General features: G+C 45.4%; 54 protein-coding genes and 1 pseudogene. 22 read left to right on the top strand and 33 right to left on the bottom strand.

Translation table 11 applies throughout. From position 1 onward, the window contains the following. The 5 genes from J0L70_RS29415 to J0L70_RS29395 all read left to right on the top strand — a co-directional run. On the top strand, positions 1 to 211 hold a 211-nt coding region (locus J0L70_RS29415; RefSeq protein ID WP_287456937.1), incomplete at its 5' end, for a transposase. 4 nt (positions 212 to 215) lie between these two features. Next, a complete protein-coding gene (locus J0L70_RS29410; RefSeq protein ID WP_287456935.1) occupies positions 216 to 824 on the top strand; it encodes an O-methyltransferase in 609 nt (202 codons plus the stop codon). 164 nt (positions 825 to 988) lie between these two features. Beyond that, complete coding sequence (locus J0L70_RS29405) at positions 989 to 2,527, top strand: amidohydrolase family protein (RefSeq protein WP_287456934.1); 1,539 nt, start codon at positions 989 to 991, stop codon at positions 2,525 to 2,527. 142 nt (positions 2,528 to 2,669) lie between these two features. Further along, complete coding sequence (locus J0L70_RS29400; RefSeq protein WP_287456933.1) at positions 2,670 to 3,341, top strand: HAD family hydrolase; 672 nt, start codon at positions 2,670 to 2,672, stop codon at positions 3,339 to 3,341. Between the two features lie 12 nt (positions 3,342 to 3,353). Continuing rightward, complete coding sequence (locus J0L70_RS29395) at positions 3,354 to 5,216, top strand: ABC transporter ATP-binding protein (protein ID WP_287456932.1); 1,863 nt, start codon at positions 3,354 to 3,356, stop codon at positions 5,214 to 5,216. Between the two features lie 61 nt (positions 5,217 to 5,277). Here the strand turns inward: J0L70_RS29395 and J0L70_RS29390 are convergent, their stop codons facing one another. The 11 genes from J0L70_RS29390 to J0L70_RS29340 form a co-directional block, all read right to left on the bottom strand. Continuing rightward, positions 5,278 to 5,700, bottom strand: coding sequence for a putative toxin-antitoxin system toxin component, PIN family (locus tag J0L70_RS29390; protein WP_190648385.1), 423 nt, complete (start codon positions 5,698 to 5,700; stop codon positions 5,278 to 5,280). Further along, on the bottom strand, positions 5,693 to 5,917 hold the full coding sequence (locus J0L70_RS29385; protein ID WP_190648383.1) for a hypothetical protein: 225 nt from the start codon (positions 5,915 to 5,917) through the stop codon (positions 5,693 to 5,695). Before J0L70_RS29385 ends, J0L70_RS29390 begins: the two co-directional genes overlap by 8 nt. Before the next feature lie 315 nt (positions 5,918 to 6,232). After that, the gene (locus J0L70_RS29380; protein ID WP_190648380.1) at positions 6,233 to 7,201 is read right to left on the bottom strand and encodes a hypothetical protein; all 969 of its coding nucleotides are present in this window, start codon (positions 7,199 to 7,201) and stop codon (positions 6,233 to 6,235) included. Positions 7,202 to 7,521: 320 nt separating this feature from the next. Next, entirely contained in the window at positions 7,522 to 7,749 is a 228-nt protein-coding gene (locus J0L70_RS29375) for a hypothetical protein (RefSeq protein WP_242044263.1), read from the bottom strand. A gap of 74 nt (positions 7,750 to 7,823) precedes the next feature. Then, positions 7,824 to 8,402 carry a Uma2 family endonuclease gene (locus J0L70_RS29370; RefSeq protein ID WP_287456929.1) on the bottom strand — a complete coding sequence of 193 codons (579 nt, stop codon included), beginning with the start codon at positions 8,400 to 8,402 and terminating at the stop codon, positions 7,824 to 7,826. A 77-nt stretch (positions 8,403 to 8,479) separates the two neighbouring features. Beyond that, positions 8,480 to 9,991 carry a tetratricopeptide repeat protein gene (locus tag J0L70_RS29365; RefSeq protein WP_287456928.1) on the bottom strand — a complete coding sequence of 504 codons (1,512 nt, stop codon included), beginning with the start codon at positions 9,989 to 9,991 and terminating at the stop codon, positions 8,480 to 8,482. A gap of 2 nt (positions 9,992 to 9,993) precedes the next feature. Next, the gene (locus tag J0L70_RS29360; RefSeq protein WP_287456927.1) at positions 9,994 to 11,160 is read right to left on the bottom strand and encodes a YeeE/YedE family protein; all 1,167 of its coding nucleotides are present in this window, start codon (positions 11,158 to 11,160) and stop codon (positions 9,994 to 9,996) included. Positions 11,161 to 11,178: 18 nt separating this feature from the next. Next, a complete protein-coding gene (locus J0L70_RS29355; protein WP_287456926.1) occupies positions 11,179 to 11,409 on the bottom strand; it encodes a hypothetical protein in 231 nt (76 codons plus the stop codon). A 257-nt stretch (positions 11,410 to 11,666) separates the two neighbouring features. Beyond that, positions 11,667 to 12,755: an aliphatic sulfonate ABC transporter substrate-binding protein gene (locus J0L70_RS29350; RefSeq protein WP_287456925.1), complete on the bottom strand. Its 1,089-nt coding sequence runs from the start codon at positions 12,753 to 12,755 to the stop codon at positions 11,667 to 11,669. Positions 12,756 to 12,789: 34 nt separating this feature from the next. Next, the gene (locus tag J0L70_RS29345; RefSeq protein ID WP_287456924.1) at positions 12,790 to 13,599 is read right to left on the bottom strand and encodes a class I SAM-dependent methyltransferase; all 810 of its coding nucleotides are present in this window, start codon (positions 13,597 to 13,599) and stop codon (positions 12,790 to 12,792) included. 16 nt (positions 13,600 to 13,615) lie between these two features. Beyond that, positions 13,616 to 14,455, bottom strand: a complete 840-nt coding sequence (locus J0L70_RS29340; RefSeq protein WP_287456923.1) for an NADPH-dependent oxidoreductase — start codon at positions 14,453 to 14,455, stop codon at positions 13,616 to 13,618. Between the two features lie 606 nt (positions 14,456 to 15,061). Here J0L70_RS29340 and J0L70_RS29335 point away from each other — a divergent pair. Together J0L70_RS29335 and J0L70_RS29330 are read left to right on the top strand one after the other, a co-directional pair. Then, complete coding sequence (locus J0L70_RS29335) at positions 15,062 to 15,442, top strand: MarR family winged helix-turn-helix transcriptional regulator (protein ID WP_239741233.1); 381 nt, start codon at positions 15,062 to 15,064, stop codon at positions 15,440 to 15,442. A gap of 22 nt (positions 15,443 to 15,464) precedes the next feature. After that, the gene (locus J0L70_RS29330) at positions 15,465 to 15,806 is read left to right on the top strand and encodes a DOPA 4,5-dioxygenase family protein (RefSeq protein ID WP_268179979.1); all 342 of its coding nucleotides are present in this window, start codon (positions 15,465 to 15,467) and stop codon (positions 15,804 to 15,806) included. A gap of 13 nt (positions 15,807 to 15,819) precedes the next feature. Here J0L70_RS29330 and J0L70_RS29325 read toward each other — a convergent pair whose 3' ends face one another. From J0L70_RS29325 to J0L70_RS29315, 3 genes are read right to left on the bottom strand one after another with little or no spacing between them, the layout of a single operon-like run. Beyond that, on the bottom strand, positions 15,820 to 16,290 hold the full coding sequence (locus J0L70_RS29325; protein ID WP_287456922.1) for an LLM class flavin-dependent oxidoreductase: 471 nt from the start codon (positions 16,288 to 16,290) through the stop codon (positions 15,820 to 15,822). A 20-nt stretch (positions 16,291 to 16,310) separates the two neighbouring features. Next, positions 16,311 to 17,171: a CmcJ/NvfI family oxidoreductase gene (locus J0L70_RS29320; protein WP_287456921.1), complete on the bottom strand. Its 861-nt coding sequence runs from the start codon at positions 17,169 to 17,171 to the stop codon at positions 16,311 to 16,313. 12 nt (positions 17,172 to 17,183) lie between these two features. Continuing rightward, positions 17,184 to 17,867, bottom strand: a complete 684-nt coding sequence (locus J0L70_RS29315) for a glutathione S-transferase family protein (RefSeq protein ID WP_287456920.1) — start codon at positions 17,865 to 17,867, stop codon at positions 17,184 to 17,186. 256 nt (positions 17,868 to 18,123) lie between these two features. Here J0L70_RS29315 and J0L70_RS29310 point away from each other — a divergent pair, with 256 nt between their 5' ends. The 5 genes and pseudogenes from J0L70_RS29310 to J0L70_RS29290 all read left to right on the top strand — a co-directional run bounded on the left by J0L70_RS29310 (position 18,124) and on the right by J0L70_RS29290 (position 20,900). Next, positions 18,124 to 18,432 carry a dienelactone hydrolase family protein gene (locus J0L70_RS29310; protein WP_287456919.1) on the top strand — a complete coding sequence of 103 codons (309 nt, stop codon included), beginning with the start codon at positions 18,124 to 18,126 and terminating at the stop codon, positions 18,430 to 18,432. Between the two features lie 41 nt (positions 18,433 to 18,473). Beyond that, positions 18,474 to 18,852 (top strand): annotated as a pseudogene (locus J0L70_RS29305) (dienelactone hydrolase family protein). A 345-nt stretch (positions 18,853 to 19,197) separates the two neighbouring features. Next, positions 19,198 to 20,250: a sulfonate ABC transporter substrate-binding protein gene (locus tag J0L70_RS29300; RefSeq protein ID WP_287456918.1), complete on the top strand. Its 1,053-nt coding sequence runs from the start codon at positions 19,198 to 19,200 to the stop codon at positions 20,248 to 20,250. A 10-nt stretch (positions 20,251 to 20,260) separates the two neighbouring features. After that, positions 20,261 to 20,443, top strand: coding sequence for a hypothetical protein (locus tag J0L70_RS29295; RefSeq protein ID WP_287456917.1), 183 nt, complete (start codon positions 20,261 to 20,263; stop codon positions 20,441 to 20,443). An 88-nt stretch (positions 20,444 to 20,531) separates the two neighbouring features. Beyond that, positions 20,532 to 20,900: a P-loop NTPase gene (locus tag J0L70_RS29290; protein ID WP_287456916.1), complete on the top strand. Its 369-nt coding sequence runs from the start codon at positions 20,532 to 20,534 to the stop codon at positions 20,898 to 20,900. Here J0L70_RS29290 and J0L70_RS29285 read toward each other — a convergent pair. From J0L70_RS29285 to J0L70_RS29275, 3 genes are all read right to left on the bottom strand, one after another. Next, entirely contained in the window at positions 20,880 to 21,137 is a 258-nt protein-coding gene (locus tag J0L70_RS29285; RefSeq protein ID WP_017290825.1) for a hypothetical protein, read from the bottom strand. The genes J0L70_RS29290 and J0L70_RS29285 overlap by 21 nt on opposite strands. 274 nt (positions 21,138 to 21,411) lie before the next feature. Beyond that, positions 21,412 to 22,230, bottom strand: a complete 819-nt coding sequence (locus tag J0L70_RS29280) for a M15 family metallopeptidase (protein WP_287456915.1) — start codon at positions 22,228 to 22,230, stop codon at positions 21,412 to 21,414. A 29-nt stretch (positions 22,231 to 22,259) separates the two neighbouring features. After that, a complete protein-coding gene (locus J0L70_RS29275; protein ID WP_287456914.1) occupies positions 22,260 to 23,984 on the bottom strand; it encodes a serine/threonine protein kinase in 1,725 nt (574 codons plus the stop codon). A 389-nt stretch (positions 23,985 to 24,373) separates the two neighbouring features. On the opposite strand from J0L70_RS29275, the gene J0L70_RS29270 reads away from it, so the two are divergent. Next, complete coding sequence (locus J0L70_RS29270) at positions 24,374 to 24,940, top strand: hypothetical protein (protein ID WP_287456913.1); 567 nt, start codon at positions 24,374 to 24,376, stop codon at positions 24,938 to 24,940. 33 nt (positions 24,941 to 24,973) lie between these two features. Further along, entirely contained in the window at positions 24,974 to 25,921 is a 948-nt protein-coding gene (locus J0L70_RS29265) for a hypothetical protein (protein ID WP_287456912.1), read from the top strand. A gap of 127 nt (positions 25,922 to 26,048) precedes the next feature. On the opposite strand, the gene ssuC is transcribed toward J0L70_RS29265, so the two are convergent. The 4 genes from ssuC to ssuE form a co-directional block, all read right to left on the bottom strand. Continuing rightward, a complete protein-coding gene (gene ssuC, locus J0L70_RS29260; RefSeq protein WP_287456910.1) occupies positions 26,049 to 26,861 on the bottom strand; it encodes an aliphatic sulfonate ABC transporter permease SsuC in 813 nt (270 codons plus the stop codon). 87 nt (positions 26,862 to 26,948) lie between these two features. Continuing rightward, a complete protein-coding gene (locus J0L70_RS29255) occupies positions 26,949 to 27,752 on the bottom strand; it encodes an ATP-binding cassette domain-containing protein (RefSeq protein WP_287456908.1) in 804 nt (267 codons plus the stop codon). Between the two features lie 768 nt (positions 27,753 to 28,520). Next, positions 28,521 to 28,874, bottom strand: a complete 354-nt coding sequence (locus J0L70_RS29250; RefSeq protein ID WP_017290817.1) for a uroporphyrinogen-III synthase — start codon at positions 28,872 to 28,874, stop codon at positions 28,521 to 28,523. Positions 28,875 to 29,333: 459 nt separating this feature from the next. Next, positions 29,334 to 29,897, bottom strand: coding sequence for an NADPH-dependent FMN reductase (gene ssuE / locus J0L70_RS29245; RefSeq protein WP_268180008.1), 564 nt, complete (start codon positions 29,895 to 29,897; stop codon positions 29,334 to 29,336). 334 nt (positions 29,898 to 30,231) lie between these two features. Here ssuE and J0L70_RS29240 point away from each other — a divergent pair, with 334 nt between their 5' ends. Then, the gene (locus J0L70_RS29240; protein WP_287456907.1) at positions 30,232 to 30,444 is read left to right on the top strand and encodes a hypothetical protein; all 213 of its coding nucleotides are present in this window, start codon (positions 30,232 to 30,234) and stop codon (positions 30,442 to 30,444) included. Between the two features lie 6 nt (positions 30,445 to 30,450). Here J0L70_RS29240 and J0L70_RS29235 read toward each other — a convergent pair whose 3' ends face one another. From J0L70_RS29235 to J0L70_RS29215, 5 genes are all read right to left on the bottom strand, one after another. Next, positions 30,451 to 30,708: a hypothetical protein gene (locus tag J0L70_RS29235; protein WP_017290814.1), complete on the bottom strand. Its 258-nt coding sequence runs from the start codon at positions 30,706 to 30,708 to the stop codon at positions 30,451 to 30,453. A 138-nt stretch (positions 30,709 to 30,846) separates the two neighbouring features. Beyond that, positions 30,847 to 31,458 carry a hypothetical protein gene (locus tag J0L70_RS29230; protein WP_287456906.1) on the bottom strand — a complete coding sequence of 204 codons (612 nt, stop codon included), beginning with the start codon at positions 31,456 to 31,458 and terminating at the stop codon, positions 30,847 to 30,849. A 174-nt stretch (positions 31,459 to 31,632) separates the two neighbouring features. Further along, entirely contained in the window at positions 31,633 to 31,911 is a 279-nt protein-coding gene (locus J0L70_RS29225; protein WP_017290812.1) for a helix-turn-helix domain-containing protein, read from the bottom strand. Between the two features lie 184 nt (positions 31,912 to 32,095). Beyond that, positions 32,096 to 32,719 (bottom strand): ATP synthase subunit B family protein, encoded by a 624-nt coding sequence (locus J0L70_RS29220; protein WP_287456905.1) that lies wholly within the window; start codon positions 32,717 to 32,719, stop codon positions 32,096 to 32,098. A gap of 17 nt (positions 32,720 to 32,736) precedes the next feature. Beyond that, the gene (locus J0L70_RS29215; protein WP_190648327.1) at positions 32,737 to 33,393 is read right to left on the bottom strand and encodes a cadmium resistance transporter; all 657 of its coding nucleotides are present in this window, start codon (positions 33,391 to 33,393) and stop codon (positions 32,737 to 32,739) included. A gap of 774 nt (positions 33,394 to 34,167) precedes the next feature. Here J0L70_RS29215 and J0L70_RS29210 point away from each other — a divergent pair. From J0L70_RS29210 to J0L70_RS29180, 7 genes are read left to right on the top strand one after another with little or no spacing between them, the layout of a single operon-like run. Then, complete coding sequence (locus J0L70_RS29210; protein ID WP_287456903.1) at positions 34,168 to 35,625, top strand: APC family permease; 1,458 nt, start codon at positions 34,168 to 34,170, stop codon at positions 35,623 to 35,625. Next, the gene (locus J0L70_RS29205) at positions 35,626 to 36,384 is read left to right on the top strand and encodes a cadmium resistance transporter (protein ID WP_287456901.1); all 759 of its coding nucleotides are present in this window, start codon (positions 35,626 to 35,628) and stop codon (positions 36,382 to 36,384) included. It abuts the gene before it with no gap. A 16-nt stretch (positions 36,385 to 36,400) separates the two neighbouring features. Next, on the top strand, positions 36,401 to 37,018 hold the full coding sequence (locus J0L70_RS29200; protein WP_287456900.1) for a hypothetical protein: 618 nt from the start codon (positions 36,401 to 36,403) through the stop codon (positions 37,016 to 37,018). Positions 37,019 to 37,050: 32 nt separating this feature from the next. After that, entirely contained in the window at positions 37,051 to 37,464 is a 414-nt protein-coding gene (locus J0L70_RS29195) for a YidH family protein (RefSeq protein WP_017290806.1), read from the top strand. Between the two features lie 11 nt (positions 37,465 to 37,475). Next, the gene (locus J0L70_RS29190; RefSeq protein WP_287456899.1) at positions 37,476 to 38,207 is read left to right on the top strand and encodes a phosphatase PAP2 family protein; all 732 of its coding nucleotides are present in this window, start codon (positions 37,476 to 37,478) and stop codon (positions 38,205 to 38,207) included. Between the two features lie 14 nt (positions 38,208 to 38,221). Then, complete coding sequence (locus tag J0L70_RS29185; RefSeq protein ID WP_287456898.1) at positions 38,222 to 39,058, top strand: sulfite exporter TauE/SafE family protein; 837 nt, start codon at positions 38,222 to 38,224, stop codon at positions 39,056 to 39,058. Further along, positions 39,059 to 39,484 (top strand): DUF1634 domain-containing protein, encoded by a 426-nt coding sequence (locus J0L70_RS29180; protein ID WP_017290803.1) that lies wholly within the window; start codon positions 39,059 to 39,061, stop codon positions 39,482 to 39,484. Here J0L70_RS29180 and J0L70_RS29175 read toward each other — a convergent pair. The 7 genes from J0L70_RS29175 to J0L70_RS29145 all read right to left on the bottom strand — a co-directional run. Next, complete coding sequence (locus J0L70_RS29175) at positions 39,481 to 40,278, bottom strand: sulfite exporter TauE/SafE family protein (RefSeq protein ID WP_287456897.1); 798 nt, start codon at positions 40,276 to 40,278, stop codon at positions 39,481 to 39,483. The genes J0L70_RS29180 and J0L70_RS29175 overlap by 4 nt on opposite strands. A gap of 5 nt (positions 40,279 to 40,283) precedes the next feature. Then, on the bottom strand, positions 40,284 to 40,709 hold the full coding sequence (locus J0L70_RS29170) for a DUF7980 family protein (RefSeq protein WP_287456896.1): 426 nt from the start codon (positions 40,707 to 40,709) through the stop codon (positions 40,284 to 40,286). Between the two features lie 263 nt (positions 40,710 to 40,972). Further along, on the bottom strand, positions 40,973 to 41,437 hold the full coding sequence (locus J0L70_RS29165) for an RrF2 family transcriptional regulator (RefSeq protein WP_017290800.1): 465 nt from the start codon (positions 41,435 to 41,437) through the stop codon (positions 40,973 to 40,975). A gap of 130 nt (positions 41,438 to 41,567) precedes the next feature. Continuing rightward, a complete protein-coding gene (locus J0L70_RS29160; RefSeq protein WP_017290799.1) occupies positions 41,568 to 42,587 on the bottom strand; it encodes a sulfate/molybdate ABC transporter ATP-binding protein in 1,020 nt (339 codons plus the stop codon). A gap of 148 nt (positions 42,588 to 42,735) precedes the next feature. Beyond that, positions 42,736 to 43,599: a sulfate ABC transporter permease subunit CysW gene (cysW, locus tag J0L70_RS29155; RefSeq protein ID WP_017290798.1), complete on the bottom strand. Its 864-nt coding sequence runs from the start codon at positions 43,597 to 43,599 to the stop codon at positions 42,736 to 42,738. 16 nt (positions 43,600 to 43,615) lie between these two features. After that, the gene (gene cysT, locus J0L70_RS29150; RefSeq protein ID WP_017290797.1) at positions 43,616 to 44,503 is read right to left on the bottom strand and encodes a sulfate ABC transporter permease subunit CysT; all 888 of its coding nucleotides are present in this window, start codon (positions 44,501 to 44,503) and stop codon (positions 43,616 to 43,618) included. Between the two features lie 72 nt (positions 44,504 to 44,575). Beyond that, on the bottom strand, positions 44,576 to 45,012 hold a 437-nt coding region (locus J0L70_RS29145), incomplete at its 5' end, for an extracellular solute-binding protein (RefSeq protein ID WP_287456894.1).

Here is a 45,012-nt window from a genome sequence, read left to right as displayed (position 1 = left end):
GCTGTTTCAACCGCCGCATTGTCCTGAGTTAAACCCGATTGAGCAGGTTTGGCAATATCTCAAGCGGCGGTTTCGCTGGCATCTGCCCAAGACTTTAGAGGAGTTGCGACAGTGGATGACTCAGAAACTTCAGGCATTGTCTCCGGAGACGATCGCATCAATCACAGGGCGAGCATCCATTCTAGAGGCACTATCTGTAGCCGGAATTTAGAGATTTGGTATTAGATGCAGTTCTTCAGTCTACGATCGATGCCAACCTGCCGACAATTAATGTTGCACCCAATCAAGGGAAATTTTTACATATTCTCGCGCAAATTCAAGGTGCTCGTAGAATTCTAGAATTCGGGACATTGGCAGGCTATAGCACGATTTGGCTAGCGAGAGCGCTGCCTGCGGATGGCAAGTTAATTACTCTCGAAGCTAATCCAAAACATGCTGAGGTTGCACAAGGAAATATCGATCGTGCGGGTCTAGCAAAGCTTGTTGAAATTCGAGTTGGCGCCGCGCTCAAAACATTGCCAAAACTTGCGACTGAAGGGCAAGAGCCTTTTGATCTGATCTTCATTGATGCTGATAAGGTGAATATTCCAGAGTATTTCACCTGGTCACTGAAGTTGGCACGGCGGGGCAGTGTGATTGTGGTTGATAATGTTGTTCGCAAGGGAGCCGTGATTGAAGCGGATAGTCCAGACGAAAACATTCAGGGCGTTCGTAGATTCAATACGCTCTTAGCGGATGAACCGCGAGTCAAAGCGATCACGATTCAGACCGTTGGAAGTAAAGGCTACGATGGGTTAACGATCGCGCTTGTCATTTCAGATTGATCAATATTGTCGTCCTCGATTAATTAGATAATCTAAATGTTAGGTTATTTTACAATTGTAATCCAAGTTACACAACATTTCAGATAGAGACGAGTAAGCTTTACAAGCAAGCTTTAGTGAACTTCGCTTGTAATTCACTCAACACGAATTGAGGACAATAAATCATGGTTGAGCATAGCCGTCTGAATACTTCTCGTTCTGCTAAGATTCGCGCCCAACTCAATTATCCGGTGATTGACACCGATGTTCATACCAATGACTTTACGCCTGCATTTGAGGATTATATTGCGAACTATGGTGGCTCGCATTTAGTAGACGAGTTACGCAAGGCAGAGAATTCACGGTTGAATTCTAGAATTGAAGGAAAAGATTGGTATCAGCAAACACCAGAAGAGCGGCAATACTATCGCACCTTGAGAGCGCCCTGGTGGGCAAGAGTCACGCGTAACACGCTGGATCTCGCAACCTACACGCTACCAGAATTGCTTTATGAACGTCAGGCGGAGCAAGGCTCAGACTATTCTGTGCTGTTTCCAAACAATGCGCTAGCAGCAGGAGGAGCCAAACCTGAGCATCGTCAGGCACTGCAAAAAGCGATTAATCACTATCATGCAGATATCTATCGCAAGTACAGCGATCGCTTAACACCTGTGGCTGGAATCACGATGACAACGCCTGAAGAAGCGATCGCGGATCTCGAATTTGCGGTGAACACTTTGGGCTTGAAAGTGATCAATATTCCGGGTGGTGTAAGACGACCAATTAAAGCGATCGCAGATAAATATCCGCCGGATCAGTTCCCGGAAATTGCCAAGTACGCTTCGTACACTGACTTTTTTGGTTTGGATAGTGAGTACGACTACGATCCATTCTGGGCAAAAGTTGTGGAATTGGGTGTTCCGGTGACCACTCACTATGGAAGCCAAGGTTGGACAGGGCGTTCTTCCATCAGTAACTACATGAACAATCACATCGGACACTTTGCAGATGGCTCGCAAGCGTTTGCAAAAGCATTGTTCTTTGGTGGAGTAACGCGACGGTTTCCGAAATTGCGCGTTGCGATGCTAGAAGGCGGAGCCGATTGGGGCGCTCATGTTTACATTCATCTCGTCGATCGCTTCTCGAAACGCAATCTGAAAGCGTTGCAGAACTATAATCCGGCGCTCACGAACTCTAACGAACTCTATCAATTGTTTGAGCGTTTTGGAGGTGAAGTGACGCAAGGCTATTCTCTCAGTCCAGAAGAGTTGACTCGGACAGTTCTCGGAGCATCGTTTAACCGTTATAGTCGCGATCCCGTTGGCAGTGAGCTAGAAGATTTTGCGGCGGCTGGTATTGAAACAGTTGAAGATATTCGCGATCGCTGGGTGAATAGCTTCTTCTTTGGATCGGAATCTGACGATCGCACGATCGCAGCAGCCTTCAACGATAAAGCGAATCCGTTGGGTGTGAAGATCAATGCGATCTACTCTTCGGATGTGGGTCACTGGGATGTACCCGATATCACGCTGCCGTTGGCAGAAAGTTGGGAACTCGTGGAAGAAGGCGTGATTTCTGAAGCGGACTTCAAAGCTTATGTGTTTGAGAATCCTTACAGACTCTACACGGAAGCGAATCCTGACTTCTTTAAGGGAACCGCGATCGAATCTAAGTTGAGCAATATTGAAGCTAAGTCGAACACAGAGAATTTTGTTACGGCATAGCAACGTGATGTGAATTAAATCCGGTGGAATTCGTTGGTTTTCCACTGGATTTAAAGCGATCAAGGTCAAATTGGATGAAAACTTGAAACAAAAATTAGATGACATTACGGCTGAGTACCGTCGAGGGGATGCTGTGCGGTAAATGGTGAAGTCAATTCTGTTTGATTTGGATGATACTTTGCTCGATCGCAATGCATCGGTTCAGCAGTTCATTGCAGCCCAGTACGATCGACTCTCTCACTCTTTCAATCACGTCTCTAAAGCGGATTATGTAAGTCGATTTATTGAGCTAGACTGTCATGGTCGAGTTTGGAAAGATCAGGTTTATCAAGCCCTGGTTGTAGAATTTGGCATTGAGACGATTCGTTGGCAAGCTTTGCTTGAGGATTACGAAACTCAGTTTCAGTGGCATTGTATTCCGTTTCCTTTTCTTACCGAAACGTTGTACCAGTTGAAACTACAAGGGTACTTGTTAGGGATTGTGACCAATGGGTTAGGGCATGTTCAGAATCGTTCGATCGATGGATTGGAAATTCGAGATTACTTTGATACCATCCTCATCTCAGAAGTTGAGCAAGTCAGAAAACCGGAGCCTGAGATTTTTTCGCGAGCTTTAGCTCGATTAGGAGCCACTGCCCAAAACAGTGTTTTTGTTGGGGATCATCCAAAAGCAGATATTGAGGGGGCAAAAGGGGTTGGGATGAAAACGATTTGGAAACAAGATTTCTATTGGTTAGAAACGCCAACTGCCGATGCCACCATTGACAATCTGAATGAGATTCCTGCCATTCTGCAACAGTTTGACAACAACTAGGGAGAGTCTGCATTGAACCGCCGCGTTGCCTTTTCTCGCTTTGCAAGTCGCCGTTCTTTCCTCAAACATTCTCGTTCTGCTCAACCATTCCAAAGGGCTACGGAAGCGCCCCCTTTACCGACTACCGCGTTTCGATTCATTTGCTATTTTGTCAATCAGTTTCGCTGGTGGTATGTGGCAATGGTGATGCTGGAAATCATCCATTCCACTTGTGGCATCATGTTGCCTTATGCGATCGGGGAAATTATTCGCAGTGTGACGCGATCGACGGGAGATAGCCAACTGATCTTTGAGACGGTGAGACAACCGCTGATGCTATTTGCCGCGTTGAGCGTGGGAGAAGTCGTATTCGGACGAGCTACGGGACTGTTGCAAACCATTCTCCATCCGGTTCATCGTCAACATATTGTTCGATCGCTCTATGCCTATTTGCAACAGCATTCTCATCGGTATCTCAGTAGTAGTTTTTCTGGAGCGTTGGCGCATCGGATTAGTGAAACTTCCTTAGGCGTAACGCAGACGATGCAAATGGCAATCACAGAATTTTTGCCTGTGATTGTGGGATATGTTGTTGCTGTTGTGTTGCTCTATCGTGCCTATCCGCCTCTCGCGGCATTTGTTGGAGTGTGGGCAGTTGCGTTTATTGGGATTTCCTTCTGGCTTGCGACTCGTTGCCGAATCTATGCTCGTGGTGCGGCAGCGGCTCGAAGTGAAACAACTGGGATGATTGTCGATGCGGTGACGAATCTGGTTAGCACTAAGCTTTTTGCGCGTCTGGGGTTTGAACGCCGTTATTTGAATGAGCAATTACGGCGAGAACTAATCGAGGTGAGAAAGTCTAATTGGTATTCTGAGCGGATTCGCTGGTTTCAGTTTATCTCTGCTGCGGTTTTGAAAATTGGAACGCTTTACTATTCGCTCTCGCTCTGGAGTCAGGGCAAGATTGCGGCGGCTGATTTTGTGGTGGCAACGAGTTTGTCGCTGTTGATCATTAGTGAAGCTCGAAATTTGAGCAAGCGATTTCTGGAATTTTTTGAGCATATTGGCAATGTGATCAATGGCGTTTCTACGATCGTTCAACCGCACGAGATTATCGATCGAGACACAGCGATCGCGCCAACCATTCAAGGTCAGATTGAGTTTCGGCAGGTGCAGTTTAGCTATTCGCCAGAGAAGCCCGTATTCGATAATCTCTCGATTACGATTCAACCGGGAGAACGGGTTGGGCTGGTGGGCTTTTCTGGGTCTGGAAAATCGACTTTTGTGAATCTGATTTTGCGGTTGTTTGATCCGCAAGCAGGACAGGTTTTGATTGATAGTGTGGATATTCGGGACATGACCCAGAATGCTTTGCACGCGCAGATTAGTCTGATTCCTCAAGATCCTTCGTTGTTTCACCGCACGTTGCGGGAGAACATTCGCTATGGGCGTTTGGATGCAACGGAAGCAGAGGTGATCGACGCGACGCGGAAAGCTCATGCCCATGATTTTATTGTGCCGATGCCAGAGGGATATGATTCTTTGGTGGGGGAACGGGACGTTAAATTATCAGGGGGACAGCGGCAGCGAATTGCTATAGCCCGAGTGATTCTCAAAGATGCTCCGATCCTGATTTTGGATGAGGCGACTTCGAGTTTGGATTCAATTACCGAGAAAGCTATTCAGGAGACGCTGGATTTAGCGATGGATAATAAAACGGTGATTGTGGTGGCGCATCGGCTGTCTACGATCGCGCATCTCGATCGCATTTTGGTGTTTGATCAAGGTCGCATCATTGAAGATGGAACGCATGACGCTTTGCTGAATCGGAAGGGTGCTTACTACAAATTGTGGAGAATGCAAGCGGGTGGATTTTTACCGATCGAGGCAACGTAGAATGGACAGGTACGAGGGTAAGCAGGAGTATGCAACGGAATCATAGTGCCGCTGGAATCGCTCAATCAATCTGAAAGATTCTTACAAACTCCTCTACGGTCACTATGTTTACCTCACGGAATGGATTCAGCACAAGCAAATCTTTATCGCCACTGACAATATATTCTGCTTGTCCATTCAATGCCAGTTCTAGAATCTTGTCGTCCTTCGGATCGCGGCATTCCTGCACTCTCTCAATCACCTCAATCAGCGTTGCTCGCTCAACAAATGTTTCCAAGAATTCGTCTCGCTCTTCACTGGTTATAAAACGATCAAATTTCTCTCGTCCAAGCACATCGCTAAGTTCTTCTAATAGCTCGAGCGACAAAAGAACTTCTCCATGTTGCAAAGCGTAACGAAATGCTTTCGAGGGATTGCTGTTCTTGAAGAGTAAGGAACTCACAATCACATTCGTATCGAAAACGTATCGTGCTTTACTACTCATTCAAAATTGAGTCCAAAATTTCCGGGGTCAATCCTCGCTCCTGAGCTTTTTGGCTGATGTCATCCATGACTTCTTCGAGTGTCCTCTTTTCGCGAGTTGCCTGAGTTAGCTTTAGGCTGAGTAATGCCTCAAACTTCCGCTGCTGCTCTTCAGACGCGGTTTCAAAGATATGAGCTGCTTCTGAATTGACATGAATGGTAATGGGCTTTGTTTCCATAACGGGACAAGATTAATAGATTCTAAGACTTTTCTTGTTTGTTGTACTTGATCTATGACTAGCTTAGATCATCCTAATACTGCTTGGCATTTAGCATGAAAATTATTTAGATCCTCAACTTCTACCAATTTGGGAGAACGAGCGATTCTGGTCAACTGCTCAAATGGTTGAGATGCGCGATCGTATTTTGGTATGCAATCAAGAATATTTTGTGGTGGGAAAGATGGGATACGTATCGATCGAGGCAACGCAGAATGGACAGGTACGAGGATAAATCAGGAAGTTCATAGGTTAGCCATCTTTTGCAACCGTTTGTTAGTTGACCTCCACGGAACCGAGCCGAGCTTGTAAGGCTCGAATAAGATCTTGGTATGCCTCATATGCTGCTGTTGCCATAGCATTGAGTTCATCTCTCTTCTTCCAACGAGGATGTGTGTCATTGAATTCATCTAGTTCCATAGAAAAGATATCGCTATCACTTCCTGATCTCCACCCATTAAGACTAAGTTCAGATCGGAATAAGGTTAACTTCTTCATAAAGTCTGTGCGTTTACCCTCAAGCTTAGAATCTAGAAACTCATGTAAAGGATTACTCCAGTTGTCAATAAAACAATCAACTTCTCTCAACCATTCGTAAGGAAATGCATTTGCAAGATCCCAATCACGAAGAAAATATCCTGTGTTGCCGCTTGGGGGAAACTGCTCCAAAAGTTTAGCAAATAGCAGCCGATCAGATTTTACTGATGAACTTGTAGCAGGAGTTGAAAATAGAACACCGCTATCTGCCATTGTTTTAAGTGCTGTGGACAGCTTGGATACAAGTTCTTCATAAACCTTTTTACAAGTTTGCTTATCCGCATCCGTATGTAGGGTGAATGTAATTGGCCAACGACGTGCAGCAAGATTGAAGGGCATTTGATCTTTTGGACTTCCAAAAGCTTCATTCATCACTAAGATCAGCCGCTCGTCACCAAGCGAGTGCAGCGCAAATCCAAGTTCAATAAGAACATTAGCATTTGCACAACGCCTTTTGTTAACTGATTCAGACGTAAAAGATACATCAGCAACAAAAGCAGAACTAGCCTCAATTTTTGAAAAGATTGTATGTACTATATCTGGTAGTCCTGGTATCCCTTTTGTATCATGATCCACCTCCGGACGCTCATCAAGTCCGTAATCTTCTTGAATATTACGCATCGCTCTTTTCAGAGCATCTCGAATGAAATAACGATTGGCAGCTTCAGGAAGTTCACTTTGCCATGAGTAGAAAACTGATACTGCCATATCTTCACTGTACGCACTTTTGGTTATCTTTATAGCCAATTAACGATCTAAGTTGCACCACTCCTGATTAACTTTGTCGTTCTGGTTTCCTGAGGTCAGATTGCTTTATTGGGAATTCTACTCTATTGATTGACCAACTCCCGCAATTCATTGATATCAAGGTCGATACCTTGACGCTTCAAATATTGGTTTAAATTAATTTGGATGAATAAATCCTTGAGTTCTTCCGCAATTTCTGGCGGCGGGTTGCTGGATAGTGCGATCGCAATCAGACACTCTGCGGTTTGGAATTCACCACATTCGATCGCGATTCAGGGTTGTTATTCGGTGATTTCAGGATTAACTTGTGTTCCAACTGGAGGCTGATTCTGTTGCATCACTCGAATGAGAAATCGTAAAGCCTCATTAACAGAATCTGCATCAGGAAACATCTCTGCCACATCTGGCTCTAAACGCACCGTTGTTCCACCAAAACTCTTACGCCCAGAACCCAATCTTCTCACCCGCAGCGCTTTCAAGTCATACTCTGAACGGAGTTTATCTTCCATAGGTGCCTCAACCCTGCTCATAGGCTTCTCGTTCACTTCGCATTTGAGATTCCAAAGCTGGTGCTTAAGTTTACTCAACGATCGAACTCAATATTTTCATAAAGCGCAGCGATTTGGATTTGAATGTCAAACGTTCTCAAAGTCAACGTGACACTCGGATCATCATATTCAGAGAGTAGCCATTGATGGGCAGCCGTTTTAACGTAGTGTTCGATGTGAACGCTGTATTGGTCAATCATCAAATATTCGCCGAAACTCTCGATCGTGCGGTAAGCAGAAAACTTGTCCCCGTGATCATAATCTTGTGTTGATTTAGATAGCACTTCAGCGATGAAGCAGGGATTAATCACCGTATCAGTTCGCCCGGTTTGAAGTTGTAAAGGCTTTTCAGTCACCATTACATCAGGATAAGTGTAGAGATTGCGAGCAGGAATCCAAAGCCGTTGATCTGTCGCAAAAATGCGATAAGGCTTTCCTCGCAGAGTAGATTTCAGCAAGGATGCGAGGTTAATTGCTAACTCATTGTGATCAGGAGTCCCTCCGGTCATCGGAATTATGTCTCCATTGCGGTATTCGCTGCGAGTCTCAGAAGCCAGTTCAAGCTTAAGATACTCTTCAGGAGTATAGATTCGCTGTTCGAGTGCCTGTGTCATGGCGAGGTTTCAACTTCCACGGCTCTGGTTGATGCTTTCATGATATACGCAGCGGTCACGATACCTTAAATCACCATTCACTTCAAACTACGTGCCAATCCTTGAAGCGACCAAACATTATTCGGATAAATTGCCAAATCTTCTCGAAATACTTGTGCTGCTTCTACCGATCGCTTCTGCTCCAGCAACAAAGCACCCAACGATTGCCGCACTGGAGAATGCCAAGGCGCAGGCTCATCATAGGTAAGTTGATCTTCTTTCGCGATCGCGCCTCTCAACCATTCGATCGCTGGCTCAATCTCTCCCCGTCTTGCCGCAACCTCTGCTGCTAAAACTTCCGACCCAATTTCTAGCAAATCCGCCGTAGTGTTCACATCCCAAATTGTTACGCCATTTAGGACTGGACTTGATGCGATCGCTCTCAATTGTTCTAGCTCTGCTTCTGCTTTCTGAAACTCTCTTTGATGTGCCCATGCTAATCCTCGCGCATAGTGCCAAACGCCTTTAGGATAAGCTAAATCAGCTTCAGGAGCAGGTTGAACAAGAATTTTATTCCATTGTCCAAATTTGACCCAAGCATACAGAGGAATTGACAAATAGTGTTGCAAGGTTCCATAACCTGGTTTTCGTAGCAAATCGGGATCAACAAGTTTTGCAGTCTGTTCCGCAGCTTGAAGCGCGATTTGTTGTTCTCCGGCAAGTGTAGCCGCGTACCAGAGAAAGTGCTGATTGTGCGGCATGTAAGCAAATCGGTAAATTCCATTCTGCGTTCGTGTTTTTTGGTCAACTGCGATCGCGTCTTGATTACTTCTGACTGCGTCTTGATAGCGCCCAACCCTTAGATAAATGTGAGACGGCATATGAACGAGATGCCCAAGCGGAAGATGTAAATCTCGCAGTCGATCCGCAACCGCGATCGCGAGTTCTGGATGCTTTTCTTCTACTGCATGAATGTAGAAATGTAATGCTCCGATGTGGTTGCGATCTTGTTCTAGAACGGATTGCAGTGTGTCAAAAATTTCTTGCCCCTCTGGTTTTGGCTTGCCATTGTTCTGCCAATAGTTCCAAGGCGTAGTATCCATCAAAGCTTCAGCGAAGAGTGTTGCGGCATCTAAATCAGCCGGATAGCTCTGAGCAACTTCGCGCATTGCATTGGCATAAGCAAGATTGAGAGAAGCGCGATCGTAGTTCAAACTAGCTGTATATCGCTTTGATAATGCTTGAATATATGTCCGTTCTGCTAAAGTAACTGTATTTTGGAGTGAAACCGCTTTCTGCACCGTTTCCCAAGCGAGTGGCATTCGATCTGTTGGCATTTCAGTATTGATATTTGAACCCAACACATAAGCCATTCCCCAGTAGCACATCGCACAATGAGAATCGAGCTTTACAGCGGTCTGAAACGATCGATAAGCTTCTGCATAATTGAAACCGTAAGCAAAGAATAATCCTTGATTAAAATAGTACTGGGCAAGCACTGAACCTGTAGAAATGGTGTGACTTGTCCTGTGGTGAGCACCAGGCAGAAAGCTACCTGCCGGAGCTATCAACAAGCCTAATATCATCGCCAACAGGACAATCCATCGCATGATTAATTTGAGAGTTGAAACAGCGATCGCACCTTCACGCCAATTCCCGTCCCCAAGAGCGCAAACACAATCCAAAGCCAACCATGTAAGCTAGTTGATGCAATCCCGCCAAAGTAAGCACCAACATTACAACCAAATGCAAGCCTTGCACCATAGCCCATCATCAAACCGCCGATCAACGCAGCCGCGATCGCTAACCTTGATTGAGGTTTTTTAACTGCTAACTTTCCTGCTAAAGTTGCTGCGAGTGCGGCTCCTAGAATCACACCGAAATTAGTCACAGAAATTGGATCTGCGAAGACACTTTTTTGTAAAGCGTCTGCTCCAAATCCTTTACTCCAAAATGCACTCGCTGCTGGATTCCACCCTAAGAATTGAGCGATCTTCGCTGTCCAGAGCGTAAAGCCCCAGGTCACGCCCCAAGGTCTTCCAGCAACAAGCAGCGTCAACCAGTTTAGAACAGCAAGCGCGATCGCGCCCCAAACCAACGACCAAGGACCATACAGCAATGAGAGCGATCGCTGCACAGACGGAGTCGTATCCCGTCGCTTCCAAAGCACAAACGCAATCAATCCCAAGACTGCGAGCTGAATTGCACCACCAGCCCAACCCCAAGTGTTAACCAAAGAAATTGGATTCAATCTCGGCAATCCTGCCCAAACACCTCCAGTGAGACTTGCCCAGAAAGAACCAATTCCAAATGTCAGCAATGTCAACACCATACCGCTACTGCCACCCCCGATCGTGTATAGCGTTCCACAAGCGCACCCGCTCCCTAATTGCATTCCAATCCCAAATAGAAATGCTCCAATCGCGCCTTGAACAGCAACGGGTGCAACGGCTCCTTCAATCGGTTGTCCCAAGAAAGACCCAGTTGCGAGGAACGGTACAAACAACACAGTCGCGATCGCAAGCATCAAAACTTGAGACAAGACTCCATTCACATCGCCATAAACAAAGAGTCTCCGATAAGCAGAAGCAAAACCGAAACTTGCATGATACAAGCTGATTCCAAACAATCCACCAATCAGAAATAAAACGCTCTGCCGCCATCCAAACAAAGTCAGTCCGATTGCAGCGGCAACTGCGATCGCTAAAATTACCAGCACGCCTAACCGCTGTGGGCGAGGTTGCGACGAGCGAGGTAGAGAAAGTTCAACACTGCTCATAGGTCAATCCTGCTAAATCTATACAAGCTGAAATTTTGGAGCCGGAGCAGGACTCGGAGTAGGAGAGGGACTCGGTTCTGGCTCTGTAGGATAGCAACTAGCGATCTGGACTTGGGGAAGATTAGAGATGTGGAGCGTGAAGCCAGGGGAAAAGAGAAAAATTGCGACCCCGCTCTGAGCAAGCGCTGAAAACACCGTGAAAGTTGCCAACATTGCGAAAATTCTTGCTGTCCAAGTGCTGAGTTTCATAGATTGATCCTCGTGTCATAAAGAGCTTATGTTGTTGACTCTTCTCAAAAGGAGTCATTCAACAAAGGCGTGAAAAGTGTATTCTCACGCCATTCTCTCATAAACAGCCATCAAACACCGAAAAATCTACCGTTAAACCGGAGTTTTTAATCAATTTGCTCTAAACTTGTCCAAAACCTTTACCAGAGTGCAGCGACAGCTGAGATTCAATTTCTTCAAAGCTCTACCCAGAACTCGCAATGTCTAGCTTGCTATTCTTAGCGTTGGCTAATGTTTTGTGGCGTGATTGCAGCATAGAGATCAGAGGGTAACAATGCATCTTGAACATTGACCCTCTTAGGAATCAACGCATTTTCAAAGAACACATCGACGACACGTTGCTGATCCCTAATCAGGTCTGGGCTAATCGCTCTGCGTCCAAATGTGCGCCGATCAATCACTTTCTGCATGACATCTAAATCAAGTTTTTGTTCGGGTGCAATGAGCTTAGCTGCATCGGTTCGATTTGCCTCTGCCCACTGCTCAATTTTGTCAATCTCTTCAATGACAATCTTAAGCAATTCAGGATTTTCCTCAGCAAACTTTCGCCGACCGACATAGTAACCACCGGGCGAGTTCGTTCCGACGGAATCTCGAAGCACCCGAATTCGACCGAGCTTTTCTGCGATCGCGTAGTGAGGATCACCCGACACCCACACCGGTACTTTACCTTCAATAAATGCGGCTCGTGCTTCTACATTGGGGATACTTCTGACTTTGATATCTTTGATGCTTAGTCCTGCTTCTTTTAGTGCGACCAAGATAAAGTAGTGAGAGGCTGAAGCTTTCTGAAAATAAACTTCTTGTCCTTTGATATCTTCAATTTTTTGGATGGGAGACTCCGGCGGAACAGCGATAATACTGCTTTTTCCGGTTTGGGGCGTGGTTTTTGAGCCGACAACATAAACGATTTGTGCTCCTGCTGCTTGAGCAAAAATAGGCGGCGTTTCACCAACTGATCCTAAGTCGATCTTATCCACATTCATTGCTTCCATGAGTTGTGGACCTTGGACAAATTGTGCCCACTCAACTTTGACACCCAATGGCTCTAATCGTTTCTCTAAGACCCCGGTAACTTTTACTAAGTCTCCTGCTTGCTGAAAGCCTAGGCGAAGTACCTTCGTTTTGATTCCAGAGCCGATGCTAGAGCCACTGTTGGCAGCAATATTAGTTGCTGCATTTGGAGAACTAGAGACAGTCGAAGCTGGCTTGCCACAACTGCCCAATACTGCGGTTGAAACTCCGACTAAACCAGGCAGCACAATGCGAACAAACTGGCGACGATGGATCTTAATTCTTGATCTCATTGTACAAACTCCAAGATAGATGATTGAAGACGAATTACTTACTTTTTTGCGCAATCAGTGCAGCAGCAGATAGTACTTCAGTGAAGTTGCCAGATGATTCAATCTCAAGCAATGATTTTTTGAGATCTGCCTCAAACTCTTCGCGGTTCTCCCCAAAAAAAGAAGGAAGTGCGAACGCGGTTGAATAGAGATAACCTAAATACGAATCCACTGTCCAAGTTTTCTCAAAAGTGACTTCGATCGTAGTGTGCTGTGTAAATCCTGCTGTCTCTAACACCACATCATGAGGCACGTCTAGAGATTTCCAGGTGCCCTGTCCTGCTTGCCCTGTGCGCCGCTGATCTCCAAGCCATCGCTTGACTACAGAAATTGCTGTTTTCTTCCAAGGTAGCTGACTATTCCAGGGATCATCGCCCGTTTTGAGAATGACAATTCCGCCATCATCAGTGAGCAGAGATCGCAATTTTTCCGCAACGAGTTCTCGCTGCATCCAGTGAAACGATCGCCCAAATGTTGCCAGTCGAAATTGACCAAGTTCTTCAGAAATCGATTCTGCGCGATCGTGAATCCAGCGAATGTTATTGACCCCTGTTCTTTTTGCTTCTGCCTGAGCTTCTTTGAGCATGTCAGCATCGGGATCAATTGCAACGACTTCCCGGAAGCGATCGCTAAATGGAATAGCAACTAATCCTGCTCCACAGCCAAGATCTAACAGGCGTTCTTGAGGGCTGAGTTGAAAGTGATCGGCGATTCGATCAAATAGACTTTGAGGATAGCGAGATCGATAGCGCACATAATACGAAGCTGCGCCCTGAAATAAAGTCGGATCGTAGGTAGTAACCATCTGAAAAACCTCTAAATTAACGTAGCTCAAACCCTAAATTATTCAGAAACTCACGCAGTTGAGCGCGATTTCGCAGCGATTCTGGAGTCGCAATGCGATCGACAGAATGCTGTGACCAATTTCCAGGCGTATTCATCTGCTGCTCTGCGTAAAAGCGAGTCATCGTTTCGTCATAGTGCTTGATCGCTTCGTTTTGAATCTCTAAACTGTACTGCTCCTGATGCAGAACAGCTTCCTGTGGCAAACGAGGCTTAATCGCGGCTGGCTTTTCAGGATCAGCATAACCAACACACAACCCGAATACAGCAAAGACATGCTTCGGTAAATGAAGTTCTGCTGCAACTGCTTCCGGTTGATTTCGCAATGCACCAATGTAGACTGTTCCCAAGCCGAGCGATTCTGCTGCGATGACAGCATTTTGAGCCGCAAGACTCGCATCGATCGAAGCCATCAAAAACATTTCTAGATAGTTCAACCCTTCGTGAGGTAGCCCGCGATTTTCAGCAATATAAGCAAGTCGTGCTAGATCTGCTACCCAGACCAGAAACAATGGACATTGCTGAATATGAGATTGTCCGCCTGCAAGTTGAGCGAATCGTTCTTTACGAGCTTGATCTGTGATTGCAATAACACTCCAAGTCTGTAGATTCGAGGAGGTTGCTGCCGATTGTGCTGCTGCAACTAGGAGTTCTAGAGTATCTGATGGTAGCGATTTAGAAAGATAAGCTCGGGTTGAGCGATGAGAGAACAGGTCAGATAAAGTTCGACTCCAAGGAGCATCTAAATCGAATGCTGTTCCATAGCGATCGCGTAACAGAGAAGTTTTAGTTGAAGACAGATCAGGAGCAAGTGTCATAATAGGATAGCTTGAGGTATGAAGGTGAACCTCACGGTATTGTAGAAATTTCAGCAAGTTGATGCGTCGGTATTCCTTTCTGAAAAAAATTAAGAAAAATAGCAACCTAACTTATCTATGAAATTGGGGCAGACTAACAGCTACAAGGCATCACATCTGTTTCATAGGGTATGCTAGATTGCTACAGTACTACTTAAATCAATCAACTCACCGTAGATTGTGCGAAGTATCGCATAGTTACCAAGGAGAAAAAAGTATTTAAAAGACAAAATATCTGTAATTCTGATGATTTGTGTTTCTAATTGTTGGAGTGTGTTTGTGATAGAAGAGATACAGATGAGATTCTGCAAAATTCACCAAGATTTGAATTGAAATTCAGATTTTGGATTCTCCAGCGCTGACGCTCTCAGGGACGCTGATACGTACTCCGTGGATTTAGATCCTGGCGATACAGTACAATGGCACTCTGAGCGTATTTGTGTTAGCGATTTGGAGCGTGTCGGTTGCATGGGAGCCAAAAAGTTGTCTCGGAAAAAGATTTCGGAGCAGTGCGCCTCTAAGGTAGTGGAGGTTATTCCATTAGTGATGCGTTGTCTCCGGGCAGATATGCGGGCACGAAAGAGTACTGAACTCTCTGTTCCGCAGTTCCGAACACTGGCATTTCTCGATCGTACTCCCGGCGCATCGTTATCTGAACTTGCAGAACATTTGGGAGTAACTCGTGCTACCGCATCGGCAAATACAGAAAGGCTCGTCCAGCGGAATTATGTTGAGCGGTATGACAACCCAGAAGAACGCCGCAGAGTTGTACTCAATTTGACCGAGGAAGGTAAGCAGCATCTATATCAGACTCGCGCTCAAACTCGCGCTTACATTACAGATTTGCTCAGTAGCTTGACCGCAGAACAAGTGGCTCAAATTGATGAAGCTTTGGGATTACTGAATGAGATTTTTGAGGAACCTTTGCTAGGTTTATCTGATGAATAACGTTCTGACTATTCAATAACTTATGACTGAGATCAAAGATTTCCATGCGCATGTTTACTTTAATCCAGAGAGTCGTGAGGCAGCTGCACGAGTGCGGCAAGGATTGAGCGATCGCTTTGAAGTCCAACTGGGACGCTGGCATGATGCAAATGTAGGACCTCACCCGCAATCGATGTATCAGGTGTTGTTTGCTCCAGAGCAGTTTGGTGAGATTGTTTCATGGCTGATGCTCAATCGTGAAGGATTAGACATCTTAGTGCATCCAACAACAGGAGATGATGTTGCTGATCATACCGCTCATGCGCTATGGCTCGGGAAAAAACTCGCGTTGAACATTGAAACGCTACGCAACATGACATCTTGAGCATCCACAACATTCATTGTGCTGAATTCATGTTGAAGTTTTTTGCTTCGGCATTCGTCGCAGAAGTGACCAGATTCCAGCCTGCTCGACCACCACTGAGATAGTCTAATGAAGCGAATTTGCGAGCGAGATGGTAGGGTTCATTGTAGGTGGTTGAAACCGTTGCAGCTAGACCGATTCGTTCTGTGACAACTGAGAGAGCAGACAGTAACGTCAGTGGTTCAAAATGGGCGACGTGTCCTGCTCGACTGAGTGCATTGATGTTTCCGCGAACACTACGTGAAGCGGAGCTACCGCGGACTGAAACCCCATCTGCAAAGAAAATCATGTCAAATTTTCCGCGCTCTGCGGTTTGTGCAACTTGCTTAAAATGTTCAAAACTAAGACCGCCATCGGCCTTGGCATCTGGGTGTCGCCATGCTGCTAAGTGATGCCCAGAACTCATCAAAAAAGCGCCTAATCTCAGTTGTTTTCTTGCGCTCATCTCGTCAATTTGCTCCTAGATTATGAGGGATAGAAAATGAAAGTTCGCAGTTCAATACTTTCGCGAGAAGGTGCATCGACTGGACTTGTGGGATCGTCGAATGCACTGTGAGCAGTGAATCTTGCTCGCTCATCTTCTGCGGAATCAAAGCATTTGATCAGTAGAACTTCGTGTTGCTGTTGCTGTGGGAAGTAGAACCAACGATGCAAGGAGTTGTAGGTAATCGCGTAAGTTTCGCCTATGCGATCGCGGTACACCAAATTAAGTGGAACGAGATCTGTCAAGGCAAGACTCTGCGCGTCACAAACTGCGATCGGAGATTCTTGTACAGGGGCAGAGATCGGTCGCCAAACATTCACTACACTGAATCGATGCTGAAGCAATTCATCAATGTTCTCAACGCCTCGCGCCGCTAGCTCAAGCCTGGCACGGCTATAACCAGATTTTGCTGTGAAATCGTTGTGAACACGCTTCACAGGCTCTTTGGCATTGTCTTCATGACGTTGTGCCCGTTGTGCATTCCGAACATTGTGATCAAACACAACGACTTTGAACGCGCCTGTCAAGACTGTTAACAGCTTTTCAGCTTCAGGATAGTAAATGCAGCGAACGGCTTCATCGTCGTAGAAATTCTGAACAGAACTGTGATGATGAACGAGTTGAAAGCCTTCTCGATCGATAGATAAGTTCGAGAGCGATCGCGCATTCTGGATGACTACTTGTCGTGCCTCAAACGATCCACTATGTTGCGGCTGTCCGGCTGGCGTTTCCTGAACATAGTAAACAGGTTTTTGCGTCATCGGAATCAAGTAGTTCAAACTTGTCTCAATTTGAGGAAGTTCATCAACTTGGAGTCTATCTAGAAGCTGACTGTTACTCATACAGGATCTTTCCTACTTTTGAACTGCGCCGACTACAGTGGGTTGGCCTAAAATCTTCGTGAAGCTTTCAATGTAGTATTCAGGAGAATTAGCAACTGATTGGATAGAAGGACGATTCTGCACTTCTTTCCACCAGGCTTGCAGTCGAGGAGTTTCTGTTGGAAGTTCAAACTTGCGGAAATGATTGAGCAGAGGCAACCGTTCAAACCACGGATAGAAGCTAATATCGACTAAGCTAAATTGCTCTCCTAGCCAGTAAGTGCCATTGTTCGAGAGTTTGCCGAGTCCTTCTTGCTCAATATACAAGAGCGCTTCTGTGAACTCTCTCCGCCCTTGCTCTTGTTCTTGAGCATCGTGCCCACGCAGCAGTTTATTAAACGCAGGTACAAATCGAGTATTTGCATAGTCGATCCAGATGCGTGCGATCGCTCTTTGTGCTGGATCACTAGGTAGAAGCGGCGGCTCTGGGAAGACCTCATCAAGATACTCATTGACGATCGCAGACTCATAGAGTTCAACATTGCCATGCTGAATTGCAGGTACTTTCCCGTAGCGAGAAATCTTGAGAAAGTCAGCAGGCTTATCGGCGAGATCAATTGCAACTGGAGTAAATTCAATCTTTTTTTCTGCCAAAACAACGCGAGTGCGTTGAGAGAAGGTAGAACGCCGGGTGAAGTAAAGCTGTAGGGTACTCATAGCGTATGTCCTAAAAGTTCAAATCAGTTTTGCTGTAACGATCCAGACAGGTTAATTCAGAACATCATCCGGTTTGTTGGTCGTGTTACCGTAGAATAATTTTGAAGTATTGCATAGCCTCTTTGAGAATTCAAGTCTTCTAGGCAACATAATTATTGAAACGAAATGTTAGATAATCTAATTAGTTTTTTAGATAGAGGTTTTACTCTTTCTTCTTCAGTACACTTGGCGGCTCACTGTTTAAAGAACAGGCACAATGAAACCGATTACTCGTCGCAAATTTATGACAACAGCCACACTTGCAACAGGGTTTGCCCTTGCTGTCCAACCCATTTCAGGCGCAACGCTCAAAACAGATTCAGAAAGCTTAGTAACCGGAGCGATCGACATTCCTGTTAAAGATGGAACAATTCCCGCTTATCGATCTGCTCCTGCGACTGGCAGCAACTTTCCGATTGTTCTCGTAATTCAAGAGATCTTCGGTGTGCATGAACATATTCAAGACATTACTCGGCGGTTTGCTAAGTTGGGATATTTAGCGTTGCCTTCAGCACAGCGAAGCTGACCGCGCCTGAACTATTTGCACGCCAAGGCGATGTTTCCAAATTGAGTAACATTGAAGAAATTCGCTCGATCGTCGCTAAAGTTCCCGATGCTCAAGTGCTCTCTGATCTCGATGCTACAGTAGCCTGGGCAGTTAAATCTGGTCAAGGAGATAAGAGCCGACTCGCAGTAACAGGATTTTGCTGGGGATTTGACTGTTCCAGTTCTCGGACTCTATGGAGGACAAGATACAGGCATTCCGTTAGATACAGTTGAAACGCTGCGTAATCGCCTTAAATCGAGTTCTAGCAAATCTGAGATCATTGTTTACCCAGATGCGCCTCATGCATTCTTCGCTGACTATCGTCCTTCGTATCGTGAGGCAGAAGCAAAGGATGGTTGGCGACGCTTGCAAGCTTGGTTCAAACAACATGGAGTGTGATGGAGGAGCTAGAAATTTTGTGACCTAGTGCTTCTCCTCGAACCTAACGCGCCTCGATTCGACCTGCACAATTTACTCTAGTGCTGCGCGTGTGGCTTCAACTGAAGAAAGGATCGATTACGGCAATGCGCTATAAATACGATCGCTAAAAGATTAAAGAATCGTCATTATGGCGATTTTCTTAATCAGTGAACAAGTCTTGTCTTCCCAGAAGGATTTATGCAATACTGTTGAACCGAATCTACAATATCTCTACTGATTCACCGTAGATTCTGATTTAGCGAATATACCTGGACTACCGGGTATTGCGTATTACATCCTGTCATCTGTTTTAAGGAGTTAGCGGTGTTCACTCAGTTCAACGTGCGATCGTTTTTTCAGACATTGCCGAAGCGATTTAGACAGCAAGCTAAAAAATCGTTTACATTCTTGTTCACGATCGGATTGAGTTTAAGCTTGGTTGCAGCTTGTTCTTCCAATCCTTCAACCACGTCTGCGCCTTCAGGCAATACAGTAAGTCCAGTTGCAAATGTAGGGGCGATCAGAATCGGCTATCAGAAAGCCGCAACCATTCTGAGCTTATTAAAATCCAGAGGTGAGCTAGAAAAAGCGCTTGCTGGAGCAGGAGGTTCTGTGGCTTGGACAGAGTTTCCAGCAGGCCCGCCCATGCTAGAAGCGATGAATGCAGGCGCGATCGACTTTGGTTACACCGGGGAATCTCCACCTATCATTGCTCAAGCAGCAGGTACGCCCGTTCGATATGTGGCGTATGATCCTTGGAGTCCGAAAGCAGAAGCGATCGTCGTTCGCAAAGATTCTCCAATCCAGAAAATTCAGGATCTTAAAGGAAAGAAAGTTGCTTTTGCAAAAGGTTCCAATACAAATTATTTGGTGATCAGCGCTTTGCAGTCGGCTGGATTGAGCTATAGCGACATCACCCCAGCTTTTCTAACACCTGCGGATGCAAGAGCAGCATTTGAAGGTGGAAATGTAGACGCATGGGCAATTTGGGATCCGTATCTTGCGGTTGCAGAAGAATCAGCAGGAGCGAGAATCATTCAAGATGCGACTGGACTTGCGCCAAATCGGGGTTACTATCTCGCAGCTCAATCTTTTATTGAGAAACAGCCACAAGCTCTGAAAACATTGCTAGAGCAGGTCAAGAAAGTCAGCGACTTTGCAAAGAGCAATCTGTCAGAAGTTGCAAAATTCTTATCGCCTGAACTTGGGATTGATGCAGCTATTTTGGAAAAAGCGGAAAAACGTCGAGAGTATGGTGTACTGCCCTTGACAGATGAAGTGATTACTAAGCAACAAGCGATCGCGGATGCATTTCACGATATCAAGCTGATCCCTAAGAAAATTGCGGTGAAAGAAGCCGTTTCTAATGCACTGTGAGGAATTTTCAATGACAGACTCTATTCAAACTCAGTGGTTGCAGACAAATGTGCTGGTGATTGATGGTGGAACTGCCGGACCAATGGCAGGCCTCAAGGCGAAACAAGCAAATCCAGAACGAGATGTTTGCATTTATGCTCAACGATCGATTCAAAAAATTCAAGCTGTGATACAACCTGCTGCCAATACCTGATCAATCTCAAGAAGTTACACAATTACTCAAGCAAGTCATTGAACCAGATCTGAACAATGACATTGTAAGTTTAGGCATGGTGTAAAACTTGCGGATTGTAGATGATTACGTTTATCTACGGCTCTATGTGGATTGCCATCAGCACAATTTACAAGACCACATCCAAACGATCCTCTCTCGCCTAGAGTGGTGTAAGAAGGTTGATATTCAACTCTGCACAATTCCAGGCGTGAGAATAACGATCGCAGTTTCGAGCGGGAAAAGTGGCGTTGGCAAATCTACGATCGCGGTCAATCTTGCTGCTGCACTCAAACAACAAGGTGCGTCAGGTGGAGATGCCGGAACTCCGATTGCGATCGCATCCCCTAATTCCTCAGCAGGTCAGACTTTTATGCAACTTGAGCAAGGTTTCAAAGCAACGTTTCAGGAAAATAACTCATCGAAACAACTGCCGTAATTTTCGATGAAACAGCAACACAACTATACTTCCACCAGCCAAGAGAGCCACACCCAAAATTGTTCCATAGGCTTTCGTATGCCACCACAATCGACGCACCCAGTTCATCTCAGCTTTGACCCAGCTTGGTAATGAGCGACGTGCTGGAGCAAGCTTTAATACAGAACTAAGCGCGCGCTCTTCTACGGTAGGTAGGCTCACAGGAGAAGCAGGATCATAGTCAGTAGAAATCGTCATTTTTACCTCTGTCCAGGGGATATTAATCTAGCATAACTCGATAGATCTATCGTAGATTAAGTGTACGAATCAATTAGAAGCCTGTCAAGCCGTACTTTTTGGGATTCTGAAGGGGGTTGATCCAATCTGATAAGAAGATGGGAAATAGGGAGATAGGGTGAAGATCTGAAATGATGTCCCTGCTCCCTATCTCCCACTTCTCACAATTAATGCTCTTTTATCTCATTTAGGCTTGTGACTTCTCTGCAAGCTCTTTCATTCTCGTGTTCTTAAACTACTGAGGACGCTTTGCTGCTGCGAACACTTGTAGCGCTCTGGTACTTCTGACATAGCGCCAATGCCAAGGTTCATAGCTCACTCCTTGCCAGTTATTGGGCGGAAAAGATAACTCAAACCCGTACTGAACGGCATTCGCTGCTAACCATTGATAAGCACGAGTAGCTTCAAAACTAATCTTAAGATCACTCTCAGGAGATTGCTGATCGGCAATGTCGATCGCATATCCAGTATGGTGCTCGCTATGTCCAGGGGGCGCGCTCCACTTTGCTGCTTCTTCTTTGCTGCCTTTGCGCTCGATCTGGCGAGCAAATAGCTCTGCTTGAACTGAAACCTCGCGGAATCCGGAGAGTGGCATGAGTAAGACCCCCGAAGCCTTTGCCGCTTTTGCCATTTGGCGAAAGGCTTGAGCAGCTTCTATATCTAATCGTTCATCACGAGCGTAACCATCGCGCACATACTGACCCACAACTTCTAAGCGAATGGCATCATTTTCCGCATACGGCAGATGACCATAAGCCGTTTTTACCGTCACGGGGGCGGGATTGGGTTGCGAGAGAATGATAGCGGGTGGAGGTGGAACCGTTGGAACGGAAGATACACTCTTTTCACGCGGTAATGTAACCGCGATCGGAGGAGACTGTCTCTGAGGCGGCACTGAGAACTGAGGCTGAGAGGGCTGCACAACTTGAGTGGCAGGATCTGAAGAAGCCATCTTAGATTCAAGTCCTAACCCGACAAAGACAATAAACCCCGCACTTAGCACTGCGATCAACATAAATCGCAGCGATCGGGAAGACAGAAAAGATTGCCTCATTCAGACCTCTTTACACTCAAAGTTCATCACTAATCTCGTTGAATTAACTGTTCGGCAATCCAGCCTATCGCGCCAGAATTCGGGAAGTAGACTTTGTACCAGACATAGCCACCTGAATCATTTCCGATGTCGAGGATGCGAACCCGATCGCCTGTATAAGCAATGTGCGCTACACTATTGTCCGTTCCTGGCGCACTCCGAACGTTCTTGCTGCCCGGTTGCCCGACGATCGTGGCATTCGTGTCAGAAGACTGCGATTGTACGGGAGTTGAAACTGGAGCTTGAACAATCGGTCGATCTGGATTGACGAGTTGACCCGCAATCCATCCTGTACCGCCATCGGGTAACAGTATCTGATACCAAGGATGCCCATCTGAATTACGACTAGTCCCAATAATCCGAACGCGATCGCCGGGAATGCCTCGATACAACACACGGTCACTGGTTGTTGCTCCAGAGCGGATGTTCTTTGCGCCTGGTTCACCCACGATCGTGGCATTGGTATCGGTAACCTGAGTTAAAGCTGGAATGGTAGGTTGAGCCGGGGCTGCCGCAGTCGGAGAGGGTTTCGGTGAGCTTGCTGCACTCGGAGCAGGACTCGACGATGGACTGGGTGACGCAGAAGCAACGGGACTAGGAGAAGCAGATGGTTTGACTTCGGTTGAACCGCCTGGAATTTGACTTTTGAGCAACAAGGCTCCGCCTAGAATGCTGATACCGATGATGCCGCCAGTGATGACTGCTTTTTTCCATTCACTGCCTGGAGCTGAAGTAGGTGTCATTTGAGAGTGTGGAGATGAAAAGTTTGAGGTTGAATTAAATTGGGTGTGAGGAATGCTCGGAAGTGGTTGAGCTGCTGCAATCATGTTTGCAGGCTGCATATGACCAAACGGTAAAGTGCTGCTTCCTAATGCAAGAACTGCTGTGAGCATTTCTTCAGCCGAAGCGAACCGAGCAGCAGGATTAATGTGAATTGATCGGTTCAGTACTGCTGCGAATCCAGGGCTAATCATTGGAGCGTAATGCTGCCAGTGAATCTCTCCGGTGCGTGGATCAGAATCGAGATCTTGCGGTTGTCTACCTGTTAGTAAATAGATGGCGGTCATTCCCAAGCTGTAGAAATCGCTTGCATAAACGGGTCGTCCTGCAAGCTGCTCAGATGCCATGTAACCGGGAGTACCAACGACGATCGAATGTGAACTGTTCGTTTGAGAGTTGATGATTGCTCCCATTGTTTCTTTCACTGCGCCAAAGTCAATCAAGACTGGTTTACGATCGCTATTCCGCAGGATGATATTGTCCGGTTTGAGATCGCGGTGAATAATTTGATGACGGTGAATATGTGCGATCGCAGGCAGTATCCCACAGAGAATTTCTCGCACTGTTCCTTCGTTCAATATTCCTTCAGATTGGATTTTTTGAGTTAGGGTGACTCCATCAATCCATTCTTCAACTAGGTAGAAATGATTGCCTTCGACAAAGTTGGCATAGAGACGGGGAATTTGATCGTAGTTCTCGCCGAGTTTCTCTAGAACGGCAGCTTCGCGTTGAAAGCGTTCTTGCACCATTTGATGCACCTGTGGATTGTCGCTCACAGGTTTTAGCTGTTTTACAACACACTTTCGTGCCGAAGGCATCAGTGTATCTTCTACTAAATAGGTCATGCCAAAGCTACCATCGCCTAATACGCCTAAGACTTGATAGCGATTATTCAGAAGCGAAGGTGGTAACGTCGTTCTGTCGAGATTTAACATCGCGGTGATTCAGATAGAGAGAAATCGTCATGGAAATTCGTGCTTGAAGAGGGCTTTTGTCGAGTAGTGTTCCCCACTGAAAAAGCTAGATCACGAAAAAATATTGATCTCTAATCCAGAAAAACGGTGATTTTTGCAACGTAAAAGTGTTCGCCTAATTCGTGAACATATCGGGCAGTCCTGTCTTCCATCAGCGATCGCGATGAATTGATCTCCAGCGGTCGCGCAATTTCTCCTGGGTGGTTGGGTGTGGATTCTCAATCTTCAGACTCATTGCGGAACTTATCGTTTGGTCGGTGAATCCGATTCCGGACGACATACTCAACTCAAAAATTGCATGACCTCCTCAGCGTTAATCCTTAGACCTATTCAAAGATTTAAGTAAACCGATGACCGCTCAATCAAAACTCAGTCAAACCATGATCGATAACAGATTCAAAATGCACGATCGCATTCTTCTTGGAGTTGCCTTGATTGCAGGTATCATGATGGGCACACAACTACCGCTAGTCGCTCAACCTGTTCTGGGTCAAGCCTCATCTTCTGTTTCTCGATCAAACTTGCGATCGTACATTGGGCTAACTTATCGTCAGCTTCCAACCGGATTCAAAGATAACGGCGGTTGGGTAGTGAAAGGGGGACGATATCGGGCTGATTTCGTGCAGCGAGGAAACACCAGAATGATCTGGTTTACCAAGGTTCTCAAATGGGATCGCGGCGGGGCCGTTCCTGTGCAGGTGGTTGATGTCATGGAGCTACCAACATTTCCTAGATCACAAGAATTGCATTATGCGTTTTGTCGATTGGATGGCGTGAACGATCGAGAAATTTTTGCGATCGCAGAAGCAACCCATGACGATATTCGCACAACGATTTATCGAGCATGGAGAGCAAACACGAAGACTGAGAAAATTGAACCAATCAGCACAAAAGGAGTTGCCTGTCCACAGGTCTAAGTTGATTTTCTAGCTTTTCACGACATGACGATCATGAATTCTTACAAATTGATGCCGCTCGCTCTCATCGGATTGATTCAAGCTTGTAATGTAAGCACTCCCTCCTCAGTCGCAACACAATCTAGCTCCACACCTATTCCTAAATCTGCAACTGTTCCTCGATCGAATGAGCCAACCTCTGAAGCTCAAATTGCAAAACGCCCAAATCTACCTGCGTTCTGCGATCGATCTGAATATGAAACCTTTTTTGAGAAATTCGTTTTCGGCAAAGATGAACACGGTAACGATCTGCGGGCGATGTATACTGCCGATCGTATTGAAGTTCGAGACTATGACAATCCTGCGCAGGTGCTAGAAGTTCTGCGTCGCCAAGATGATGAATTTAGCATCAATTTAGTAGACACTCGCTGGGTTCAACTTGTGCCATCGAGTGTAGACAATAGCCCCTATACTAGGCTCAAGCTCGATATCGATCGAACAAGCGCAGATACATTCCGCGTGAACTATATCAAAGCACAGTACAGATACACCGGAGATGTCACCGGAACTGAGTCTGAAGAAATCGTGCAAACCTACGGAAATCCGGGTGCTTACATTTTTCAGCACCAAAATGGCTGTTGGAGGTTGACTCAAAAATTACAATCCACAAAGAACGTAACTTCGGCAGCTTCTCCAACCCATGTAAATACCTTGGGGCTAACTGAAAATATGCCTTACTCCGAAGCTCGTCAAAAACTAATCGATCAAGGCTGGCAACCGCATACTCAGGGCGATCCTCCTAACCGTCGTGAACAAGTTGTGAGAATGCTTTTAGAACGAGGTTATGTAGAAGTAAAAGATTGTTCTGGCACAGGTCAAGCACCCTGCCGCTTTGAGTTTGTCAACAATCATGGAGAATTACTGGTTGTGTCTACGATTCCCCAGGATAATCTCAATGCTGCAAGGGTTGTATGGCGCTGGTTTATTGAAGCGAAACCATAAAGGTAGTTGCTCAAATTGATTAACTATCAGATTTCGTCAATGCAGCATCTAAGATATAGCTTTTCAGCATAAAAAAAGCCCATCCAGTTATGCAGAGGTTGGATGGGCTTGGTGAGGCACTCGAAAGTTAAACGTTTTTGTAGTTTGGATTCCATCGGAGCCACGATCGCTCTAATGCTCTTGCGATCGCATCTGCTAATTTCCCAAACAATGCATAAAGCAAAATACTCAGAACGACAATATCTGTTTGCATAAATTCCCGCGCATTCATTGCCATGTAGCCGATGCCAGAATCCGCCGCGATCGTTTCTGCAACAATCAAAGTCAGCCACATAATTCCCAGTGAAAAACGTACCCCGACTAGAATCGAAGACATTGCACCTGGAAGGATAATCTTCCAAAACAATTGCAGTGGCTTCAAGCCATAGACCCGACCCATTTCAATCAATCCAGGATCAACATTGCGGATTCCATGAAATGTATTGAGGTAAATCGGAAATAGTACTCCTAACGATACTAAGAATAACCGTGCTTCATCGCCAATTCCAAACCACAAAATCACGAGTGGAAGCAATGCCAGGTTCGGAATCGTTCGTAGCATTTGCAAGGTTGTATCAAACAAGGTTTCTGAAATCGGAAACAAACCGTTGAGTACACCTAATATAAAGCCAATCCCGCCCCCAATAATGAATCCAGTGATCGCTCGTCTGGCACTGATTGTGATATGTTTCAGCAATTCACCAGATAGGATCAAATTCCACGCAGCTAGAAACACACTAGAAGGTGAAGGGAGTACTCTAGCTGGAATGATTCCAATCGAAGAGAGTACTTGCCACAGAATGAGAACTGCGATCGGAAATCCCCACGGTAACAACGCCCGAATTTGCGAGTTTCCTAATGACAATTTAAACGATTCTGTTCTTAGTGCTTGTTGACCCATAGAATTATTCTCGTTAAAGATACGATCAGTAGATTTCGATTCATCTGCGTTATTCAGCTTCAGGACTTAAGCAGCTTTTTTGTACATTCACTTCGCAATTGTTTCAAGTTGGGCAACTTCTGCTTTAGACCATTCTTGCTCGTGCTTTCCCAACACACGCTGTACTAGAGTTTCTACAGTCTTGGCAAAGACCGCATTTCCGCGCTGCCGAGGACGAGGTAAATCGACTGAAATATCTAGTGCAATTTGACCGTCTTCGATCAGAACTACACGATCAGCAAGGACTACTGCCTCTTCCACGTCATGCGTGATCAAGAATGCTGTAAATTTCTGCTCTTGCCATAGTCGTTCTAGTAAACTCTGCATTTCCACACGGGTTAAGGCATCTAAGGCTCCAAGAGGCTCATCGAGCAGTAATAGACGCGGCTCACTAACTAATGCTCTAGCAAGGGAAACCCGCTGCTGTTGCCCACCGGATAGAACAGCAGGCCATTCTTTTCCACGATCGCCGAGTCCAACTGAGACTAATCCTTCTCTGGCTTTCTGTCTCGAAGTTGTATGAGACTTATGCTTCGTGGCAATCAGTCCGAGTTCGACATTATCAATGACGCGTTGCCAAGGCAGTAGACGCGAATCCTGGAACATCATCCGCACATCGGAATTGAGGTGTTGTGAGCGTTGTCCATCCAGTAGTACATTTCCTTCTGTTGGAGGAACTAAGCTAGAGATGAGGCGCAATAAGGTACTTTTACCACAGCCACTTCGACCGACGATCGCGACAAATTGCCCTGGTAATACTTCGAGATCAATGCCTCGTAAAACTTCTTGAGAATGGAATGATTTTCTCAGGTTTTCAAGCTTGAGATGAATTCCATGATGTGCTGATGTCATTCAAATCTCCCGGAATAGTTCAACAAAAAAAGACTCATGATGAAAGATGTACTGGTCTCACTGAAATGGCTTGGGTCGGTAATTTGGCGATAAGAAGTTGCTTAATTCTTGAAACCACTGTAAGTTGGTAGAGATATTGTAGTTTCTCTTTTTTAACTCTTCCACATTTGCGCTAGGAAGATGAGTATACTGTGTTACAAATCCTTGAAGTTTTTTAGCTTTGTGCAATTAGTCTGAATGGATCTGCCGTTGTTTGACTCCTTCAAGCCTTTTTGGCAAACTCGTTTGAGCTAGAAGTTCAGGCTTTCTATTTACTGTGCTGTCTTGATCCTGGAGTCTTGAGCCAAGCAAGAATGGTGTGATTGCAAGCTTACTGATGATTGAAGTTGTAGCAGCTCTCTCTGGTCGTCAGTTGCTTCATCTGTGGCGAAAATTCAATTCAGAATTTGAAGCGGGTATGTCTGTGAGTGCTGATCGAGATGAGTGAGCGATCGCATTGAATCGGTTCAAACTGCATCATTTATCATTCTGAATCAGGCTGATGTGGAGATGATCGCCTCAATGTTGGACTCAGAATCTTCTGGGATTAAGCGGTCGAGATGAAAAAAAATTGCTGATTTGTATGTGGGATTTCGGTGTGCTCGATCTAAGAGCGAATTCCACACGAGAGAATCAAAAAGACTTGCTTTTGCGCTTTAGATTTGAGATGTTTTTAGGCAAGGCTTGAGCGTTTGCTGACCGAAATCCCAACATAGATTCTTCAATGAACTAGCTACCAGAAGAAAGTAGATTTCTCTGCAAAATATCTTGAAATTCGACTTGAACGATATTGATATAGCCCGGATCATTCAAAGCGCTTGAAGGAACTAGATTGTTCTGGATTCCGGCTTGAATGAGTGCCTCAGGCGTAATGGTGCCAGTTGCGATCGCTTGCACTAAGTCTGATCCAGAAGGAATTCCTTGATTTTGAAGATAACCTTGCCGAGCAAGATGCACGAGCGTGATCGGTGGAGTTTGATTAATACTCTGGGCGAAACTGGGAGATGAGATCGCGATCGCACCTGCTGAACTTATAATGAGTGATAGTGCTGTAGCACACCATTTGCCAAAAACAGGCTTCATAATTTGTCTCCTAATCGTCGAGATAAACACAAACAGAAATGTGCCGCTCAAGGTGGAATATCCCCGAACGGGCTAACTAGCTAAGAACAATCGATCAAAGAAAAGCCTCAAGCAATTTCAGACAATTCTTCGGTCTATCTTTGGAATACTCTAATCAGTAATCCAAATCCCTCTGTCATGAGTGCTATTTAATTTTGCTAACTTGAATGTATACGGGGAGACTAATAAAAGCAAATACTTCTGATTGTTAGAATGATAAGTAGAAGTGATGCTCATTAAAAAGCGATCGCTAGCTTTAAGTTAGCGATCACACGTCGTTTGATATTGTTTCTTAAGGATTAATGCTGCCCAGGATGTTGTATTCGTGTTTGAGCAATTATTATATTCAGTAGAGAAAGCAGCAGATGAAAAGGAGTAGATTCACCTGCTACCAATAAGCTAGGAGAACACCGTCTAGCTTTAACTGATATGAGCTAGCACTTGAGGAGTCGTTGCACTTTGAATCGCAACAATCAACTCTTGCAATGACTGTTCCAAGCGTTGCTCAATTTCTTCGTCAAGTTGCAGCGATCCGTCAGGCTGTCGCTGAATTTGCTTATCGACTGCGTAAACTGTGCTGATGAAGTGACGCGCTCCAAGTTCAGATAAAACAGGCTTCAACGCATATTCTATCGACAGCAGATGAGCGATCGTTCCTCCGGTTGCAATTGGCAGGACAATTTTATCAACGAGCGCTTTCTGAGGCAGTAAATCTAAAAATGCTTTCAGAACGCCTGTATAAGACGCTTTGTAGATTGGAGTCGAAATAATAATGCCTGCTGCTTTTTCAAGCAAGGCTTTCGGTTCTTCCAAAGCTGGACTGTCATATTGTCCAAATGCGAGTACTTCCGCAGGCAGATCGCGGACGGAGAGGATTTTTGTCTCAATCGAAGCTGATTCTAGCCGTTGAGTCGCTGTTTCCAAGAGACTGTAGGTTCTTGATGGATGAGAGGGACTTCCCGCGATCGCTAAAACATAAGTCATCCGATTAACTCCTTAATTTAATAATCTACGATAAATTGGTCGATTTATCAGACTATGCAACTTAGGAAGCTAGTATTTCACAGATCAAAATTTGACAAAAGTACTTCTGATACAAATTCTGAAAATCTAGATGGACTCACAAAACAGTTCTTGTCAAGCACTGGAGTTGGTGCAGTGGCGTAAGTTGATTCAGCGGTAACAAGAGCCTGCGGAGAAACTTCGATTTCTTTTGTAATTCATCACTTTTATTGATGATTTTAAGAGAAAAGAATATTTGCTGTTATGAACTGGAATGTCTACAGTGAAATTGTAAGTTAATTAATGATGACATTGTATGTTTGAGCATTTAAGAGAACGCCGTTATCAAGAGGGACAACGCGATCGTGATGCTGGCTCTCTCCCCAAGCGACAAGATTCGACCTATCTAGAAGGCTATCTGAAAGGTAGATCTGGAGGACTCGATGAAATTGTTCAGTACTTTTCAACGGTTGAGGCATTTCTGAAATGGCGCAATCAGCATTCCGACTCTGCGTTCTTTCCCAAATAATGCTACCTAACCGAGTTCTGGTAATTGAACATTCTCGACGAGCCGAATCAATTCCTGGGGCAAATGAGTGATCTCACTCCAGAGTTGATTCGGGCTGATGCCAAGCAAATATTGCAAGCCTAGAACGATCGCAATAATCGTTAAAATTAATCCTGCTCCGCTATTCAAAATCCTAAAAACGAGTTTCAGCAGCAAAAACGAGACAACGATCGCCGCAATCACTACCAGAGTGTGCGAATTTGCCACAGTTAATAGATCGTTCATACTTCGATAGCGGTAAAGTGTTAAGTCTCTGATTGTAAGCTAATTTGTGGCGAGAGTTCGGATTCAAGGGCAGTTTAGTGAAAGCTCTGAAAACTACCCCGAAAACTACTCCGAAAACTACCCCACGTCAAAGCGAAATCAGTCATCGAGCGGTTCAGCAGACAATGAACTCGGAATTCGAGAATCGATGAACGCTTGAGAGATGTTCGGAATTGACATTTTTTCGGCTGGCGTATCTGCTATAGGTGGAACATTGAACACGATTTCTCCAGTCTCAGAGTTGCGTTTTGCAACGAGTCGAGTCCCATCCATAATTTTGAACACTGAAGGCTTGGTCGAGTCACTTTCTGCTGACTTGGTTCCGCTCGGTAAGTAAATGCCACTGCAATCCCATCCGTCAGGTGTGGTTTGTCCATCTGCAAGAAAGTAGAGGGTGTCCGCAGACTTTGATGATTCGCCGGGTGCAGAACCGTAGATTGCGAGGGTGCTTCCAGTTTCGTTGCTGCACTGTCCCCATGTAATTCCTGATGCGATCGCAGCTTTCTGAATTTTTAATTCATCAATTTGTTGCTTGAGTGCTGGCGTTGCGCCGTCGGATTCTTGCTCTTGCAAGAGACGATCAAGCGTTTTTGTGACTTCAATGTAGTCTGCGTTTTTAGTTGCTTTTGGTCGATCTGCCCAAGACGGAGATGCGATCGCAAAGTTCACGAGTAAGATAGCTACGAACAGCGCAATTTTGAAGAGCTTCATACTGTTGATCCTATTGATGAAAAGATTGTAACCAAAGCACAGAAATCAAGGCTCACAGACTGTTGTGCTGTGCTTTAGCTGGCATGTCTTCACTATAGTGAAGGGATTTTATAGAATCAAATGCTCTTATTTGTGGAAATGATAATTCTAAGTGATGCAAGACGAGCGCTTCTGCTAAAAAGTGGTTGAGGATCTTTTTCTGAGATTGCGACGCTTTTCTGAGAGTGAGATCGAGCCTAATCGATTGTATCGACCTGCAAGTTTCCGCACCCAGTCTGTCGAATATCCGAGCATTGCAGCGACTTGTTCTACAGTCATCGGTTCAGTAGGATGGCTCAAGAGTTGAATCGCAGTCCAATAATTCTTAGCTTTTGAATCTTGGCAAGTTTCCAGGCAGTGTATTATCTCTGCATAAGTGAGATGAGGAGCAATCTGGATGCGAGGGCGGGGCATGGGTAGAACTGCTCTGTAGAGCTAGGCTTAATGTTCTCTAAGATACTCCTTCAATCTAGGGTACATCATTGATAACAGCAAATATTCTTAGCTATTAAATCAATCACTAGATTTGATTGAAAAAAAGCAAAAACAGCGATCGTTATAAGATGAACGATCGCCGTCAAATCAAAAAACTCGCTGCTTAATCTAAGATTTCTTGACTCGCGGGATTGGCATCAATCTGCGCCTGTGTCCAGTTTGGAATTGCCCATGCTACTTCACCTGCATGGAATTGTTTTGCAGGAAGAACATTAAATTCGATCGCACCCGTTTGAAAATTCGTGCTAGTGACTAACTGAGTGCCATCTACAATCTTGAAGGCAATCGGTGTGGTTAGAGGTTGGCTTGGTTCAGTCGGATTTGTTGCAACGATTGTACCCGTTGGTAAATAGACACCATCGCAATCCCAATCATCGTCAGTGATTTTGCCAGGTTCTAAGAAGTAAATCGAAGTCGGGGTTTTCTTGGGAAGATTGGCATAGACTGCTAGCTTATGATTGGTAGCATTTCGACATTGTGCCCGCTTCGATGCTGTTCGGATAATTTGCTGCTGAATTTGCAGAGCTGCTAATCTTTGCTGCAAAGCTTCTTGAGTGTAGCCGAGTTGTTCGGGAGTATTTTGTGCTTGTAGCAGTTGAGTCATTTCTTGGGTGACTTCAGTATAGTCAGCACCTTTCGTGAAATCTTTGCCAGCCCAAGAAGGAGGGGCGATCGCAAAGTTCATCAATACTATCAAGCCAACCAATACGAGTCTGAGAAATTTCATGACGTTCTCCTGAATGACTAAGGAAATAACAATTGGTAAGAGCCGTTATCCATCACGATCCGTAGCCCGATCCACATCAAGACAAAGGGGAAAACTTTTCGAGCATACCGAGCAATCACAAACGCGATCGCAGGTTGGCGCGTCAGATGGTAAGAAAGGAAACACCAGAGTCCAATCGTTGCGTAACAGATACTCACAATCACGCTTAATCTAGGCAGCGTACTCGTCGCGAATAGCGGAACATAGATGCCAATATTGTTACCGCCGTTTGCGATCGTCACCGCAGACACTCGATAGGTTTGCGGGTCTTTCAGCGTTGCCCAGAAAGATTTTTGTGGTGTTCGTCTTGCTTGAGGTGTTTTGAGACTGCTAGAGACAGTGTGAACTACGTCGTCATCTTCTTCGTGCTTGAGCAGTTGACTCGCTCCGATTGCGATCGGCAAAAAGCCGAGTAGTCCAAGCAATTGCTCAGAGATGACTAACCCTCCCAAAAAACCAACGAGGCTCACTCCGATTAGTGCTGTAAATCCTAGATACTCACCGATGACCACATGACGAGGGCAGAAAGTCCGATTCACTTTGCCGAAAAAGATCGTTAAATACAAGTTGTCGTCAAACGTTGTTGCAAATGCCACTGCTGTTCCGGTCATTAACGTTCCTTCTAGCCAGTTCATGATTGATCCTCATTGTTCAAGCTCTCGGTTTCCAACACTCTTTTGTCAAAGAAGCTTCGTGTCTACCAAAATCCGAGGCGAAAAGCTTTTGTAATGACTACAGAATATTTGCTCTGTTCGATAGAGACAAATAGTATTCCTTGTCAAATCGATAAATTCAAATAATTAAAATGAGGAAATGACTTGTACTCTGCTGCAAATCGAGACGATTGGACTCTGTAAAGCTGGCTGAATTGTATTCGATGTGATTAGTCTGCACCATTTCCTGATTGAGCAGAATCGTGCAATTCTAATCTCAACTATAGTATTGAAAAGCCAAAGAATCTGTCTTTTAGAGATAGTTAAGATTTCTATTAATGGAAGATCAGTAATGTTCAGTATATTTTTAATCAAAAATTCCCATAATCTGATCGGAATTGGAGCAAAACTCGCAGGAAAATTGACGATTTTTCAACAGAAAATGTCGCTAAAAAATCCTCGTAAAACGATGGGATTATGAGAAAAGTTAAAGGGACGATTAATGAAATTAATGGCTGAAAATGTTTTCCCGTAAGGATTCTAGATCTGATTCTTTTAGAATCTTTCAATTTGTTAATTTCAAAACAATTATTTCTAATCACTTGAAGTTATCGTTTTAAGAAATAAGAATATTTGCTTCCATAGACAGAGCGCGAATACAGTGAATACAGTTTGTGTGAAATAATTTCTGGCTAGAAAGACTGAGAAGCTTGAAATACAACACTCAATTTCAAGCGCTAAAAGAGGAGTTTTTACATGACAGCTGAGGTTCCAATTAGTCCAAGTTTGCATGGCTTGAAACGAGAATGTCTTTCTTATAGCGAGGTTTTAGCTCAATCGATCGCAGTCATTGCTCCTACAACTACGCCTGCAGCAAATCTGGCTTTGATCTATGCGGTGGCTGGAAATGGAACATGGTTAAGCTTTCTACTGGGTTTGGTTGGCTTAGTCTTTGTCAGTATCAATATCAATCAGTTTGCTCGACGATCTGCTTCTCCGGGATCGCTCTATACCTACATTGCGACTGGCTTAGGGACATCGGCAGGTGTGCTTTGTGGTTTGGGGTTAATTCTGGCGTATCTTTTCACGGGGATGGCTGTTCTCTGCGGCTTTGCGAATTTTGGACAAGTCTTGTTCGCACATCTAGGGATTCAAACTCATGTGTTGACATTGTTTGCCGTGGGTACAGCGATCGCTTGGTATGCTGCGCATAAAGACGTTCAACTTTCAGCAAAAGCATTGCTTTGGTTAGAAGGAATTTCGATTGGCTTAATTGCACTGCTAGGCGTGTTGATTTGGAGTCATCAAGGATTCGCGATCGATTGGCATCAACTGACGCTCAAAGATGCTACTCCGGGCGGAATTTCGATGGGGATTGTCCTCGTTGTATTTGGCTTTTCAGGATTTGAAAGCGCAACCTCCCTGGGCGATGAAGCTCAGAAGCCGCTTAAGAATATCCCAAAAGCAGTGATGCGGAGCACTGTGCAAACTGGAATCTTCTTCATCGTCATGGCATACATTGAAGTTTTGGGTTTCAATGGAAGCTCTGCAAATTTGGCTCAGAGTGAGGAACCCTTGAGTTTCCTAGCAGAGCAAGCAGGAGTCGGTTTTTTGGGGAGCTTCATTAGTCTAGGAGCATGGTTGAGCTTTTTTGCTTGCATTCTCGCTGCGATTAATCCGGCGGCAAGAGTGATGTTTCTCATGGCGCGACACGGTGTATTTCATGATGCCTTAGGTGAAGCGCACGAAGAGAATTTGACTCCGCATACTGCTGTTGCGCTGTGTGCTTTGGTCACATTTCTAGTTCCCGCATCTATGAATCTGTTCGGACTCAAGACATTTGAAAGTATGGGTTATCTGGGCACGATTTGTACTTACGGATTCTTGTTGGTCTATATCTTGGTGTCGATCGCGGCTCCAATCTATCTGCATCGATTACAGCAGCTTCGGTTTCAAGATGTGGTCTTCTCGGTGCTGGGGGTTGGCTTCATGATGCTGCCGGTTGTCGGCACGATCGGAGTTCCGGGTAGCACGCTTTTTCCGGCTCCAGAAGCACCTGCGAATGTCTTCCCTTATCTATTTGCCTTGTATCTTGCTGTCGGCTTTGGATGGTTTGTGGTGCAACGGGTTCGGACTCCACATCTAGTCAAATACATGGAGCGATCGATTCATGCGATCCATTCCAATCATGCTAATTCAACAGAGCGAAATTAAATGATGAATGACTTTATCACTGCAATTCCAAAAGGTCTAGCTGCCTTTACTGCGACAAATTTAGACGACATTTTGATTCTGATATTGTTCTTCTCTCAGGTCAATGGAATATTTCGACGAAGGCATATTGTCAGTGGGCAGTATCTAGGATTTGCTGCTCTCGTATTTGCGAGCTTACCCAGTTTTTTCGGAACGGTATTGTTTCCGCGACCTTGGATCGGATTGTTGGGGTTAGTTCCGATTGCGATCGGTGTGAATCGGTTGCTCAATTCTGTTGAAGAAGAAACCGAAGAAGAACTCTCTGAACAGTCTGAGACTTCTTGGTTTAATAATTTTCTTTCTCCTCAAACTTATAGCGTCGCAGCTGTCACTTTCGCTAATGGCGGGGACAATATCGGAATCTATGTTCCTTTGTTTGCGAGTGCGACCTGGGAAAGCTTGCTAGCAATTCTCGCTGTGTTTTTCTCAATGGTAGGAGTCTGGTGCTATGCTGCATATTGTTTAACCTGCTTGCCGGGAGTCGCTCAAACTCTAACTCGCTACGGAAATCAACTTGTACCTTTTGTGCTGCTCGGACTAGGGGTGTTAATTCTGATTGATAGTCATACCCTTGAAGACCGAGGACTTGCAGTGTTAGCGTTAGTCATCAGCTGCATGGGATTAATTCATCTGCTGCGGCTGGCGAAAGCTACATCCTCTAAAGCTTTACTAGAAAAAATTCCAGCGCTCTATCCCTCCGTAAAAGCTGACGAAAATTGAGATGAGGAAAACGACCATGAACGGTTTTAGAATTATCGTAGTGACACTTGTGCTATTGCTTAATTTGGTTGGAGTTTCACCTGCCTGGGCTGATCTGCCAAAGCTCACAGGTACGCCAGAGTATGCTGAAGTGACGCAAGCGATCGCAAATCTTATCCAAGCTAAAGCATCTCCCGAAGAATCTGATTTAACGCCGGTTGAAATTGAGCAAAAGCTAGGAGCATTAAATCTTCAAAAGTACATTCTAGAGACGGCATCGCACTATTCCCAGTGTCGCAACTCGACAGGAAGTACGATCGCAGTTTTCGCCCATAAAGCAAAGAAAACTCCACAATCACCGAGCGCGCTCTACTATCTAGCCAATGGCGAAATGACAGAGGATGAATGGAGTTGTGATGGTGTGTATTTACCAACAGGAACAAAGTTAGCTGGACTATCAGAAGTGACTGAACCGACTGTTGCTCAATTTGTGAGTGGAACGCGACTCAACGCAATGGTAAATGCTCAAGGAGAGCTAGAATTTAATCTTGCTCCTTCAAAATTTGCGAAATCGAGTGATGGTGTCTTACCGATTCCAGATTTAACTGTAGCAACAATACAGGCAAGCCTTCCGAATGCTCCAATTGAAGATTAGTACCCAAAGACGGGAATTCGAGGAGTGAATCCATGACGATCGAAGTAGAAACTCAATCTCCACCCAAGAAACTCAATCCCAATCGTATCCGAGATCATCTAGCGAATGAGCGGACGTATCTCGCTTGGATGCGGAGCGGGGTTGCTTTGATGGGGTTTGGTGTGCTGATTGTTCGTCTGCGAGTTCTCCGTCCACCGATCGCACCTCAACCTCCGGGTGCAGGCTGGCAGCTAGGGCTGGCTTTTTCTATTGTTGGGCTGCTAGCAGTATTGCTCTCAACTCAGCATTATTTTGCAGTTCGGAACGATATTGAGGAGGACACCTATGAACCTCCGGATCGATGGGTGATTCTGTCTAGTTTGACCGTCGCACTCTTGGGGCTTGGGGTGATCTACTATGTCTTCACGGTGCCGTTAGACTGGCTGAATTCTGTTTTGATTGAGTAGCAATTGGGTCAATGTTCAATCTAGAGAATCGTTTTCAATCTTTTTTGAAGCTATTTCAAAAGCTTCTCATCGTTCACTGGCAAACCTTACTATTATTGTTTGTCGGAGTCGGGTTGCCGCTGTTGATTTTTGAGCAACTTGCAATCATCGTTTGGCAAAACGGTGGTTTTGTTTGGGATCGTTTCATCTTACTGAGTATTCATCAAACCGCACAGCCAGGGTTAGATACTTTTGCGAAAACGATTACACCGCTCGGTGTTAAGAAAGGAGTCGTTCCAGCGACGATCGCAATTGCAGTGATCATGCTCTATCGGAAAAGATGGCGATCGCTGACTTATCTATTACTTGCAGTTGGTGGGACTGGAGTGATTAACCTGATTGCGAAAGCGCTCTTTCATCGAGATCGCCCTGCTCTGTGGGAGGCTGCTGCTCATGCTGGTTTTTCTTTTCCGAGTGGGCATGCGATGTCGAGCATGAGTTTTATTGCCGCCTTAGTCATTCTCACTTGGGGGACTCGGTGGTGCTGGCTGATTGCAACCCTTGGAAGCGGGTTTGTTGTGGCGATCGGGTGGACTCGCCTTTATCTAGGGGTTCACTTTCCAAGCGATATTTTGGCAGGCTGGATGGTGTCGCTGGCTTGGGTGATTGGAGTAAACTTAATCATTCGACCGCACCTGAAGCCTGAAAACTTGGAACCCCCTTCAGAAGAAACCTCGCTGATGCCGGAAGAATTACAAACCTAAAAGGATGACACAACTTGAATATCCTAGAATTTTCATTACTAGTTTGGTTGGGTTCATTCACTGCTGGATTCCTGGGAGCACTAACAGGATTGGGCGGTGGGGTTGTGCTTGTCCCGCTTTTAACGTCAGTGTTTGGGGTTGATATTCGCTATGCGATCGGGGCTTCTCTTGTCTCTGTGATCGCGACTTCTTCTGCGGCTGCTTCAACTTACATTAAGCAGGGGCTTACGAACTTGCGCTTAGGCATGTTTCTAGAGGTCGCAACGGTGATTGGGGCGTTAGTGGGTGCTTTGATTGGAGCCTTTATTTCAGTTAAGGCGTTAACTGTCGTCTTAGCGGCAACCTTACTTTATTCTGCTTACTTAGCTCAACAGCCGCGACCTGATTTTTTTGAACATCAAGACTCTGATCCGTTAGCTGTACAACTGAAATTAAATGGAACTTGTCCAACTCCTCAAGGTGAGATGAGCTATGAAGCGCAGTCGGTTCCGGTTGGGTTCAGCGTGATGATGGTTGCAGGCGTTTTGTCTGGATTGTTAGGAATTGGATCGGGTGGATTCAAGGTGCTTGCAATGGATCAAGCGATGCGGCTCCCGTTCAAAGTTTCGACGACGACCAGTAACTTTATGATCGGCGTGACGGCTGCTGCTTCGGCAGGTGTCTATCTGGCGCGAGGGTATATTGATCCGGGTCTATCCATGCCTGTGATGCTAGGAGTATTTCCTGGTGCATTGCTCGGTGCGAAAGTTTTAGTTGGTGCTAAAACTCGATTATTAAGAATTCTCTTTAGCCTAGTTTTGATGGCAATGGCATTTAAGATGGTGTACAACAGTTTGGCTGGAGGGATGTAGATGTACAAGGATCTGATAGCTCGATCGAATTCCTCAAGCGATGAAACGCTGGATCGATCGCAAGAAGCAAAACTAGAACTTTGGATCAGCAATCTACTGCGCTATGGTGTGCAACTCTCTAGCTTGATTGTATTAGTTGGTGGAATTTTGTATTTGATTCATCATCATGCTGAACCTGTTGATTATCGGGTTTTTCAGGGTGAACCTGCGATCTATCGCTCTCCGAGTGGTGTCGTTCAAGCACTGCTTGAAGGGCATCGTCGCGGCATCATTCAACTCGGATTACTCGTCTTAATTGCAACTCCCATTCTTCGAGTCTTGCTTTCTCTGGTGACATTTCTCAGATGGAGAGATTATACGTATGCTGCAATTACGTTTTTAGTTTTATCTGGCTTGATTTATAGCTTTGTGGGTGCGTACTTTTAAGCGGAATGCGCCAGCTTCCAACTCACCATGACGAGCATCAGATAAATCACAAATCTAAGCGGGCGTTGGGGTGTCAATTTGCAGAGTTTTGCACCCACGATCACACCTGGAACTGATCCGATCCAAATCGGCAAGACTAAGTGCCAATCTACAGTTCCTAGAGTCAGATGTCCGATCGAAGTAAATGTCAATAAAATTGCTGCTTGAGCCAGATCCGTTCCGACTAATTTTTGGGCATCTAGCTGAAAGAATGCAATCAGCACGAGTGCGAACATCGAACCCGATGAAACGCTCGTCATCCCGACAATGTAGCCGAGAATTGCGCCCAGTGAGATCGCGCTCATTCGACCTGTCTGCGTCTCTAAATCTAACTTGGGCAAAGTGGGCAGTTCCCACGCTGGTGCAAAGGTCATGAGTAAAAGTTGAACTAATGCGGTTGCTGTCACGAGCAAAATCGCATAGCCAATCAGATGCAAGAGTATCGAATCTAAATTTACTTCGCCAAATTGCCGCAACCAGTGCAATGTTGCAACTCCTAAGAGCGAGCCAGGCACACTTCCGAATGCTAACCAGCGAACGGCACCTAGATCTAATGTTTTCTGTCGCCAATGTTTGACACCGCCGATGACTTTCATCAATGTTGCAGCGACAACATCCGAACTGACCGCAACAGAAGCAGGGACTTGAAACACAAAAATCAGCATTGGGGTAATCAGTGAAGCGCCACCGATTCCAGTCAGTCCCACAACAATGCCAACCCCGAAGCTAAAGCAAGAGAGTAATAAATAATTCATCTCGGTTATTCTCCTTTGACTCTTGGTAGTAAAGAAGCAAGATCAAAGGAACCTTCTAAAAGCGAAGTCGGAATCTCAAGAATCTGAAATTGAATCAGCGCGATCGCAAGAACGGTAAATGCAGTCGAAGAAACTACACCCCACAACAGGTCTTTCTTTAGATTACGGTCTTGATTTTGAAAAACTTCGATCGCACCCACTTGCATCAGCAAAATTCCGACGAGATTCGAGAGCCAATAACCCGCGATCGTGCCGCCCAAGAACCAATCTGAAGAAAGCTTACTCAATACATATCCAAATCCATATGCGACGGGCAGATTAAAAATCAAATCGTTCCACCAGCACAGCGGCGACAGTAACCAACCCAGTGCAAAAAGTAGACCTCCTCGAATTCTTTTCCAGGTGATTCTTTGAAATCCGGCTTGACTCACAGTATCCTGCTCCCTATTACCTAAATCTTGATAGACTTACCGTATTTTAACAGAACATTGTCACAAGGACGAAAAATTTAGTTTTGTACAAAATATGAGCATGAAAGAAATACCCCTCGGTATTCTCATGCAAACGAGGTGCAGCGATTGAAGCTAGCTCTCAAAATTTAGAAAATCGAAACATTGCTTTTGCAGCAGAAGATTTTGTCTCAGCAGAACGGTGTGCATCCTGAGAACAAAATCCTATTCTATGTCTTTGATAGCTAAATGTAGTACATCGGATTGCCACGCTGGTTCTCATCCCACTCTCGGTAGAGATCTTCTAGCGTAATGCCCGTGAGAAATTTTTGAGAGAGTGTATTGAGGCTCTGCCAAACGTTATAAACAATTTGCCGCTCTAAATTTGGCGTAACCTCTAATTCTCTGGGTTTGCGCTCTCCATCCACGAACGCAACGATTTCAAATAAAGTAATTTCTTTTGCATCGCGTGCAAGAACATAGCCACCTCTAGACCCTCGATAGCTGCGGACGAGTCCCCCACGCCGGAGAATCGTCATAATCTGTTCTAAATAGCGCTCAGGAATAGAATGTTTTGAAGCAATTTCTGTAATCGTGAGCGGCGCATAACTTCGATTTGCATGACCCACAAGTTCTAAGAGTGTCAGCAATGCATACTCAATCCTAGAAGTCAGTTCTATAGGAGTATAGCTAGAGAGATCTGATTGCATTCAAACACTCGGTAGATTGACTCGTTTTGTATCGTAAAACTGTTAGTCCTAAAAGTAGAGCAGTCTTTCTCTCTGCTTCCTGGGGCACCATCGCAAGAGAGAAAGGCAGTTGGATTCGTCTTTGCTCAAGCTAGCTCAGTGCGTAGGCTGGAAATGTCTTCACAACTTTCGGCTTAATGTAGATGCGTTGTTGCGGCTCTAGGCTGAGTTGATTAAAACGATCGCGGCTCAGATTCGCAGTCACTAATTCCCCAGATTCAAGTCGGATTTCAACGACAATTTCCCAACCTAAGTGGATCACGCGATCGACCTGGGCTGAAACTGATTCTGAGGACGGGATTAGCTCGATATCAATGTCATGCGGACGCAAGAACACGCGATCGGAATCTAAAATCTTGTTGCCGTCGTTGGGTAAAATGCCTGCACGAGCAGGAACCACATTGACTGGACCAATAAAGCTCATGACAAACGCAGAAGCAGGATGATCATAGATATCCGTTGCAGTTCCGACTTGCTCAATTCGACCGCGATTCATCACCACGATTTCATCTGCAACTTCCATTGCTTCTTCTTGATCGTGAGTGACAAATACTGTGGTAACATTCACGTCCTTGTGTAACCGTCGGAGCCAAGCTCGCAGTTCTTTTCTGACTTTGGCATCGAGCGCTCCAAAAGGTTCATCGAGTAGCAATACTTGCGGTTGTACGGCTAAAGCTCTTGCGAGTGCAACCCGTTGGCGTTGTCCGCCAGAGAGTTGAGACGGATAGCGATCGCCAAATCCTTGTAGCTGAACTAGCTCTAGGAGTTCTTCTACGCGCTCCTTAATTTTTGCTTTGGGCTTCTTGCGAATATCCAATGCAAATGCAATATTTTCTCGAATCGTCAAATGCTTGAACAGTGCATAGTGCTGAAACACAAAGCCAATATTGCGATCCTGGACTGATTGATATGTCGCATCGCGACCAATTAATGCAATCCGTCCTTCATCTGGGGTTTCTAATCCTGCTATCATGCGCAAGAGCGTTGATTTACCTGACCCAGAAGGTCCTAATAATGCAACGAGAGAGCCAGTTTTGATGCTTAAGTTGACTTGATCAACCGCATGAAACGAGCCATAGTGCTTGGAAACGTTTTGTACTTCAATACCCACGGTGCCTCAATCCTCCAGAGAAGTTTTCCCTGCATTCTACGGTTTATCCATAGAATAACAGTATATTAGTCAGGTTCGGGTTTTCTTTGTAACGTTGAACACATATTTTCAGGGTTAGGAAAAACTTGTCTGCTCTGTGCCATCACTGCTATTCCACTTCTTTGATGCGCGTCTTTCGTTCCATGATCTCTTTCAGTACCAAAGTAACGACCGCAAGCAAGGCTAGCAATACGGCTGCTGAGTAAGCTGATTCTGTTTCATATTGTTTGTAGGCTTCTTCTACAAACAACGGTAAACTTTGCGTTTTTCCAGCTAAGTTACCTGACACAACCGAGACCGCTCCAAATTCGCCCATTGCTCTAGCATTGGTCAGGATAATTCCATAGAGCAATCCCCACCGAATACTCGGCAGTGTGACCCGCCAGAATGTCTGCCAACCATTTGCACCCAAGGTTTTTGCCGCTTCTTCTTGATCGGCTCCCGCTTCTTCTAGAACTGGGATCACTTCTCTTGCCACAAAAGGCATACTCACAAACATCGTTGCAAGTAGCATTCCCGGAAAAGCAAACACAATCCGAATATCGTTGGCTTGTAACCATGTTCCGAACCAACCGAGTCGCCCATACAGCAAGACGATCATCAAACCTGCGACAACGGGAGAAATTGCAAACGGTAGGTCAATGATGCTCAGTAACAAGGTGCGTCCTCGGAACTGTTTGCGAGCCAGTGCCCAAGCAGTACAGAGTCCAAAAACTGTATTGAGCGGAACTGCGATCGCGGCTAGCATCACAGTTAACTTAATCGCGTGAATAAAATTCGGCTGTGTCAAGTTCGAGAGAAATGGTGCAACACCTCCCTTAAACGCCTGGTAAAAAACATTGATGGCAGGAATGTATAGGATTAGCCCCAGGTAGGCAATACCGATACCAATGAGTAGAATTGGAACCCAACTTTTTTGTTGCGTTGTTTTTCTTGTTTGAGCTGAACGTGGAGCATCCGCGATCGTCGTCATTGTTTTAATCTCCTAACTAATGCCCAGGCATTCTGCTAGATCCTGTGTCGTAGCGTCTTCCCCAATTTTGCAAGACGTTGAGTGCAAGCAAGATCAAGAGCGAAATCATCAATAGAACCATGCCGATCACTGTTGCTCCAGCGTAGTCATATTGTTCTAAACGCTGGAAAATCAGGATCGGTGCAATCAAATCGCGAAAAGGAGTGTTCGATGAAATGATGACAGTTGAGCCATATTCACCTACAGCGCGTGAGAACCCTAGCGCAACTCCAGTTAAAATTGCTGGAAACAAGGGCGGCAGAACAACTCGTTGAAAAGTCTGCCAAGGTGAAGCTCCTAAACTCCAAGCTGCCTCTTCGACTTCTTTTTCTATTTCTGAGAGAACGGGCTGCACTGTGCGAATTACAAATGGTAATGAGATAAAGAGCATCGCGATCCCAACGCCAACCCGAGTAAAGGCAACCTTGATTCCAAATGGGGCAAGTAATGAACCAAGCCAGCCATTTTCGCTATAGACCGTTGCTAAGGTTAGACCTGCAACTGCGGTCGGTAAAGCGAAAGGTAAGTCAACGGAAGCATCGACTAACCGCTTCAGTGGAAAGTCATATCGCACTAAGATCCAAGCGATCAGGGTTCCAAAGAATCCATTAATCAATGCAGCAACTAATGAAGTCGTAAAAGTAATGTCATAAGTAGAAAGCGCAATTGGACTCGTCGCAATCCGCCAAAACTCCGCAGGACCGACTGTTGCAGATTTTAATAGCATTGCTACAACCGGAATGAAAAGCATCACGGTCAAATATGACAGCATGATCCGCCATGTCCACGGCATCTGAACGATCGATCGTCCCCACGCTTTCCAAATCGGTCCTTTTCGAGAGGGCACTTGAGCAGAAGAAGCCATACAGTACTCCAAATAAAACCAGAAAGTTAGAGCCGCAGAGATTGAATGTTCTTGCTGCGGCTCTATTTATGCCTAACGTTTGATCGAAGCTTGGACTTGGTCGAAGACCGCTCCATCGTCAAAGAACTTCTTCTGTGCTTGGCTCCACCCGCCATACTCCTGAATCGTGCCCAAGGTCTTCACCGCCGGGTACTTGTCCGTATTTTCTTTCGTCTTCACCGGGGCACCATCCAACGGTCGGAAGCCTAACTTGACGAATTCAGCTTGTGCTTCCGGGGTGTACAAATACTGCACAAATGCCTCTGCAACTTCCCGCGTGCCATGCTTATCCACGTTCTTATCAATCACCGAAATCGGAATATCGATCGACACATTTGGATCCGGCACGACATATTCCAGCTTTTCCCCCTTTTGCTGTGCCAGAATCACTTCATTCTCATAGTTGATCAAGGCATCGCCTTGTCCCTGCTTGGAAAATGCGTCAGTCGATTCGCGGGCATCTTTTGCCA

The organism is Leptolyngbya sp. UWPOB_LEPTO1, from assembly GCF_017302695.1.
Classification (GTDB): domain Bacteria; phylum Cyanobacteriota; class Cyanobacteriia; order Leptolyngbyales; family Leptolyngbyaceae; genus Leptolyngbya; species Leptolyngbya boryana.
The sequence above is the reverse complement of the archived record's forward strand: the minus strand, read 5'-3'. Positions and strand labels throughout refer to the sequence as shown.

Coding starts and splice junctions, on each gene's coding strand:
- J0L70_RS29405 (WP_287456934.1), top strand. CDS start 989: ATGGTTGAGCATAGCCGTCTGAATACTTCTCGTTCTGCTAAGATTCGC.
- J0L70_RS29400 (WP_287456933.1), top strand. CDS start 2,670: ATGGTGAAGTCAATTCTGTTTGATTTGGATGATACTTTGCTCGATCGC.
- J0L70_RS29390 (WP_190648385.1), bottom strand. CDS start 5,700: ATGAGTAGTAAAGCACGATACGTTTTCGATACGAATGTGATTGTGAGT.
- J0L70_RS29385 (WP_190648383.1), bottom strand. CDS start 5,917: ATGGAAACAAAGCCCATTACCATTCATGTCAATTCAGAAGCAGCTCAT.
- J0L70_RS29380 (WP_190648380.1), bottom strand. CDS start 7,201: ATGGCAGTATCAGTTTTCTACTCATGGCAAAGTGAACTTCCTGAAGCT.
- J0L70_RS29375 (WP_242044263.1), bottom strand. CDS start 7,749: ATGGAAGATAAACTCCGTTCAGAGTATGACTTGAAAGCGCTGCGGGTG.
- J0L70_RS29370 (WP_287456929.1), bottom strand. CDS start 8,402: ATGACACAGGCACTCGAACAGCGAATCTATACTCCTGAAGAGTATCTT.
- J0L70_RS29365 (WP_287456928.1), bottom strand. CDS start 9,991: ATGCGATGGATTGTCCTGTTGGCGATGATATTAGGCTTGTTGATAGCT.
- J0L70_RS29360 (WP_287456927.1), bottom strand. CDS start 11,160: ATGAGCAGTGTTGAACTTTCTCTACCTCGCTCGTCGCAACCTCGCCCA.
- J0L70_RS29355 (WP_287456926.1), bottom strand. CDS start 11,409: ATGAAACTCAGCACTTGGACAGCAAGAATTTTCGCAATGTTGGCAACT.
- J0L70_RS29350 (WP_287456925.1), bottom strand. CDS start 12,755: ATGAGATCAAGAATTAAGATCCATCGTCGCCAGTTTGTTCGCATTGTG.
- J0L70_RS29345 (WP_287456924.1), bottom strand. CDS start 13,599: ATGGTTACTACCTACGATCCGACTTTATTTCAGGGCGCAGCTTCGTAT.
- J0L70_RS29340 (WP_287456923.1), bottom strand. CDS start 14,455: ATGACACTTGCTCCTGATCTGTCTTCAACTAAAACTTCTCTGTTACGC.
- J0L70_RS29335 (WP_239741233.1), top strand. CDS start 15,062: ATGCGGGCACGAAAGAGTACTGAACTCTCTGTTCCGCAGTTCCGAACA.
- J0L70_RS29330 (WP_268179979.1), top strand. CDS start 15,465: ATGACTGAGATCAAAGATTTCCATGCGCATGTTTACTTTAATCCAGAG.
- J0L70_RS29325 (WP_287456922.1), bottom strand. CDS start 16,290: ATGAGCGCAAGAAAACAACTGAGATTAGGCGCTTTTTTGATGAGTTCT.
- J0L70_RS29320 (WP_287456921.1), bottom strand. CDS start 17,171: ATGAGTAACAGTCAGCTTCTAGATAGACTCCAAGTTGATGAACTTCCT.
- J0L70_RS29315 (WP_287456920.1), bottom strand. CDS start 17,867: ATGAGTACCCTACAGCTTTACTTCACCCGGCGTTCTACCTTCTCTCAA.
- J0L70_RS29310 (WP_287456919.1), top strand. CDS start 18,124: ATGAAACCGATTACTCGTCGCAAATTTATGACAACAGCCACACTTGCA.
- J0L70_RS29295 (WP_287456917.1), top strand. CDS start 20,261: ATGACAGACTCTATTCAAACTCAGTGGTTGCAGACAAATGTGCTGGTG.
- J0L70_RS29285 (WP_017290825.1), bottom strand. CDS start 21,137: ATGACGATTTCTACTGACTATGATCCTGCTTCTCCTGTGAGCCTACCT.
- J0L70_RS29280 (WP_287456915.1), bottom strand. CDS start 22,230: ATGAGGCAATCTTTTCTGTCTTCCCGATCGCTGCGATTTATGTTGATC.
- J0L70_RS29275 (WP_287456914.1), bottom strand. CDS start 23,984: ATGTTAAATCTCGACAGAACGACGTTACCACCTTCGCTTCTGAATAAT.
- J0L70_RS29270 (WP_287456913.1), top strand. CDS start 24,374: ATGACCGCTCAATCAAAACTCAGTCAAACCATGATCGATAACAGATTC.
- J0L70_RS29265 (WP_287456912.1), top strand. CDS start 24,974: ATGAATTCTTACAAATTGATGCCGCTCGCTCTCATCGGATTGATTCAA.
- ssuC (WP_287456910.1), bottom strand. CDS start 26,861: ATGGGTCAACAAGCACTAAGAACAGAATCGTTTAAATTGTCATTAGGA.
- J0L70_RS29255 (WP_287456908.1), bottom strand. CDS start 27,752: ATGACATCAGCACATCATGGAATTCATCTCAAGCTTGAAAACCTGAGA.
- J0L70_RS29250 (WP_017290817.1), bottom strand. CDS start 28,874: ATGAAGCCTGTTTTTGGCAAATGGTGTGCTACAGCACTATCACTCATT.
- ssuE (WP_268180008.1), bottom strand. CDS start 29,897: ATGACTTATGTTTTAGCGATCGCGGGAAGTCCCTCTCATCCATCAAGA.
- J0L70_RS29240 (WP_287456907.1), top strand. CDS start 30,232: ATGTTTGAGCATTTAAGAGAACGCCGTTATCAAGAGGGACAACGCGAT.
- J0L70_RS29235 (WP_017290814.1), bottom strand. CDS start 30,708: ATGAACGATCTATTAACTGTGGCAAATTCGCACACTCTGGTAGTGATT.
- J0L70_RS29230 (WP_287456906.1), bottom strand. CDS start 31,458: ATGAAGCTCTTCAAAATTGCGCTGTTCGTAGCTATCTTACTCGTGAAC.
- J0L70_RS29225 (WP_017290812.1), bottom strand. CDS start 31,911: ATGCCCCGCCCTCGCATCCAGATTGCTCCTCATCTCACTTATGCAGAG.
- J0L70_RS29220 (WP_287456905.1), bottom strand. CDS start 32,719: ATGAAATTTCTCAGACTCGTATTGGTTGGCTTGATAGTATTGATGAAC.
- J0L70_RS29215 (WP_190648327.1), bottom strand. CDS start 33,393: ATGAACTGGCTAGAAGGAACGTTAATGACCGGAACAGCAGTGGCATTT.
- J0L70_RS29210 (WP_287456903.1), top strand. CDS start 34,168: ATGACAGCTGAGGTTCCAATTAGTCCAAGTTTGCATGGCTTGAAACGA.
- J0L70_RS29205 (WP_287456901.1), top strand. CDS start 35,626: ATGATGAATGACTTTATCACTGCAATTCCAAAAGGTCTAGCTGCCTTT.
- J0L70_RS29200 (WP_287456900.1), top strand. CDS start 36,401: ATGAACGGTTTTAGAATTATCGTAGTGACACTTGTGCTATTGCTTAAT.
- J0L70_RS29195 (WP_017290806.1), top strand. CDS start 37,051: ATGACGATCGAAGTAGAAACTCAATCTCCACCCAAGAAACTCAATCCC.
- J0L70_RS29190 (WP_287456899.1), top strand. CDS start 37,476: ATGTTCAATCTAGAGAATCGTTTTCAATCTTTTTTGAAGCTATTTCAA.
- J0L70_RS29180 (WP_017290803.1), top strand. CDS start 39,059: ATGTACAAGGATCTGATAGCTCGATCGAATTCCTCAAGCGATGAAACG.
- J0L70_RS29175 (WP_287456897.1), bottom strand. CDS start 40,278: ATGAATTATTTATTACTCTCTTGCTTTAGCTTCGGGGTTGGCATTGTT.
- J0L70_RS29165 (WP_017290800.1), bottom strand. CDS start 41,437: ATGCAATCAGATCTCTCTAGCTATACTCCTATAGAACTGACTTCTAGG.
- cysW (WP_017290798.1), bottom strand. CDS start 43,599: ATGACGACGATCGCGGATGCTCCACGTTCAGCTCAAACAAGAAAAACA.
- cysT (WP_017290797.1), bottom strand. CDS start 44,503: ATGGCTTCTTCTGCTCAAGTGCCCTCTCGAAAAGGACCGATTTGGAAA.